The organism is Streptomyces sp. UF-297, from assembly GCF_058245575.1.
This window is the reverse complement of the sequence record NZ_JBSIBZ010000005.1, coordinates 1-57,005: the sequence shown is the minus strand read 5'-3', so window position 1 is coordinate 57,005 and position 57,005 is coordinate 1. Positions and strand designations below refer to the sequence as shown.

Here is a 57,005-nt window from a genome sequence, read left to right as displayed (position 1 = left end):
GCGCGTGTGGTGCTCGGTCCGGTCACGTCCGAGGAGGTGCGGGCGGTGCTCGGGGCGCCGCCCAACACCACGCCGACCGCGCAGGTGCCGCCCGGCCGCGGCTATGCGCGGCTGGGCAACGGGCCGGTGCTGCGCCTCCAAGTACCGGCCACGCCCGACCCGTTCGACGACGCGACCAGCGAGGGGCACCGGCAGGCGGTGCTGGGGCTGCTGCCGGAGCGCTCGGTGCCCCTCGATGCGGCGCCCGCGGCGGTGGAGCCCGCCGGGGCGACGACGGAGGCCGCGCGCTCCGACGGGTGAGGCGGGCGCGGAATTCCGCAGCCGCCGAAAGCCCCGCTCCACGACCCGTACGGCCGCCAACTCCGCTCTGCAGAAACAGAGTTCAGCAGGCGCACGCTCAGGCGACGAACGGCCGCAGCGCCTCGACATCGGCCGTGGCCCCCGTCGCCACCACCCCCGCCGCCGACGCCAGGCGCGCCGCGGCCTGTTCGGCGACGGCGCCGCTGACCGTGAAGGGCAACCGCACGAAGCCTTCGAAGGCGCCGTCCACACCGAACCGGGGGCCGGAGGGGACCCGTACGCCGAGCCGCTCCCCCACCTCCGCGATGCGCGAGCCGGAGAGTCCGCCGGTGCGCACCCACAGGGTGAGGCCGCCGCCGGGGACGGTGAACTCCCAGTCGGGAAGGTGGTGTCGCAGGGCCGCGACGATGGCGTCGCGGTTCTCGCGGGCCTGCTCGCGGCGTATCGCCACGGCCTGTTCCCAGCCGCCGTTGTCCAGGAGCGAGGCGATGGCGAGCTGTTCGAGGACCGGGGAGCCGAGGTCGGCATAGGCGCGGGCGGCGATCAGGCTGCGGATGATGTCGGGGGCCGCGCGGACCCAGCCGATGCGCATCCCGGCCCAGAACGCCTTGCTCGCCGAGCCGACGGTGATCACGGTGCTGCCGGCGGGGTCGAAGGCGCAGACGGGGCGGGGCAGTTCGAGGTCCGGGTCCAGGTTGAGCTCGGCCATGGTCTCGTCGGCGACCAGCACGGTGCCCGAGGAGCGGGCCGCGTCCACCAGGTGGCGGCGCTGGTCCTCGGTGGCCAGGGTGCCGGTGGGGTTGTGGAAGTCGGCGACCACGTATGCCATCCGGGGCGCGGCGTCCCGCAGCACCTGGCGCCAGGCGGGGATGTCCCAGCCCCCGAGGCGGTCGGCCAGGGCGACGGGGACCAAGCGGGCCCCGGCGTCGCGCATGAGCTGGAGGATGTTGGCGTACGAGGGGGAGTCGACGGCGACCCGCTCGCCGGGGCCGGTGATCAGACGGCAGATCGCGGCGACCGCGCCCATGGCGCCGGTGGTGACCATGATCTGTTCGGGCATGGTGGGGATGCCGCGGGCGGTGTAGCGGTCGGCGAGGGCCTGGCGCAGGGTGGGCAGGCCGGCCGGGTAGTCGCCGTGGGTGTGGGCGTAGAGCGGCAGGTCCTCCATGGCGCCCTGGACGGCGCGGGTGAGCCAGGGCTCCGGCGCCGGGAGGGCGGCGCAGCCGAGGTCGATCATGGAGCCGACGGCCTCGGGCGGCAGGGGCTCCAGCCCACGGGTGGGCAGGGGGTTGCCGGCCGGGACGGCGGTCCAGCTGCCCGATCCACGGCGGGACTCGAGGAAGCCCTCGGCGCGCAGCGCTTCATAGGCGGCCGCGACAGTCGTGCGGCTCACCGCGAGGGCGGCGGCGAGTTCGCGCTCGGCGGGGAGGCGGGCGGCGACGGGGACGCGGCCCTCCAGGACCAGGAGCCGTACGCCGTCGGCCAGGCCACGGTAGGCCGGGACGCGGCGGGCGCCGACCGCCGTCACGTTGTCACGGCCCTCCTGCGACCGAAGGAGCCGGGCCAGTTGTGCCGCACCTACCGCCGAAGTCCACTGAGCCATCTGAAGCGGTCCACCTTCCCCGAATTGGCCATGGAATTGGATTGATCACCTGCCACAGGGTGTCATGCATCAGTCCAATCCTGCCAGGAGGGGGAAGGTTTTGTCCGTCACGAAGGACACTCAGAGGGCGCAGGACGCCGCGGGCCCGGCCGGCCGAGGAGCGTCGCACCTGCCGCGGCGGCTCGTCCAGCTCTACATCGGGCTGGTCCTGTACGGCGTGAGCATGGGGCTGATGGTGCGCGCGGGGCTGGGCCTGGAGCCGTGGAGCGTCCTGAACCAGGGCATCTCGGAGCACACCGGGCTGTCGATCGGCATGGTCACCATCGTGTCCGGCGCGCTGATCCTGCTGCTGTGGATCCCGCTGCGCCAGCGCCCCGGCCTGGGCACGGTCTCCAACGTGGTGATCCTGGGCCTGGTGATGGACGGGACCCTCGCCCTGATACCCGACCTCTCCGCGCTGGCGCTGCGCATTCCGCTGCTCCTGTTCGCCGTCGTCCTCAACGGCGCGGCGACCGGCCTGTACATCTCCGCACGCTTCGGGGCCGGACCGCGCGACGGCCTGATGACGGGCCTGCACCGGCGCACCGGCCGCCCGGTACGCCTCGTACGGACCTGCATCGAGGTGACAGTACTGGTCGCAGGCTTCCTCCTGGGCGGCTCGGCAGGCGCGGGCACAGTCCTGTACGCCCTGGCCATCGGCCCCCTGGCCCAGTTCTTCCTGCGCTTCTTCGCCATCAAGGGCCTGCCGGACCAGCCCTCCCCCGTCGTCGCCCGCAGCCCCCGCACACGCCGCCAGAGCGCGGCACTGCCCGACTGACCCCGTACGCGATCACCGTGCATCCCCGAAACACCGGACGCTTGGACCGATGCGCTCTCGCGCGGCACGATGGCTGGGGGGCCACCCGAGAGAGAGCGGTGCGCGATGAGACTGGTACTGCAGGAGTTCCTGTCGCTGGACGGCGTCTACCAGGGCCCGGGGGCCCCGGACGAGGACACCAGCGACGGGTTCACCCGGGGCGGCTGGTTCGTGCCGTACATCGACGAGGAGTTCGAACGGCAGGCCGGCACCTGGCTCGGCGCGGCGGACGCGTTCCTGTTCGGCCGCCGCACCTACACGAACTTCGCCCGGGACTGGCCACAGATGACCGAGCACCCCTTCGCCGGCATCCTCAACGGCCTGCCGAAGTACGTCGCCTCCCACAGCCGAATCGAAGCCGACTGGAACCCGACCACGATCCTCTCCGGCGACATCCCCGCCCAGATCGCCGAACTGAAACAGCAGCCCGGCCGCGAACTGCAGATCCACGGCAGCGGCCGCCTGGCCCAGTCCCTGCTGACCGCCGGCCTGATCGACGAACTGCGCCTCGCCATCGCCCCAGTGATCGTAGGCAAGGGCCGCCGCCTCTTCCCGGACAGCGGCCCCCCGACCGCCCTACGCCCCCTGAGCACCACCACAACACCCGGCGGCCTGTCCATCCACGTCTACGAACCCACCGGCCTTCCCGACTACGGCACGTACGGCGCGGGCACGTAAGCCCTCGGTGGCCTACTGCGGGGGCTGCGAGTACCGCTCCACCGTGGCCTTGGACGTGGAAGCGTCCACGAGTCGCAGCTCCCATGGGCCGCTGTTCACGTCGAAGTCCTTGCCGAACCCGACCCACTTCCCCGCCATCCTGCGGCCGGTCGGCTCTACCAGCAGTTGAATCGCTCCGTGATAGCGAGCGCCCTGGTAGTACCCATCGGCGGCTGTCTGCTCAGTCCACGTGCCGGTGATCACGTTCCTGTCCAGTGTGAGATCGAGCGACAGAGGGCTATCGGGATTGCTGGATGCACCGGGCAGGCTCTGGGCGGTCAGCCGGTTCCCGTGCTGCAACAGCACCACGTAGTGCTTGCCTTCGAAGGTGTCTCCCCGGCTGGAGGAATAGAACTCGTACCGGCTGAGCCACACGCCGGAGTAGTTGTCCGCGACGGCATGATCCGCGGTCCGGACGCCCCCTGACGCCTGAGCGACGCCACCTGCCCCGGCTTCCATGTCGTGCCCTCCTGAGCCGTCCTCACGGACCCTGGCCACAGGTACGGGCAAGGCGAATCCCAACGCCTCCACAGGCCGCCCAGTGACGCGCTCCAAGGCCCGGGCATACACCGGGCGCGGGCTACGGCTGACGCCGGCTTCCCATCGCTGCACAAGCCGCTTGCTGGCGTCGTTGGGATCCGCCAGTTCATCGCCTGCCCGCCGCAAAGCTTTCGCCAGGTCGTCCTGGGACATACGCAGGCCTATCCGAACGGCCCGCAGGACGTCATTGGGGACGTGTTCAACGGTCGTCGTCATGTCATCGACGGTAGACCTAACCGCCGTGGAATGACACCGGTTTGACGCCTACGAGTGACACCCAGATGACGCCCGCTACGGCGCCGCAACGGCCGCGATGAATCAGGACCCTGTAGGGCACCCTCACAGCCCCACCAAGGGATGGCCCATGACAGCCAGGGAACCTGTACGAAAGTGTCCGCATTGCACCGCCCTGATCATCTGGAGCGACGCGGAGAAGTCGGAGAAGTGCCTCCAATGCCACAAGCCGATGGGACCGAAGCAGGAACGCCCCGAAGCCGAACTCGTACCCAGCCCCTTCGCTCCAGGGATCGACTATCTCTGACCACGACTGCTACAGGCGGAAGGCCAGCGGAAAGCACAAGCAGTCGGGCCCCGTACACGCACGGCCCTCCGCTGTGGCGGCGCTAGCCTGCTTGGGTGCGTGGTTCAGGGAAGACAGGAATAACGGCGTTGCGGCATGCCTATCTCGATCATCCCGGCGCTCTCGCCTTTGCTCACCGGGGTGGGGCCGCGGGTGGGCTGGAGAATACTGCGGCGGCGTTCCGGCGGGCCGTGGAGTGTGGGTATCGGTACCTGGAGACCGATGTTCATGCGACCTCGGACGGGAAGGTGGTCGCCTTTCACGACGCCACGCTGGAGCGGGTCACCGACGCGCGCGGGGCGATCGGGCGGCTGCCGTGGCAGGTGGTGCGGCGGGCACGGGTGGCCGGGCGTGAACCGCTGCCGCTGTTCGAGGAGCTGCTGGAGGAGTTTCCCGCGGCCCGGTGGAATGTCGACATCAAGGCGGAGGCGGCGCTGGAGCCGCTGCTGGAGGTGGTGCGCCGGGCCGGTGCCTGGGACCGGGTGTGCGTGGGGTCCTTCTCCGAGGCGCGGGTCGCCCGGGCCCAGCGGCTGGCCGGGGCGCGTATGGCGTCCTCGCTGGGCTCGCGCGGTGTCGCGGGGCTGCGGCTGCGCTCCTACGGCCGCGGGGTGCCGCTGGACCGGCTGCTGGGGGCGGCGGTGCGGCGCAGCGCGGTGTGTGTGCAGGTGCCGGAGCGGCAGTCGGGGATCCGGGTGGTGGACCCGCTGTTCGTACGGGCCGCGCATGCGCTGGGGCTCCAGGTGCACGTGTGGACGGTGAACGACGCGGGGCGGATGGCGCAGCTGCTGGATCTCGGGGTGGACGGGATCATGACGGACGAGATCGACACGCTGCGGGCGGTGCTGACCGAGCGGGGCGCCTGGCACTGATCGCCTCGGGACCGGCGTGCGAGGGCCCGCGCCGCCCCTGCTCGGGGTGGTTTCCCGGCGGCCGACGGCGACCGGACCGGGACCGGATTTAGAGCTGGGGCATGCGGGCCGGTAGTGTACGCCTTTGGCTCACCAGGCGGACCGTTACTGCGCGCTGAACTTTCAGCAGCACTGGGTGACATCTGCTGCCAGATGTGACAAACCGGGCGCTGGTGGGTACAACAAGGGGCGGCACGAAGGAAGGCAGCGGCGCGCAGCGCCTCCAATACGGGCGGTGGTGGGCGACGGGTGGGCGCATGTCCCAATTACGGGAATCTTCCCCGCCGACCGGACGTTGACCGGATGACGACGACAGCGACACCTGTCCTGTGGGCGACAAGCCCGGGAGGCACGATTCATGAGTGAGCGAGCTCTACGCGGCACGCGACTCGTGGTGACCAGCTACGAGACCGACCGCGGCATCGACCTGGCCCCGCGCCAGGCGGTGGAGTACGCATGCCAGAACGGACATCGATTTGAGATGCCGTTCTCGGTTGAGGCCGAGATTCCGCCGGAGTGGGAGTGCAAGGTTTGCGGTGTGCAAGCACTTCTGGTGGATGGCGATGGCCCTGAAGAGAAGAAGGGCAAGCCCGCGCGTACGCACTGGGACATGCTCATGGAGCGGCGCACCCGCGAGGAGTTGGAGGAGGTGCTGGCCGAACGGCTGGCCGTCCTGCGCTCCGGCACCATGAACATTGCCGTGCATCCGCGCGACAGCAACCGCAAGTCCGCCTGACAACGGACGAGCAGCACAAAGGGCCGGGGCCACTGTTCCTGCAGTGGCCCCGGCCCTTTGGCATGCCCGCTCGCGGAAAGTCCGGGGAGTAGGCGGCCTGGTCAGGGCAGCGAAAGGGCCGGGTGACGTCCCCTGGGGGCGTCACCCGGCCCGAATCCTTGCGGGTCAGCGCGTCAGTGGCGGGTCCTGGCGCGGCGGGGCGGGCGGGCCGTCCTCGCGGATCACCTCGCCCTGGACGACCTTGCCGTCCGGAGCGTGCATACGGGCCTGCTGGAAGGCGTCCCCGAGCGAGCCCGGCGCATAGGTCACCTTCCGGGACAGCAGGCGCTCAGCGCGGCGGTGGATCAGTTTGCGGGTCGGCGGGAACAGGCACAGCAGCCCGGCGACGTCCGTGATCAGGCCGGGGAACATCAGCAGCAGGCCGCCGAGCATGGGGAGGGTGTTGCCGCTGCCCTCCGAGGGGCGCTGCTGGGCCGCCATGGGGTCGCCGCCCGCCTGCAGCGTCTCGGTCAGGCCCTTCCAGGCCCGGCGCCCGGCCCGCTTGATCACGTACCCGCCGATCAGCACGCCGGCGAGCAGCAGCAGAAAGACCGTCAGGCCATTGGCGGCCCCGGCGACCAGGGTCAGCAGCCAGATCTCCAGCACCAGCCAGGCGGCGATGCCCAGCGGGATGAACCGGCGGGCGCGCGAGCGCTTGGGGGGTCGGCTGTCCGGCGATGGCGTGGCTGCGAACGTCATGTCTCAAGTGTGCCTGGCCCCGGCCGCGACTCCCCCGCTCGGGGGCCGCTGGGGGACGACATCCGGGATGTTTCCGGGGTGGGCTACGACTCCGGGACGAGAAGGCGGATCGCCGTGTCCTCCGAGTAGTGATCGGATCCGCGGGTACCGGCCCCGTACACATCAGCGACAGAGCCGAAGGAAAAGCGGAAGGAAGTGGTCACGGTGGAGCGAAGGACGGATGCCCCGGCGGCCGAGGGCCCCGGCATTCCCCGGGATCTGCCCGATCAGCAGGCGGACGCGGAGTCCGCGGCGCCCGACCCGTGGGATCCGCAGGACGCCGATCCCTACGAGGAGGAGGACCCGGACGGCGAGCAGCTGCCGGACACCGACCAGTCGGGCACGGGCCGGCGCGGAAAGGCGCAGCGCCAAGGCACCCACGCCGAGGGGACAGCCCCGGACGAGCCCACCGACTGAGCCGCGGGGACGGCCCCCGGGCCGGCGGATCGCGCCGGCTCCCGGCGGCCTCCGGCGGCTGCGCCGCGGCCGTTGAGGGACCGCTCAGTGGTTGCGCAGCGCCGAGATCAGCTGGCTCTTGGTCATGGTCGAGCGGCCCTGGATGCCGACCTTCTTCGCCTCGCGGTACAGGTCCTCCTTGGACCGGTCCTCGTACGCCCCGGCCTTGCCGCCCTTGCGGCCGGTCTTGCTGCGCGAGCCGCCCGAGTCGTTGGCGATCCGGGCGGCCTTCTCCTTGCTCGCGCCCTCGCGGCGCAGCGCCTGGTAGGTCTTCTCGTCCTTGATCTGCGGGGTGGGCATGGCCGCACCTCTCCTTCCTGGTCGTTCCCGGGCCCGGCTGCACACCGGTACGGCTCCTTCGAGCATCGCGGCGCTGCGCGGCCCGCGCAGCGCGGGAAGAGACCCGGGAGGCCGGCACGCGGGTGGCACCACGCGCGCCGTGACGTTCCTGCGGGGCCGGGTGCCCGGGCCGGGACCAGGAAAACCCGGCGGATCAGAGGCAGCCGGGTCAGCTGTCCTTGCGGCCGGTGAGGCGGTTCACCCGCGAGCCGACGCCCCAGGAGGTGACCCGCCACAGCGCCTCGACCACGATGTCGCGGCTCATCTTGCTGTCGCCCAGCTCGCGCTCGACGAAGGTGATGGGGACCTCGACGACGTGGTAGCCGGCCTTGACCGCGCGGCGGGCGAGGTCGACCTGGAAGCAGTAGCCCTGCGAGGCGACCTCCTGCAGGCCCAGGCCCTCCAGCGTCTCCTTGCGGAAGGCGCGGTAGCCGCCGGTGACGTCGCGGATGGGGACGTCCAGGAGCAGGCGGGAGTACGTGCTGCCGCCGCGGGAGAGGAACTCGCGGGACTTGGGCCAGTTGACGACCCGTCCGCCCGGGACCCAGCGCGAACCGAGCACGAGGTCGGCGCCCTTGAGGGCGGTGAGCAGGCGGGGCAGTTCCTCGGGCTGGTGGGAGCCGTCGGCGTCCATCTCGACCAGGACGCCGTAGCCGTTGTCGATGCCCCACTGGAAGCCCGCGAGGTAGGCGGCGCCCAGGCCTTCCTTGCCCTGCCGGTGCAGGACGTGGACCTGGTCGTCGTCGGCGGCCAGTTCGTCGGCGAGCTTGCCGGTGCCGTCGGGGCTGTTGTCGTCCGCGACCAGGACGTGCGCCGCGGGGACGGCGGTGCGCACCCGCGTCACGATCGGCTTGATGTTCTCCGCCTCGTTGTACGTCGGAATGATCACCAACGTGGTTCCGAGCGGACCGTACTGCCGCTGACCGCCGTCTGTCACTGCTGTCCCTTCTCGTCCGTCCGTCGCCCGCGCCGCCCGATGATCATCGCGGCGGCGCAGGACAGAAGCCCCACGATAGCGAGCGCCCACTCGGGAGCCGCACCGACGCGGTCTGCGACGGTCTTTTCGTCGCGCAGCGGAATGCTCGCGCTCAGCACTCCCTGGGTGAACTCGGGGATCTGGTGGGTGACCGTGCCGTCGGGCGCCACGATGGCGCTGATGCCGCTGGTGGCGGCGGTGACGATGGCGCGGCCGTGTTCGACGGCGCGCAGTTTGGACATGGCCAGCTGCTGTTCGGGCTGGCCGGTGCGGCCGTAGGTGGCGTTGTTGGTCTGGACGACCAGCGCGCGGGCGCCGGCGTCGACGGTCTCGTGCACGATCTCGTCGTAGGCGATCTCGAAGCAGATCACGTCGCCGAGCTGGGCGGGGCCCACCTGCAGGACGCCGGTGCGATCGCCGGGGTAGAAGTCGCGGGGCACTCGCTGGAAGCGCGTGATGATCTTGCTGAGCTGCTCGCGGAAGGGCACGTACTCGCCGAAGGGCACCGGGTGCTGCTTGGTGTAGGAGGCGCCGGGGCCCTTCTTCGGATCCCACACGATGCCCTGGTTGAAGACATAGCCGCGCTTGGAGGGGTGGTCGACCAGGGCGCCGACCAGCACCGGCACGCCGATCGCCCGCACGGCCTCGTCGATGCGGTCATAGGCCTGCGGGTACTTGAAGGGGTCCAGGTCGGAGGAGTTCTCGGGCCACAGCACCAGGTCGGGCTTCTTCACCTTGCCCGCCTTCACGTCCTCGGCGAGCTTCTCGGTGGCACGGGCGTGGTTGTCCAGGATCATCATCGGGCGGCCCAGGAAGTCCATGCCGGGCTGCTGGACGTTGCCCTGGACGACGGCGACGTTCACCGAGTCGGTGGCCTTGGTGGGCACGGGCACCAGCAGGCCCGCGCAGGCGACGGCCGCGGCCAGGCCGACCGCCTCGACGGCGGGCAGTGCGGCCCGTACGGACTTCGCCGTGCCGCGCAGGCGCCAGACGCCGACCGCCGCGGCCGCCAGGAGGGTGCCGCTCAGCGCGACGGCGAAGGTGACCAGCGGGGCGCCGCCCAGTGCGGCGAGCGGTGTGAAGGGGGTGTCGGTGTTCGCGAAGGCGAGGCGCCCCCAGGGGAACCCGCCGAAGGGCAGCCGGTCGCGGGCCCACTCCTCGGCGATCCACAGGCAGGCCGCCCACAGGGGCCAGGCCTTCAGACGGGAGGTGAGAGCCAGCAGCGCGCCGAGGACGGCGAGGAAGACCGCCTGGATGAAGGCGAGCCCGATCACCGCGTCCCAGCCCACCACATGCAGCCACTTGAGCAGGAGGACGAAGAAGGGCCAGCCGAAGGCGAGGCCCGTCCAGCCGGCCTGGCGGGCGGTGCGGCCGCGGGTCAGCAGGCTCAGTGCCGCGACCGCGAGGAGGGACAGGGGCCACAGGTCGTACGGCGGGAAGGCCAGCGCGAGGGCGAGGCCGCAGAGCACGGCGAGGGCGGTGCGCGGGGCCTCGCGGCGGATGAGGGCGGCCAGTCTGCGGCCCCGGCCGGGGCTCCGCTCGGGCTCCGCGCCCTCGGTGTGCGGACCGTCGCCGCCGGGCGGGACCGGGCCGTCGGCGGCGGGGCCGGATACGGCTTCGGTGGAGGATTCGGATCCCGATGGCACGGTCGCGGCCTTCCTACAGGTCGTGCGGTGGTGAGGTGACCGTACATCGGGGGCCCGCGGTTGCGGTCCGCGGGTGCGCGCGGCAGCGGAAGGCCGCCTGGAGGACGAGGACGTGAGAGGGGGGTCGCGCGCGGGATTCCGTGCTGCGGATCGGGGCCCGGCGCCCTTCGGGCCGACCTGGGACCCGCTGGCTGCGGGTCGACCGAGAGCCGTTGTCTACTGAGCGTCCGGGCCCCGCCCGGGTCGCACCTGCCGACCGGGCGAAACCTTTCCGTCGCCCCCGTGCCGCAAATGCTGGACCTGGCTCCCAGTGGCGGTGTGCCGGTGTGGCACACCGCCCCATGGCCCAGCTGCGTTCGACGACTGCGCGGAGGTCTCCCGGTCGGACGTCCTGAGGTGGACCCGGCCGAACCTACCGGCCGTCGACCGTGCGCTGTCAACAGTTGGCCTGTCTGCGTCGTTCTCGCGTCGTGCCAGGTCAGTGGCGAGCCTCGCAGGTGGAGCGAGTGGCCGCGGGCACCGCGCCGGGTGGCATGTGCCCACGGGATGTCACTCGTTCGGCCGTGCGAACACGGTGCGTCCGGCGACGACCGTGCGCAGGCAGCGGGGCAGCTCGCCGCCCGGGGTCAGATCGGGCAGTCCGGGGGTGCCGGAGCGGGGGTCGGTGGACCAGCGCTGCACCCGCTCGTCGGGGGCCTGGACCAGGAGTTCTCCGGTGTGCCAGAGGGCGTAGTCCGCGGGGGCACCGGGGACCAGGATGCCGGCGTCGTCGCGGCCGATGGCACGCCAGCCGCCGCGGGTGTGGGCGGTGAAGGCGGCGCGGGCGGAGATGCCGTGTTCGCGAGTGCGATGGAAGACGGCGGCACGGACGGTGCCCCAGGGGTCCAGGGGGGTGACGGGGCTGTCGGAGCCGAGGGCGAGCGGGACGCCGGCGCGCAGCAGGGCGGCGTACGGGTTCAGGGTGCGGGCCCGCGGGGCGCCCAGGCGGGTGGCGTACATGCCGCTCTCGCCGCCCCAGGCCGCGTCGAAGGCGGGCTGGACGGAGGCGGTCAGGGCGAGTTCGGCGAAGGCGGCGATATGGGCCTCGGTGAGCATTTCGGCGTGCTCGACGCGGTGCCGGGCGGCGCGGACGCGGGCCAGTCCCACGCGGTCGGCGGCGGCGCGTACGCCCTCGACGACGGCGCTCAGGGCGGCGTCGCCGATGGCGTGGAACCCGGCCTGGAGTCCGGCTTCGGTGCAGGCGGCCACGTGGGCGGCGATGGCGTCGGCGTCCAGGTAGGCGTTGCCGGTGTGCTCGGCGTCCGCGTACGGGGCGTGCAGGTGGGCGGTGTAGGAGCCCAGGGCGCCGTCGGCGAAGAGGTCGCCCGCCGCGCCTGCGGCGCCCAGGTCGCGGATGCGGTCCGCTTCCTTTGCTGAAGTGACCGCCTCGGCCCAATAGCCGACCACACGGGGGCCGTTGCCCTCGGCGGCGAGGGCGAGCAGGGCGGTGAGGTCGTCCTCGCTGGAGATGTCCGGGCCCGCGCACTCGTGCAGGGTGCCGATGCCCAGTGAGGCGGCGTGGGCGAGGGTGGCAGCCTGGGCGGCGGCGCGCTGGGCGGGGGTGACGGTGGCGTGCGCGGCGGCCCGTACGGCGTGGTGCGCGGCGCTGGTCAGCGGACCGTCGGGGTGGAATCCGGGCAGGTCGGCGACGCCCGGGACGAGGTCGAGCAGGGCGGTGGTGACCACGGCGGAGTGCACGTCGACGCGGGTGAGGTAGAGCGGGCGGCCGCCGGTGGCCGCGTCGAGTTCGGCGCGGGCGGGCGGGCGGCCCTCGGGCCAGGCGGTGGCGTCCCAGCCGTGGCCGAGCAGGATGCGGTGGCCGGGGTTCGCGGTGGCGTGCGCGCGGACGCGGGCCAGGGCGTCGGTGAGCGTGGTGGCCCCGGCGAGGTCCAGGCCGGTGCGCACCAGGCCGGTGGCGGTGGTGTGCACGTGTGCGTCGGTGAAGGCCGGGGTGACCAGTGCGCCGTCCAGGTGGATCGTCTCGTCCACGCCGTCGGCGAAGGAGTCCGCCGCGCCCTCCGAGCCGACCCAGGCGATGCTGTCGCCCTCGACGACCATGGCGGTGGCGAAGGGGTCTGCGGGGCTGTGGACCTCGCCGCCGCGCAGCAGGACGGTACGGGGCCGGGCCGGATCGGGGGTGCGCTCACTCATGACCGACAGTGTGGCCCCTGCGCGGGGGCCGCCGGCGCGCGGGGTCAGATGCTCGGGGGGCGCGCTTCGTAGGGCGTGGAGAGCACGACGGTGGTGCGGGTGGAGACGCCGGCCAGGCTGCGGATCCGGGTGAGCAGGTGCTCCAGCTCCAGGGGCGTGGCGACGCGGACCTTGAGGATGTAGTTCTCGTCGCCGGCCACGCTGTGGCAGGCCTCCAGCTCGGGGACCTCGGCCAGGCGGTCGGCGATGTCGTCCGGCGCGCTGGGGTCGAAGGGTTTGACCGAGATGAACGCGGTGAGCGGCAGGCCCACCGCTTCCGGGTCCACGATGGCGGCATAGCCGCGAATGACGCCGCGCTGCTCGAGACGGCGTACGCGCTGGTGCACCGCCGAGGTCGACAGGCCGGTGGCCTTGCCCAGGTCGGTGTAGCTCATCCGCCCGTCCTTGACGAGCAGATCCACGATTTGTCGGTCCAACTCCTCCACGCGATCAACCTACTGTGCCCGGGCGCCCGCGTGCACCGCGCGCCGGGTGATGGGCGCTTTTGAGCCGGGCGTGTGATGAATGCCACAGGCGGGACCTGACGTCTGTGCGGGCTGGGCGATTATGCGCGCGGCATGACGGGAATTGCTCGTGATGGTCGGGGCCGCCCGTCAATCAGGAAGCCGGCGGTCCGTACGGCCCGTGCAAGGGGGATGGACATATGCGACGTGCCAGGACGGAAACCGCGCCGGAGAGTGTCACCGCCCAGGAGGGCGACAGTCTCGGCGGCGAGGACGCTTCGTACGACTCCTTCGAGACCTATGAGATCTACCGGGTGGACTGCCCGGACTGCCATCAGCCGATCGCGCTGCTGGCGGACGAGGACACGCTGCCGGAGCACGCGGTGTGCTCCTCGCCGTGGAATCCGTTCGGGCTGACCGTGTGCCAGGGGTCGGGCCGTGCGGTGGATCCCACGCCGCAACAGGACGCCGCGCTGGCCGCGCAGGAGCAGGACGCGGCGATGCTGCTGACGCTCCCGGAGGGGCTGGACTGGCGCACCCAGCCGTTCTCGCACGTGGGCGGGGCCGCCTCGCGTCCGGTGCGGGTGCCGGGGATGCGGCGCGCGTCCTGAGCGGCACGGCGGCGCGACGGCGGACCTCGCCGGGCGGGCCGCCGCCGCTCCCCCGGGCCGCTGCCGGCGGCCGCGGGCATCGCCGCTGACGGCTATCACCCGCAACAGGTATCACCAGTAACGGTTCTCGATCATCGCTTCCAGGCTGTCCCGGTGCATGATCAGTGCGTCGGGGTCGGCGGGGACGGGGACTTCACCGAAGTGGACCTGGCGGTAGGCCACGCGCAGCATGACGATGGCGTGCCGCAGGGCCGCGTACAGGGTGTGGAAGTCCATGTCGCGCGGGGTGTGGCCGGTCAGGTGCGCATAGCGGGACTCGACGCTGTCGCGGCGCAGGAAGCCGGGCAGCCCGCACTGGCCGCCGCTCTCGGTGAGGTCCTGGAAGAAGCGGTGGAGGTAGACCGTCCAGCCCAGGTCGAGTTCGCGCGGGCCCAGGGCGGCCATCTCCCAGTCGAGTACGGCCGCGGGGTCGAAGCCGTCGTAGACGATGTTGCCGATGCGGGCGTCGCCCCAGCTCAGCACCGTCTGTCCGGGGTCGGCCGGCCAGTGGTCGGCCAGCCAGGCGAACGCCCGCTCGATCAGCGGTGATCGGGGGCGGCCGTCGGTCACCCAGGCGTAGTAGGCGCGTTGGGCCGCCACGTGGCGGTGCAGCGCGTCGCCCTCGCCGGGCAGGGACAGGAACCGAGCTTCCTTGAGCGGGACTTGGTCGTGCAGGCGGGCGAGGACGTCGACCGTCGCCGCCTCCAGGTGGTCGCGCTCGGCGTCGGTGGCGGCGTACAGCCAGTTCCCTTCGTAGGTGTACGGCATGACGTCCGGCGGTACGCGGCCCTCGGCGCGCTCCATGACGAAGAAGGGGGCGCCGAGCGGGGCCGAATCCTCCTCCAGCCACAGGGTGCGCGGCACGGGGACGTCGGTGTGGGCGGCGACCAGGCGCAGCGTGCGGTACTGGCGGGCCATGTCATAGGTGGGGAATACCGTGTAAGCGGCGGGGTCGGCGGCCAGGCGTAACGCGCAGGAGCGGACGGGCGGTTGGGGGTGGTCGATGGCGAAGAGGAGGGTCTCGCTGGACATGCCGTTGGAGGCCGGGACGGTGGCCGAGACGGCCTTGGCGCCGGGCAGGCGGGTGTCGAGCCAGGTGGTGAGGCGGCGGGCGAGTTCTTCGGGGTCGCGGGTGGTGGTACGGGGGCGGGGCGCCGAGGTCATGGCCGGGCCTCCCCTGCGGGGGCGACGGATGTGTATCCGGTGAAGCCGCTGGGGTCGTGGCGGCCGAAGCTGCCGTGCTCGAAGATGCCGTGGCCGACCAGGGTGCCGTCCAGGGTGAAGCGGGCGACGTGGTCGGTGACTCCGTAGGCGGCCAGGGGGTGGGTGGCGGGGTCGGACAGGTCGTAGGTGCGGCGGTCGGTCCAGTCGTGGCCGCGCCAGGTGCCGTGCTGCCAGTCGTCGGCGGGCGGGTATCCGGCGCCGAGGGCCAGGGGTGAGGAGGTCAGGATCTCGGCGGTCATTTCGAGGGGCTTGCGGGTGGCCGGGTCGGTGAGGTGGATGACGGCGCGTTCGGGGTGGCGGGTGCCCGGGCGGTAGGTGATGTCGGTGTGCGGCCAGCCGAGTTGGCGGTCGGGGCTGCCGTCGTCGCGTACCTCGGTGGCGTCGTTGAGGGTGCGGTAGCCGTCCGCGTCCTCCTGGCTGATCACCATCACGAAGCGGTCGTCGAAGCGCACCGGCGACCAGATCCAGTGGAAGCCCTCGGGCCGGTGCTCCTCGCCCGCGCGGCCCAGGTCCTCGCCGGGGATGGGGCGCACTCCCCAGCTGCGGTCGCGGGTGCCGGTCCACTCCCCCGCCCCCAGGGTGATCCGCTCCCCCGCCGCCTGAATCCAGCCCTGGCAGCTGCCCACCTGGACGAAGCGCTTGCCCTCCAGGACGAGCCGGTTTCCGCGTCGCTGGGTGTGGTGGGGTTCCCACAGCGCCGGGAAGTCCGCGTTCCAGATGATCTCGTAGGAGAGGCCGTCGGGGTCGCCCGGTTCGGGGGCGCAGGTGACCAGCAGGGTCTTCAGCGGCTGCTCGACGAGGATGCGGAAGGGACCGACGGACATCTCCATGCGGGTGTCGTCGGGGAGGGCGGAGGAGGCGCGTACGGCGTGCAGGGTGTCGCCCAGGCGCAGGGTGGCATAGGCGTCGATGACACCGGCGTTGGGATAGACGCCGAGGCCGGCGATGAGCAGGGCGCGGCCGGCGTGGTCGAAGACCTGGAAGATGCAGCGGTCGTAGGCGTTGCGGTCGCTGGTGGCGACATGCCGCATGGACAGCGGCACTTGATGGACGGGCCATTCGTCCAACGCGATCGGACGGTCGGGCACGGTGAGACCTCCTGGGCGCGCGGGGTGGATGGGATTCGCCCGGGGTGCGGTCCCGGCGGCGGATTTGACGGTACGTCAGGTACGCGGGCGCGGCCAGACCCTCCGGCGGTGCGGGCCGGGACCGAGCGGCCGGCGTGGGCCAGGGCCGCGCGGCCGGTACGGGCCGGAGCCGCACGGTCGGTGCAGGCAGTCGCCCTGGCGGACGCTTGTTACGGTCACCGGGACCAAGAAACGCCCGATCCCAAGGGGACCCGTGATGCCAACGATGCTGACGTGCCTGCGCTGTGACCGTGGGGTGGAAGGGTTCGCCGGCTGCCCTGCCTGCTCCGCCGAAGGGATCGGGGTCAACGCCGCTCCCCCGCTCGCGGATCTCTCCGGCCTCGACCTGCGAACGTTCCGGGGCGGCCCGTGGGCGTGGCCGCAGGCGCTGCCGGTGAGCGGCCCGGCCGTGACGCTCGGGGAAGGCGCGACGCCCAACGTACGGCTGCGCCAAGACGGAGCCGTACCGGATCAGCAGCTTCCCGGAGAGCTGTGGGTGAAGTACGAGGGCGCCAACCCGACCGGGTCGCACAAGGACCGGGCGATGGCGGTGGGCGCGGCGGCGGCCGTGGAGGCCGGTGCCGAGGTGGTGGCCGCGGCCTCCTCAGGCAACGCGGGGGCGGCGGCCGCGGCGTACGCGGCGCGGGCGGGGCTGCACTGCGTGGTCTTCACCACCGACAGCCTGCCGATGGCGCTGCGGGCGCAGATCGACGCGCTGGGCGCCGAGCGGCGGGTGATCCGGGAGGGCGGCGTCGCGGCGCGGAACGCTGCGATGGCCGAGGCCGTGGAGAAGCACGGCTGGTATCCGCTCACCAGCTACACCTCGCCCTCGCCGGGCGGGAACGCGTACGCCAACGAGGGGTACAAGTCGGTGGCGTACGAGCTGGCCAGGGACTTCGCCGGGCGCCGGATCGGCACGGTGGTGGTGCCGACGAGCCGCGCCGATCTGCTGACCGGCATCGGGCGCGGCTTCCGGGAGCTGGTGGCAGCAGGACTGATGGACCAGGCGCCCCGGCTGGTGGTGGCGGAGGCTGCCGAGGCGGCCCCGTACACGGCCGCGCTGCGGCACCCGGACCGGGCCGCGCAGGAGCGAACGAGGGTGACCGGGCACACCTCCATCGCCTTCTCCCTCGGTGAGGAGCGCCCCTGCTGGCAGGGGCTGGACACGCTGTGGCACTGCGGGGGTACGGCGCTCGCCGTGCCGGAGCGGGAGCTGGCGGCGGAGCACCGGCGGGTGGCGGCGCAGGGCCTGTTCCTGGAGCCGTCCTCGGCCACTGCCGTCGCGGTGGCCCGCCAACTGCTCGTCAAACGACCGGAGTTGGTGGTGGCGATCGGTACGGCGACCGGACTCAAAGCGGTCGGGGCCTGAGGAGCGGAGTCCTTCGCGTAACGAAACCCGTTGACGGAGTGAGTACTCACTCCGTAGCGTGGCGCTCATGTCGGATACCCCAACCCGCCGCCGTGCGCCGGGAATGAGCGCCGCGCAGCGCCGGGCGATGGTCGTGGCGGCGGCGCTGCCGCTGGTCGCCGAGTACGGTGCCGCCGTCACCACGAGCCGGATCGCCCGCGCCGCGGGCATCGGCGAGGCCACCGTCTTCCGCGTCTTCAAGGACAAGGACGAGGTGCTCCAGGCCTGCGTGGCAGAGGCGGTGGACCCCGGCCATGTGCTGCGCGAACTGGCCTCCGTCCCGCTGGACGAACCGCTTTCCACGCGGCTCACCGAGGCGGCCGAGGCACTGCGCGCCCACCTGGCGCGCATGGGCGCGGTGGTCGGAGCGCTGCACGCCTCGGGTCACCGGCGCGAGGCGCCCCGCGACGCGTCGACGCGCGCGATCCGCGAGGCCGTCACCGATCTCATCGAGCCGGACCGCGCGACCCTGCGCCTGGCACCCGAGAAGGTCGCCGCACTGTTCCTCGGCATGCTCTTCACCCAGCTCCACCCGGCCTCCGGAGCCGTGGAGTTGGACACGGACGACCTGGTCGGCGTCCTGCTGCACGGCGCCCTCGCGCACTCCCGGGGTACGCCATGACCATCACCCTGAACCACACCATCGTCCCCGCGGTCGACCACCGCCGGGCCGCCCGCTTCTTCGCCACGGTCATGGGCCTGGAGCAGCTCCCGCCGGCGGGCCGCGACGGCCACTTCGCCCCGGTACGCGTCAACGACACGCTCACCCTCGACTTCATGACCGTGCCCGACCCCCAGGGGCACCACCTGGCCTTCGACGTGGATGCCGACACCTTCGACGCGATACTCCAGCGCCTCACCGCCTCCGCCGTGCCCTACGGCAACGACCCCGCCCACCCGGACAACGGCCGCACCGACCACCCCCTGTGCCCGCGCGGTCTGTTCTTCCGGGACGATGCGGGCAATCTCTTCGAGGTGATGTCGGCAGCCGAGAAGGCCCGGCGGTGAACGGAAGCCGGAGCTCGGTCGAGGCCGTCGCAGCAGGCTGGCAGGCCGTACGCGACCACGGCGACCTACGGGCCGAACTCCTGGAGGCCGCGTACGCGGAACCCCGCCTGCGGCAGCTGTTTCCCTGGGCGGGGATGCGCGAACCGCACTTCAGCCGCTGCACCCTGCGGAGATGGACCTGGGACATCCCCTACATCCAGCCCGCACCAGGCGGCAGCTACTGGGTGGGCGGGCCTCGGCGCGATCAGACCGTGGGCCCAGCGGCCACGGCGCACGAGGCCGTCGCCATGGTGGTCGAACGCCTTCCGCCTGGCTGCGGACCCGCCTTCGTCGGCACGCCACAAGAACTCGCGGTTCACGAAGGCCTGGCCCAGGAGCGGGAGTCGCACTGAGCATCCTGGGGCGCGGAGTGGGCCGCGCCCCGGTCGGGGCGGGTCAGCGGGATTCGGGTCCTGCCAGGTGGCGGGCCACGACCATGCGCTGGATCTGGTTGGTGCCTTCGACGATCTGGAGGACCTTGGCCTCGCGCATGTAGCGCTCGGCGGGGAAGTCGACGGTGTAGCCGTAGCCGCCCAGGAGTTGGACGGCATCGGTGGTGACGCGCATCGCGGCGTCGGTGCAGAAGAGTTTGGCCATGGCCGCTTCTTTGGAGAAGGGGCGGCCCTCGTCGCGCAGGCGCGCGGCGGACAGGTACAGCGCGCGGCCCGCCTCGATCTGGGTGGCCATGTCGGCGAGCATGAAGCGCAGGCCCTGGAAGTCGGCGATGGGGCGGCCGAATTGGCGGCGCGAGGCGGTGTAGGACAGCGACTCGTCCAGGGCGGCCTGGGCGATTCCTATGGCGCAGGCGGCGATGCCCAGACGGCCGGAGTCCAGCGCGGACAGTGCGATCGCGAAGCCCTGGCCTTCGTCGCCGATGCGGCGGGAGTCGGGGACTCGTACGCCGTCGAAGTGGAGTTGGGCGGTCGGCGAGCCCTTCATGCCCATCTTGCGCTCGGGCGCCGCGGCGCTGAGCCCTTCGGCGTCGCCGGGGACGAGGAAGGCGGTGATGCCGTGCGCGCCCTTGCCGCCGGTGCGGGCCAGAACCGTGTAGAAGTCGGCGACCCCGCCGTGGGTGATCCAGGCCTTGGTGCCCTCGATCGTCCAGGTGTCGCCGTCGCGGGTGGCGCGGGTGGTCAGCGAGGCGGCGTCGGACCCGGAGGAGGGCTCGGACAGGCAGTACGCGCCCAGGAGGCCGCCGCCGAGCATGGCGGGGAGGTGTTCTGCGCGCTGCTGCTTGGTGCCGTATCCGGCGAGTGCGTGGCAGGCGAGGGTGTGGACGCTGACGCCGAGGCCGACGGTCAGGCGGGCGGCCGCGAGCTCTTCGAGGACCTGGAGGTAGACCTCGTAGGGCTGGTCGCCGCCGCCGAATTCGTCGGAGTACGGGAGCGAGAGCAGGCCCGCCCCGGAGAGGAGGGCGAAGGTCTCCCGGGGGAAGGTGCCGGCCTCCTCCTGCTCCGCGGCGCCGGGCTTCACCTCGCGCTCGATCAGGTCCCGTACGAGCGTCAGCAGGTCGCGGGCTTCTTCGGTGGGCAGCCTGCGGTCCACCGGCCGGGGGCCGTACTCGGTCATGGCGGCGCTCTCCTCCCTGTCGGGCGCTGCGGCGGTACGCGGTCAAGGGTGTGACGGCGCCGCCGGGTTGCGGTCGGCCCAGCCGATGGTCTCCCACCGGATCGCGGAGGGCGATGACCTGCGACTGTGGCGCTTGGAGTATGCCCGATCGGCGGCTTCTCGTCACGGGTTGATCGTCTTCTCTGTCGCCTTCGTCAGGCTAGTTGGCCATCTCTAGGGGATCTTCGCGAACCACAAGGAAATTGGTCCGCACCATTGACCCCACTGGTCTAGTCCTTCTAGCTTCTCCTGCAACGTTTCACGCGTTCATGCCAAACCCGAACGCAGGTCAGGCTCCACCCTCGATCCCCCCTCCGAGGAGAGACCATGCTCAGACCGCACCGGACGCGATCACCGCGCGCGCTGATCGCCGCAACCACCGCACTGTGTACGGCGGCACTGGCCGGCACCCTGCTCGCCGGCTCCGCCTCCGCGGGCCAGTCCCCCTCCCCCGCGAAACCGGCGGCCGCCCCGAAGGCGGCGCCGGCCGCCGGAAGCGACGCCGCCGGCACCAAGGTGATCGGCTACTTCACCAACTGGGGCGTTTACGACCGCAATTACCACGTCAAGAACATCCAGACGTCCGGTTCGGCGGACAAGCTCACGCACATCAACTACGCCTTCGGCAACGTCCAGGGCGGCAAGTGCACCATCGGCGACGGATACGCCGACTACGAGAAGGCCTACACCGCCGACCAGAGCGTGGACGGCAAGGCCGACACCTGGGACCAGCCGCTGCGCGGCAACTTCAACCAGCTGCGCAAGCTCAAGAAGCTGCACCCCAACCTGAAGGTGATCTGGTCCTTCGGCGGCTGGACCTGGTCCGGCGGCTTCACCCAGGCCGCCAAGAACCCCGCCGCGTTCGCCCAGTCCTGCCTGGACCTGGTCGAGGACAAGCGCTGGGCCGATGTCTTCGACGGCATCGACATCGACTGGGAATACCCCAACGCCTGCGGGCTGACCTGCGACACCAGCGGCAAGCAGGCCTTCACCGGCGTGATGAAGGCACTGCGGCAGAAGTTCGGTACGTCGAACCTGGTCACCGCCGCGATCACGGCGGACGCCTCCTCCGGCGGCAAGATCGACGCGACCGACTACGCGGGCGCCGCCCAGTACGTCGACTGGTACAACCCGATGACGTACGACTACTTCGGCGCGTGGGACGCCAAGGGCCCGACCGCCCCGCACTCCCCGCTGACCTCCTACAACGGGATCCCCAAGGCGGGCTTCAACACCACCGACACCATCAAGAAGCTCAAGGACCTGGGCATCCCGTCCGCCAAGCTGCTGCTGGGCCTCGGCTTCTACGGACGCGGCTGGCAGGGCGTGACCCAGGCCGCACCGGGCGGCACGGCCACGGGCCCGGCGCCGGGCAAGTACGAGCCCGGGTTCGAGGACTACAAGATCCTCAAGGGTCGCTGCCCCGCCACCGGGAAGGTCGGCGGCACGGCGTACGCGAAGTGCGGTGACCAGTGGTGGAGCTATGACACCCCGGAGACCATCGGCACCAAGATGGCGTACAAGAACCAGCAGGGGCTGGGCGGCACCTTCTTCTGGGAGCTGAGCGGGGACACGGCCAACGGAGAGCTGATCAAGGCGATCAAGTAACGCGTCGGCAGGGCGTGTTGCGAGGGCGGGAGGCTTCGGCCTGCCGCCCTCGCACCGCGTTCGCGGCCCCTGCGAGCGTTCGCCGCCCTCGCGGCGCATGCGTCTCTGTGGCGTATGCGCCCGTGCGGCGTATGCGCCCGTGCGGCGTTTCCGTTACGGCCGGCGCGTGGGGGCCGGGCAGTCCGGTTCGTACTCCTCGATCAGCCGGAGGGTGTCGCCCAGGCCCCGCACCAGCAGGGAGCAGACCGTGCCGCGCTCCAGGGGCGGGACGCCGGGGCGGTCCTTGATCCAGTCCAGGGTGACGCCCTCCACGCTGGAGAGCCAGCCGATCAGGGCGGTACGGGCCAGCGGCGGTATGTCCTCGCGGCCCCAGGCGGTGTGCGCGATGGTGGCCAGTAACTGCTCGCGGACCGCCTCGCGTATGGCCAGGACCTCGGCGTCGAAGCCGACGCCGCCGGTGACGATGGCGCGGTAGGCGGCCTGGTGGTGCTGGGCGTAGCGCAGGTACCCGTCGACGGTGTGCTGCACGCGCTCGACGGGCGGCAGATCGTGGGTGGAACCGGCACGCTGGACCAGTTCCGCCACGGACTCCTCGATGATCGCGAGGTAATAGCCGCGCTTGTTCTTGAAGTAGTAGTAGATCAGGCCCTTGGCGACACCGGCATGGCGGGCGATGTCGTCCATGGACAGCGCGTCGTAGGAGGTGTCGGCGAACAACTTCCGGCCGATCGCGATGAGTTCGGCCCTGCGCGCCTGGGAGCGTTCGGTGCTGCGGGCAGCCGTCGAGGTGACCGGTCCGCGCTGTTGACTATTATTCAAAATCCGCCCTAGTCTCCAACTGCCACGGGTTTTCCGCAGTATGGCAGAGGCCCGGCAGGCAGGAGCCACCTGCGGCTTCGCCCTACGGCGGCTCGATGGAGCACTCCCGAAGCACGCTCGAAGCACTCTTTGCACAGCACTTCCCACGCGCGCCCGTACGTGTCCGTACGCGGCCGTGGATCCGTACCCGCCCGTACGGACGGTCGCGATCAGCAACCCCGGGGAGGACGCAGTGAGCAGAAGGTCCCGGCGCCTGCCAGAGGGCAGAACAGCCTGGAAGAAGACCGCGGTGGTGGCCCTGCCCGCGGTGCTGGCGGTGGGCGCGATGGCGTCGGTGATGGCCGAGGGGGCGCTGGCCGCCTCCTTCGCCGTCTCGGGCACCAACTTCCAGGTCACGACCAGCAAGCTGACCAGCAAGGGCCTCGCCTCGTACGTGAACATCGACCGCGACGCCGACAACAAGGGGCACGCGGTCGCGCTGCTGGGCCTGGGCACGGCCAGGCTGGCCGACATCTGCCAGGCCGCCGAGGTCAAGACCCCGATCGGCACGGTGGTGTTCAAGCTGATGGCCGGTGGCGACGCCGGCGATGTCACCGCCGACAACCTCGTCATCGACGGCGAGGACCTGGTCGGCGACGCCCGCTTCGGTACGGCCCAGATCGGCCGGGACGCCTCCACGCTGGACTCCGTGCCCGGAGTGCAGGGCGAGAAGGGCAAGTTCGGTCTCCAGGCGGGCGACATCGAGGTCTCCTCGGTCAGGTCGCATGCCTGGTCGGCCACCGGCGGTAACTTCCGCCTCAAGGGCATGAAACTGGATGTGAGCCTGGGCGGCAAGAAGTGCTTCTGACCGCGGGCCGCCACGCGGGGTGGCTGGAACGCAGGCTGCCGTGGCCCGAACAGCGGTCGGTGGTACGCAAGTGGCGGCGGACCCGGCCTTTCTGGGCCGGGCTGCTGCTCATCCTGGGCGGCGCCGAACTGCTGCTCGTACCGCTGTCGCCGCTGACGGTGCTGGTGAGCCTGGGGCTGGGCGGCCTCGCGGCCATCGGCATCGGGCTGGCACTGATCGTGGCGGGGCTCTTCCTGTGGCTCATGCCGTCTTCGCACCACTACGTGAGCATCAACGCGCTGATCCTGTCGGTGCTGTCCTTCGCCGCGACGAACCTCGGTGGATTCCTGGTGGGGATGGGGCTGGGGATAGCGGGGAGTGCGATGGGGTTCGGGTGGACGCCCGTGCGCGGTGATGACGACGGGGACGGAGGCGGAGACGGGGACGGAGACGGGGACGGAGACGAGGACGGCAACGGAGATAAGGAAGAAGGGGACGGCGGGAAGGGCGCGCGCGACGGTCAGGGGGTGGAGGTGGAGAACGGGTCCGGGTCCGGGTCCGGGTCCGGGTCCGGGTCCGGGTCCGGGTCCGGGTCCGGGTCCGGGTCCGGGTCCGGGTCCGGCGGGAAGGTACTCGCTGTCGTGCTGCCGGTCGCGCTCCTTGCGGCCGTAGGGACTCCGGCCGGTCCGGCGCGCGCCGCGGACGGCATTCCCGCGCCGACCGTCCCGCCGACCGTGACCACGTCCATGTTCGCGCCGCAGGGCTTCACGATCGCCGGCGTGACCCACATGCCGACCGCCGACGGACCGCTGAAGGTCATGGTGCTCAAGATGCGGGCGGCGTCGCTGACCGACTACCGGCTCGTGACCCGCGACGGCGGTCCCGAACTCGGCCTGGGAGCCGACAACTTGAACCTCAGCGGGGACGTGACGCTGTATCTGACCAAGTTCAGCGGCTGCCTGCAGGGCATCCTGTGTCTGACCTTCACTCCGGACACGCTCCCGGTGCCTCCCGTCGTCCCGCCCTTCGTCTACATGACCGACGTGGACGCCGAACAGGCCCTGGTCACCTCGGACTTGATCGTCGCCGACGGGCTCACGCTGCGCGCCGACGCGAAGCCGCTCCGGCCGGGTTCGTCATGATCCAGCTGCCGGCCGCACTGTTCTGGGCGTACGCGATCGGCTCCACCTTCGCGCTGTCCGCCGCCCGCCAGCTCCAGTTCTTCCAGCGCCGCGCCACCGACCGGTCCGGGATGCCCAAACTGCTGGCGCCGCGGCTCGTCAGCCGTGCGGCGAATCCGTACCTCTGCCTCACGCTGCTGTTCGCCGCGGTGCTGATGGTGCCGACCGGGCTGTTCCTGATGTGGCTCAACCCCTCCTGGGCGACGATGCACATCGCGGACGGGCACCGCGGCTTGTGGGCGGGATTCGCCCTGCTCTACTCCGGGGGGATCGTGATCGGCGCGCTCCTCGGCTTCCTGCTCGCCCAGGCCCTGTGCCTGGTCGGGGCGGGCTACTGGGCGTATCTGAACTGCGTGGCCGGGTACTTCCTGCTCTTCGGCACCATGATCCACGGCTGGGACGGGCAGGGCTACCGGCGCTTCCTCAGCCTCAGTGGCACCGAACTGCGCGACTGGCCCAAGGACAGCGTGATCAACAACGTCCTGGACTTCCTCACCTCCGGAACATTCCTGTCCCTCCTCGTCTTCGGCGCCGCCGTCATCGCGACCATGCTCCTGGCGGAGATCGGCTGGCTGATCGAGGGCTGGCGGCTGCCGGGCGGCGCCGAGGACCTGAAGGTGCCGCGGGTCATCGCGGTCGCCATCGCGGGCGCGGGACTGTACGTACTGCCCTTCGCCGGCGCGCTCCTCGCCAGCCTCCTGATCCGCCCGCTGGGCTTCCCCCTCGGCCTGCTGCTCTTCGCCGTCGGCGCGGGTCTGTTGCTGCTGCCGCGCCGCTCTCCCGTACGACTGCTGTACGGGCTCGTGGGGCTGCCCAAGGGGCACTGGCGGGCGGTGGCGGATCGGGTGCCGAAGGCGCGGGTGGGACGGGCCGCCGGGTAGGGCTGGGTGTACGCACGACGAGGCCCACCGCACCCCGTCCGCGTGCCACGCGCGCAGAGTCAGCTGAGCGCCCGTTCCCTACAAAGCCGATGGCCGAACCTGACCGGAGCCAATGGCTGATCCCTGCCCCTGGGGCTTTACTGTCCGCTGCCGTACGAGCACGATCGGCGTGCGGGCGCGGGGCAGGCTCGACGTCGGTCGGCGAACGGGTGTGAGCTGCGCCCCCTGGCGGTCGGCGGGCGGGCACGAGCGGCGCCCGTGTGCGTCCGCCGAGGGCGTGGGTGGCGTACCAACAGTGCAGTCGGCGTATGCACTTCGGCCACGTGGGCGGGGACCGTACGGGCATGTCCGGCCAGCGGCGTCGGGACACCTTCCGGCCTGGTCACGCGACCGTACGGGCACGAACGCCCGGGCACGGCCGTACGGACCGAACGACAAACGCACACATGCCGAGCTCAGCCGCAGCAAAGGCGGCGACGGCAGCGGAGAGGTGGCACGTGGTCAACCCCTGGCTCGCGCCGGCGACGGGAGCCGATCCGGCGGAGCACACCCGCACGGTGCGCCGCGCGCATGCGGCGTTCCTGGCCGGGGCGTCCGGTGCGCCCCCGGTGCGCCAGGTGGTCGCCGACTCCTGGCGGCGGTCGGCGAGTGCGGGCGCGGCGACCGACGAGATCGCGCCGATCGATGTCGACGAGCCGGAGCTGCGCACCTACCGCGAGACACATCCACTCGCCCGCGCCATGCCCCTCTTCCGGAACCTGCTGGGCACCTCCGCCGACGACGGCGCACGCCTCCTGGCCATCTGCGATGCCCAGGGCCGGCTGCTGTGGATCGAGGGGCACCCCGGGGTCGTACGTCAGGCCGAGCGGATGAACTTCGTGGCCGGGGCCCGCCGGGACGAGCGGCACGCCGGAACGAACGCACCGGGCACCGCCCTTGCCGCCAACCACCCGGTGCAGATCTTCGCCGCCGAGGACTTCAACACGCGGGTTCAGCCATGGACCCGTGCCGCCGCGCCACTCCATGACGTACGGGTCGGCAGGCTGCTGGGCGCGGTGGACATCACCGGCGGCGACCACCTGGCAGGCCCGCACAGCCTGGCGCTGGTCCGGGCCGCCGCCCCCGCCGCCGGGGCACATCTGGCCGCCACCGACACGGCAGAGCACGGCGGCCCCCGCCTTCACCTGACCACACTGGGTCGCGACGAGGCGCTGCTCGTCACGGACGGACGTCAACCGCGGCTCGGCCGACGCCACAGCGAGATCGCACTCCTGCCGGCCCGCCACCCCGAGGGCCTGACGATCCATCAACTCACTCTCCTCCTCTACGGAGAGCGGGACGTACGGCCGGTGATGCTGCGCGCCGAGCCCTCCCGACTGCGGCGGCTGCTGGGCCCCGCGCTCGGCCCCCGCCCGTACCGGCTCTGTACGCCCGCGAACAGCGATCTGGACGCCGTGGAGAGGGAGTTGACGGCCGGAGACCTGTCCGCTGCACTGCGCGGTTGCGGCGGTCCGCCCCTGCCGCACTCGGAATCTCCGGGCGTACGACGGCTGCGCGACACGCTGGAGACCCGGCTGCGCGACGCGGTCCTCGTGGAGCGGGATCCCGCCCACTTGCGCCACTGGTCCCAAACCCCTTGGGGCGAGGGCGACCTGGAGATACTGGAGATATGGGAGGCACTGCACACAACCCTCCCTCCGCCGGAGGCAGGGCAGTCGGCTGCCCGCGCGCAGGCAGCGCGGCTGCGTACGGCGTACGGCCTCATGGATCGCGGCAGCACTCCCCCGCCCTCCGGAACGCGATACCGGTGCTCCCCGTACGAGCACTCCGCCCACGCAACGTCAGTGCAACGTACCCGTCCCTAACCCGCGCCCGAGCCGTCCGCCCACGCCAACCGCCCCACACCCCAACCGCCCGCACACCCCACCCGCACACACCACCGAAAGGCCGCCCCATGACCCGCTACGCAGACCCCGGTTCCGCCGACTCCGTCATGTCCTACCAGCCGCGCTACGACCACTGGATCGGCGGCGAGTACGTACCGCCCAAGCAGGGCGGCTACTTCGAGAACCCGACGCCGGTCAACGGCCGCACCTTCACCGAGGTCGCCCGCGGCACCGCCGACGACGTCGAGCGCGCGCTGGACGCCGCGCACGCCGCCGCGCACGCCTGGGCCCGCACCTCCCCCGCCGAGCGAGCCGCCGTACTCAACCGCATCGCCGACCGCATGGAGCAGAACCTCCCTGCTCTCGCGGTCGCGGAGAGCTGGGAGAACGGCAAGCCCGTACGGGAGTCGCTGGCCGCCGACATCCCCCTCGCCATCGACCACTTCCGCTACTTCGCGGGGGCGATACGCGCCCAGGAGGGCGGCCTGTCCCAGATAGACGAGGACACCGTCGCGTACCACTTCCACGAGCCCCTGGGCGTCGTGGCGCAGATCATCCCCTGGAACTTCCCCATCCTGATGGCGGCATGGAAGCTCGCCCCGGCGCTCGCGGCCGGCAACGCCGTCGTCCTCAAGCCCGCCGAACAGACCCCGGCCTCGGTCCACTACTGGATGAGCCTGATCGCCGACCTGCTCCCGCCCGGCGTCGTCAACATCGTCAACGGCTTCGGGGCCGAGGCGGGCAAGCCGCTCGCCTCCAGCCCCCGGGTCGCCAAGATCGCGTTCACCGGGGAGACCACGACGGGGCGCCTGATCATGCAGTACGCCTCCGAGAACCTCAAGCCCGTCACCCTCGAACTCGGCGGCAAGAGCCCCAACATCTTCTTCGACGACGTCTCCTCCGCCCAGGACGACTTCCTCGACAAGGCCCTCGAAGGCTTCACGATGTTCGCCCTCAACCAGGGCGAGGTGTGCACCTGTCCGTCGCGCGCGCTGATCCAGCGCGGCCACTACCGCGACTTCCTGGACGCGGGCGTGGCCCGCACCGAACGCATCGTCCAGGGCCACCCGCTGGACACCGACACCATGATCGGCGCCCAGGCCTCCAACGACCAACTGGAGAAGATCCTCTCCTACTTGGACATCGGCCAGAAGGAGGGCGCCCGCATCCTCACCGGCGGCGCCCGCGCCGAACTCGGCGGCGACCTGGAGGGCGGCTACTACGTCCGCCCGACCATCTTCGAAGGCAGCAACGACATGCGCGTCTTCCAGGAGGAAATCTTCGGCCCGGTCGTGGCGGTGGCCCCCTTCACCTCCTTCGACGACGCCATCTCCATCGCCAACGACACCCTCTACGGCCTGGGCGCCGGCGTCTGGACCCGCGACGGCTCCACCGCCTACCGCGCGGGCCGCGCCATCCAGGCCGGCCGCGTCTGGACCAACTGCTACCACGCCTACCCGGCCCACGCCGCCTTCGGCGGCTACAAGCAGTCCGGCATCGGCCGCGAAACCCACAAAATGATGCTGGACCACTACCAGCAGACCAAGAACCTCCTGGTGTCCTACTCCCCGAAGCCCCTCGGTTTCTTCTAGAGGCACGAGATAGGCGCCTGAGTCGGGCTTTCGCCCGTCAGGCGCCTTCTCCTCGGCCCGCTCAGGGCGATGCCCGCCCCGCCCTCGTCGACGCGGTCCCACTCCTGCGCGGACTGCTCGATGAGGTGCGGTGCGGCTCAACCTGCGCGGCTGCTGTGAAGTCTCTTCTGTGCGAAGGGTGTTGACGCTGCGCCCGGGCGCTCTCCGGGAAAGCGGCGGGCACCGTACCCCGTAAAGGCAGGTATCCGTATGGAGCGAGGCATGGCAGCTCGTCGGATGGCGCGCGGCGCAGCGGGGGCGCTGGTTGCCGGGGCCCTCGCCGTCAGCGCGTTCATCGCCCCCGCAGGGGCGGGGGCGTCGGGTGGCGCTGCGCGGGGCGGGGGGCATGAGGCCACGCAGCGGGTCATGGACGCGATCGTGCGGGCCGGGGTTCCCGGGATTACGGCGCAGGCGAGGGACCGTAAGGGGGTGTGGCGGAGTACGTCGGGGGTCGGCGACCGCGCGACGGGCCGGCCGCGCAGCGTCGATGACCGCTTCCGTGTCGCCAGTATCACCAAGACGTTCGTGGCGACCGTGCTGTTGCAGCAGAAGGCGGAGGGGAAGGTCGGCCTCGACGACGCGGTGGAGCGGTGGCTGCCGGGTGTGGTGCGGGGCAACGGCAACGACGGGCGGAGGGTTTCCGTACGTCAGCTGCTCAACCACACCAGCGGGATCTATGACTACACCGAGGATCCCGGCCATCTCAAGAAGTACGTCCGGGCCCCGGGCTTTCTCAGGCACCGCTATGACACGGTGACACCCGACCTGGCCGTACGGACCGCCCTGTCGCACCGGCCGGCCTTCGAACCCGGCGCCCGGTACGGCTACTCCAACACCAACTACGTCCTGGCCGCCCTGATCATGGAGAAGGCCGGCGGCCGCAGCTACGAGGACGAGATCCGCCACCGCATCATCGAGCCGCTCGGGCTGCACGGCACCGTCCTGCCCGGCCATTCGGCGGACGTGCCCGAGCCGAGCAGCCGGGCCTACTCCACCCTGAGCGCCGATCCCGACGCGACGAAGGTCTACGACGTCACCCGGCAGAACGCCTCCCAGTCCTGGGGCGACGGCGACATCATCTCCACCGCCGCGGACCTGAACCGCTTCTACAGCGCCCTGCTCCGTGGCGAACTGCTGCCCGCCGAGCAGCTCGCCGAGATGAAGACGACCGTCCCGCACCCGCAGAACCCCGCATACCGCTACGGCCTGGGCATCGCGACGTACAAGACAGCCTGCGGGACGTGGGTCTGGGGCCACGATGGCGGCTGGCTCGGCTCGATCTCCCAGGCCGTCACCACCGAGGACGGCCGGCACACCCTCGCCCTCAACCTCAACGGCGACTGGGGCGTCCCCGACAGCGCCGGAACCGGCATCATGAAGGCGGAATTCTGTTCACCGGCGGGCAGTTGACCGGCCAGCAGGGGTCCGGCTCCAGGACGCCGTACGGGTGTGACTCCCTTCGCGTACGGCCCCGGCAGCCCACACCTGCGGGTTCCCCACTGGCATGTGATCCCTTGAGAGACGCCGGTCGGCCTGGGCTCCCGGCGACCGCTCTCCCAGCGATCCTGATCGCAGCTGCCGTGACCACCTGCGGCGTTCACCCGTGCGGGATCAGTGCCACGCACACCCGATTCGGCACAACACCAGCTCAGCCCGTCCCGCCGAAGGAACCACACCCGCCGCAGATGGCCGGGCCGGGATTCCGACGGCACCGCCCTGGCGGATCCTGTCCGCCCTGACAGGGCAGGGGCGTGAAGTCCCCTATCCGGATGCGTAGTTGCGTTCGGATCATGAGGCGCGCCGGGCCCGGGGAGGGTGGACGGCATGCGTACTCTCGGCATTGATCTGTCCGCGCGGCCACCGCGCACCGCCTGCGCGCTCATCGAGTGGCAGCTGGGCCGGGCCGTCGTACAGCGCCCCTACCAGGCCTGTGACGATGAGCGGCTGCTGAAACTGCTGTGCGCCCTGGGCGAGGGGGACCGGGCCGGGGTGGACTGCCCGTTCGGCTGGCCCGCCGCCTTCAGCACGGCGGTGGCCGCCCACGCAGCACCCCAGCCGTCCTGGCCCGGAAGGGATATCGACGGGGCCCAGGACCTGCGCGCCCTGCGCTACCGGCGCACCGACACGATGGTGGCCCGGACCGCACCGCGCCCCCCGCTGTCGGTCTCCTTCGACAAGCTCGGAGCGGTCGCGGCCCGCTGGGCCCGCCTGCAGGCACTGCTGGCATCCCGCGGCCGCGTGGTCGACCGCACCGGCGCCGGAACGATGGCGGAGGTGTACCCGGCCGCGGCCCGTCACCGCTGGGGCCTGACCAGCGGCACCCTGGGCGAACTGCTGGCCGCCGCCCCCTGGCTGCGCCTGGAGACCGGCGCCGAAGAAGAGTTCGCCGGCAGCCAGGACGCCTACGACGCACTCCTGTCCGCCCTGGTGGCCCGAGCGGTGGCCTGCGGCCTGACCACGTGGCCCAACAGCCCCGACGCGGCCCTGGCCCGCAGCGAAGGCTGGATCCACCTCCCCCACCCCAACTCCCTGCACCAGCTGCTCGCCTGATGCCTCCGGGGATCCGGCCCTGGTCGGCACCCCACTCCGCCGAATCACCGAAGCGCAGGACTGACTGCGATCGAAGCCGCCCACGAGGCGTGGGCCGCCACGGCGACCGGCTCTGGCACGGCGAGCGCGAACCGGTGGCGGACCGTGGCCGCGCAACGTTGTGATGGATGTATGGGCTACCGGGGTGTGATTCACCCTGGCCGACTCGGTGATGGACGGGCTGACGTGGACGGCTGACCCGGGTCGTGATGTCGCAGCCTGTCGCGGTCGTCGCGTTTCCCGTGAGGCGGGGTCAGGCGCTTCGGTGGCGGGGTTGGAGGTGGAGGTGGAGGTTGTGGGGGCGGATGACGATGTCCTTTTCGTAGCGGACGGGTACGGAGGTCGCGGGTGAGAGCTGCCAGCGGCGGGTGAGGGCGGCGAGGGCGAGGGTGAGTTCGCCGATGCCGAGGGCGTCGCCGATGCACTTGCGGGCGCCCAGGCCGAAGGGGATGAGGGAGCCGGTAACGGGGGGTGCGGTGTGCGGGGGCGCCCAGCGGTCGGGGTCGAAATGGTGGGGGCTCGGGTGGGCGGAGGGGAGGTGCTGGACGAGGTAGGCGCTGACGACGAGGGTGTCCCCGGCGTTCAAGGGGTGGCCGCCGAGGGTGGTGTTCCGGGTGACGGTGCGGGTCAGGAGCCAGACGGGTGGGTAGTGCCGCAGCGTTTCGGTGATGACGCGGCCGACGAGTTCCAGGTCGGGCAGGTGGGCGTGGGTGAGGGGGCCCGGGGGAAGGTCCGCGGCTTCGGCGTGCACGCGCTGCTGGAGGGCGGGGTCCTGGGCGAGGTGGTGGGCGGCCCAGGCGAGGGCGTTGCCGGTGGTTTCCATTCCGGCGATGAAGAAGGTGATGACCTGGTCGCTGACGTCCTTGTCGGACAGGGTGCGGCCGTCCGGGCCGGTTTCGGTCAGGAGGCTCAGGAAGGCGCCGTGGTCGGTGGCGCGGGAGCGGTGTTCGGCGATGATGCGGCCCAGGGTGGCGCGCAGGCTCCTCTGGGCGCGGGTGTAGCGGCGGTGGGCGGGCAGGGGCAGGCGGGTGTACGCGGCGGGGAGCAGGGCGTGGGTGTAGATGCCGGCGGTGATCGCGGACATGTCGTGGACCATGGTGGCGACGGTGGCGGGGTCCAGGGTGCCGTCGAAGAGGGTGGCGACGATCGCGCGGGCGGTCAGGGACTGGGCCTGGGCGGCCATGTCCAGGGTGCGGCCCGGCTGCCACTGGTCGATGCCGTCGGTGATTTCGGCGGCCATGAGGTCGAGGTGGGCGGGCAGGCGGTCCTTGTGGAAGACGGGCTGGAGCAGACGCCGTTGGTGCCGGTGGCGGGCGTGGGGGCAGGCGAGCATGCCGTTGCCCATGACGTCGGCGATGCGGTCGTAAAGGGGTCCGCCCTTGTCGTAGAGAGCGTCGTCGAGGAGGACTTCCCGGGTGAGGGCGGGGTCACTGACGAGAGTGGCGGTCAGCGGGCCCAGCCGGACGTGTGACAGCGGTCCGTGGGCGGGTGCGGCGGTGAGAAACCCCGCCGGGTCGTTGAGGAGGCGCAGGGCGTGCCCGACCAGGGGCAGCGCACCGGGCAGCAGGGGCAGGGGCGCGGAGGTGCCGGAGGGCCGGGAGGCGGTGAAGGTCATTGTTCTCCTGGCGGAAGCTGGGTGGGACGTGATCGGCGCCGGGCGCCGTGGGGCATGCGGGCGTGCTGGGGTTGCCGGTCAGGCGTTCCACCACCAGGCGGCAACGGGTGTGGTGAGGGGCTGATCGAGGCGCGCGGGGTCGGCGGGCCGGGTGACAACGGCGGGCATCCGGACGCGGGGGGCCACGGTCTGGCCGGGGTCGTTGGGGTCGTTGTAGCGGCCGCTGGTGAGGTGCCAGTGCAGGCTGCCGGCGACCCAGTCGGTCAGGGCCTGTGCGTAGCGGGCGAGCCGGGGGTTGTCACCGCTGGTGAGTTGCCGGGCGAGGTGGTGCAGCCGGTGCATGGCCCGGTCGTGCATCAACGTCGCTTCGCGCAGGGCCTGTTGGGGGGTGCAGCCGTGGTGCCGGGCGAGGACGGGCACCAGATTCATTGCCTCGGGGTAGCCGAAGTGCCGTTCGCGGAAGGTTTCCTTGTTGTAGGACGTGGTGTCGTTGTGCCAGGCGATGAGGGCGACACACAGGTCGTGCAGGACGTGGATGCGCGGGTCGTGGTACTCCTCGGCGGTCAGGACGTAGTCCTGGGCGATTTCGATGAAGGCGAGGGCGGACAGGGCGGCGCTGCTGCTCTGCCACATCATGAGGTAGTCGTCCAGGCTCGCCGAGTGCGGCTTCTGCCGGATGGCGGCTTCCCAGACCAGGCCGGAGAAGTACGCGTCGACCTGGTCGGTCCACCGGTAGACCTGGGCGGGGGTGCCTTGTTGGGCGAGGGCGTGGCGGATGTCGAGGAGGGAGGCGGCCCACTTGTCGTCGCGCATCAGCGGGGCGTCGGGAGTGTGCAGGGCACGGCTCAGGCGGGCGAGGTAGGGGGCGAGGGTTTCGGGGGTGGTGCCGCCGAGGGTCTCGTCGCACAGTGCGTCGTCGAAGGCGAAGAGCCAGTTGCAGTAGTTCGTACCGGCCAGGAGGGTGTCGGCACGGCCGTCGGGGATGCCGAGGCCGACGAAGTCCCCCACATGGGCACGGCGGGTGTACTCGCGGTGTGCGTCGTCCCGGAAGAGGTCGAAGTACTGCATCCAGGTGAGGCTCCCGGCGTCGACGGCCTGGGCATGCGGAGAGCGGCGGGCGGGGAACGGGCAGTACAGGGGCGGCACGGTGAGCGGAGTGTGTGTGCGGGTGGCCATGGAACCTCCTGGGTGAATGGCCGGGGCGGGTGAGGGGCCGGGCCTTTGAGGGCCCGGCCGGGAGGGTGCGTGCGGAAGGGTCAGGCCGTGGGAGCCGTGGGGATGGTCACCGCGGCCCGGTCGGCGGGGGCGGGGACGTGGGCGAGCGGCGGGGCGGGACGCGGAGAGCGGATCATCATCACGCACAGGGCCAGGGCCCACAGGGCGAAGCCGACGTAGGAGCCGAAGCTGCCCCAGCCCCACGGGGTGAAGGGGGTGTCGCTGGTGGTCAGGACGTTGAAGAAGTACCCGAAGTGCGCCACGGCCAGGACGTGGGAGGTCCAGCCGGTCCAGCGGGGCAGGGTGGTGTTCTTCAGGATCAGGCTGCCCGCGGCGTAGGAGAACAGGGCCAGCGGCAGGGAGCCCGCGTAGCCGAACGTGACGCACAGGTCGTAAGTGAGGTGCAGGTAGGCGCTGCTGATGGCGTCCGGGCGCTCGGCGGCGACGGGGCCGAGGAGGAACGCGGCGTTGGACATCATCCAGCAGATGCCCACGGACAGGGCGCTGGGGATGAGGAGTTCGGCCTGCAGCGGCGCCCGCCCCGGGGCGGTGAGCCACCGCTTGAGGCCGGCGGCGAACCAGATGAAGAGCAGGCCGAAGGCGATGTCGATGGTGTAGCCGGAGATCGACGGGTTCTCGGCGAACCAGGTGCCGATGCTGTCGGAGGAGTCGCTCCAGTACGGGAAGGGGCGGCTCAACGGGTTACGGACGAAGGGCAGCGGGACCAGGAAGAGCGCCACCATGGCGATCCCGATCCAGCCTGCGGTCCGGGTCTCGCGGCGTTCGTCGTGGGCATTGAGCATGGAAGTGTCCTTCGGTTGAGGAGAGCGGGACGGGACGGCCGTGCCCTGGCGGGGCACGCAGGTGCGGGCGCAGGAAGCGTGCCCGGTGGGCAGTGGGCCGCGGAGCGGAGCAGGCCGCAGGAGAGGGTCAGCCGGGCAGGCGTGGGTGCGGGCGGGTGCGCCGCCGAGGCTGGGAGGGCCGGGTTTCGCCGAGACGGAGAAGCGGCTCGGCCGGTGGGAGAGGGCCAGTCATGGAGCCTGTGCCACCGATCCCGTCGGCCGGGCGGCGGGACTGCTGCGAGCCGATCCCGGCAGCGGGCAGTCGGTCAGCGCAGGCCGGCGAGCCAGGAATCGGCGGGAACCAGCCCCTTCCAGGGGCGGTCGGCGGCGGAGTCGGCCAGGGCGGTGAGCGCGTCCGCGAGGCGGTGCAGCAGGTTCTCGGCGTAGTGCGGCGGGGCGTAGGCGGGGTCGAAGATGACGGCCAGGTCCAGTGCGTCTCCGTTCTCGCGGGCCAGCAGGCCCAGGTCGCAGGGCAGTTGGAAGAGCTGGCCGGAGAAGGCAGGGTCGAGCTGGTCGGTGCGCTCGACGGCGCAGCCGGTCAGGCGCAGCCCCTCGACGGGTGGCAGGTAGTCGTAGAAGACGAACTGTGAGGCGGCGAAGAGCTCTCCGATCGGCGGGTGCACTCCTGCCAAGGTGAGCAGGGAGGAGCTGTCGTGACGCAGCGCCTGGTGCAGGGCGGCGTCCGCGGCGTGCAGGGCCTGGCGCACGGTCAGCGCGGGATCTTGGGGCACGTGGTGGCGTACGGGGACGGCCTGGGCGTACAGGCCCGCGGTGTGGGCGGTGCCTGCCGGGTGGGCGGCGCTCACCGCGAGAAGGAGCGTCTCGTCCTGCCCTGTATCGGCTGCCACGGCGGCGGCGAAGAGCGCGTACAGCGCGCTTGCCGGGGTCAGACGTTCGGTGCGGGCCAGCTCCCGGAACGCGGTGGCGGTGGCGGCGGGGACGCGCCGGGTCCGCAGCAGGGCGTCGTGGACATCGGTGTGAGCGCCCAGCTGCGCGGGCGGGATCAATACGCCGGGGCGGGCTCCGGAGAGCCGTTGCGCCCAGAAAGCGACGTCCTCGGCGCGCGGTTCCTCCGGTGCGTTCAGTGCGTAGTAGTCGGTTGGCGGCAGGGAGCTGGTGCGGCCCGCGACAGCGTCCGCGTACAGGGTGGACAGCTGCTGTTCGACGAGGTTGAGGGACCAGCCGTCGGAGGTGAGGTGGTGCAGTCGCAGGCCCAGCAGGTGATCGTGCGGGCCGGCGGTGAGCAGGGTCGCGGTGAAGACGTGCCCGGCAGCGGCGTCGAGGGGATCGGCGGCGTGCAGGGCCGCCAGGGCCTCCTCGGGGCCGCCCTGGCCGGGTACGGGGTCGCGGTGGTGGTGCAGGACCGCCTTGCCGGCGGGGCGGACGGTCTGGTGCAGGTCGCCCGGTTCGCCGGTCAGGCGCACCGCGGTGCGCAGTGCGGGCTGGTGGGCCACGAGACGGTCGACGGCCACCGACAGGGCAGCGACGTCGAGGGGGCCGCGGATGCGGTAGTGGCATTCCAGCGAGAATCGCGGTCCGTGACTGGGCAGGATTCCGCCGGCCCGGTCGTCGTTGACCCGCAGGAACTGTTGCGTGGGCCCGACGGCCAGCCGCACCCCGTCCGGACCGACTTCCCGCAAGGCGTCCGGCACGGGCGCAGCCCGCTGGCCGGGCAGTGGCGTGTCCGCGGCCGGACGGGCAAGGTGTGCGGCCAGTCGTGCCGCGGTGGGGTGCTCCAGCACGGTGCGGGACGGGACGCTCCGGCCCACGGCGTCGCCGATCTGCGTGGCGGCCCGAACGGCCCGCAGCGAGTCGCCGCCCAGTTCCACGAAGTCGTCGTCCACGCCCACCCGGTCCAGCTGCAGAACGCTCGCCAGGATCTCGGTGAGAGTCTCCTCGACCGGTGTCTCCGGTGCCCGGTAGGACGTGGACACCACAGGCCGTTCGCTCGACGGTGCGGGCAGGGCCGCCCGGTCGAGCTTGCCGTTGGGGCCCAGGGGCAGTTCCGTCAACAGCACGTACCGGCTGGGCCGCTCGTGCTCGGGCAGACGGGCATCAGCCTGACGGCGCAGCGCGGGCAGCAGTTCCTCGCAGGCCCGGGCCAGGACGTGCCGGTGCAGGGGCGCCGAGACGAGTTCGTCGTCGCACACCGGCCGCGGCCACCGGATCGCGGGCGTCTCGGCAGCCACGCCCGGGTCCGCAGAGGCGGTGGGAAGGAATACGGCGTCGAAGGCGCCGTCGCGGTATCCCGCCGCACGGGACAGCCGTACCTGCCGCCCCAGTTCCGCTGCCAGTTCCTCCACAGCCGCGGGGTGTACGGCGTCGGCTTCCGCTCGTGCGGCCAGCGCACGCAGGTCGGCGGCGGTGAGTCCGCTGCGGCCCGCCGCGAGGGCATCCCGTACCGCGCACGCCCCGGCCGTACGGCGGTCGGGCACCCGCAGGACGCCTACCGGGCCCGCTTGCGCTGCCAGCAGCTCACGCAGCCCGCCCAGGGCCCCGGGCCAGGAGCACCACTGCTCCACCTCGATGACGGAGGCCGGGAGTTGGGGGGTGAGGACCGCGTCGAAGCGGAAGTCGTTCATCTCGTTGCGGGCTCGCCCGGTGCGCGGCCGCACCTCGGCATGCGGCGCTCCGCAGCGGGTGAACCAGCGCGGGTCCACCAGCAGGTACGGATCGAGCGCGACCCGGCGCCGCCACCGGGTACGCAGCACCTCCACTCCCACGGCGTCGTCTGCCCCGTCGAGAACCACGGCGGCGTGGAAGGCGTCCTGCACCGTACGGTCCTTCACGTCTGCGAACACCACCCGCCCGCCGGGCGCGGACGCCCCCAGCGCGGCCGTCACGGCCCGGGTCAGATGCGCGTCCGAGTGCAGGTAGGGCACGACCGAGTTGCACAGCACGAGATCCATCCCCGTGACGTCCCCCGCACTGGTCACGTCCCCCTGCCGCAGCTCGACATGGGACAGCCCCATGGCGTCGAGCCGGGTGCGCAGGGCGGCGAGGGACTCGGCGGAGGTGTCCACCCCCACGACGCGCGCCGCCGCTTCGGCCAGCCGGGTCAGGATCATGCCCGAGCCGCACCCCAGGTCCAGCAGGCTGCCCGGGGGGCCGCCCTCGGTGGCCAGGCGCACCGCGGCATCGACCCACTCGTCCATCTCCGCGTCCGGAAGCCGCTCTCCGGTGTAACTGCTGGTCCACCCCGCCCGTTCCGCACGGAAGTCCAGACCGCGGAAGAGCTCGTCCCAGGTCTCGTGCAGCTGCCGGGCCGCGCTCCGCTCGTCCCACTGCGGGACTACGTGGGCCACCAGGCGGCCCTGGTGGGCGCTCACCGCCGCATTCCGCACCCCGGGCACCTCTTGCAGCACCCGGGCAACACCCTCGGGCTCCACACGGAAACCACGCACCTTCACCTGGGCATCGCGTCGGCCCAGTAGCTCCAGCCTGCCGCTCTCGTCGAATCGACCGACATCACCCGTGCGGTACATCCGCTGGCGTGCGTCGCCCGGACGGGGCACGAAACGGGACGCGGTCAGCTCGGCGTCCCCGGGGTAGCCCTGCGCCAGCCCGGCCCCCGCGACGCACACCTCACCAGTCTCACCTGCGGGAACGGGCTGCCCGTTCCCGCCGATCACGAGTACCGGCGTACCCGGCAGCGCGGCGCCGACCGTGACGGGCTCCCCCGGCCGAAGCACTGCGGCCGCGCACCACACAGCTGCCTCCGTGGGCCCGTAGGCGTTGACCAGTTCCACGCCCGGCATCCTGCGGTGGTGATCGGCGGCCAGCTCGCTGGGGCACTGCTCTCCCGCCAGCACGACCTGCCGCAAGTCCGGCGACGGCCCCTCCAGACGGGGCAGTACCGCTCCGTACAGCGAAGGCGTGAGGACGACATGGCTGACCGGCCCCCGGGCCAACCGGGCGGTGAGCTCGCTCAGCGCCTGCGACGGGTCCGCGGGAGCCAGCCACACGGTCCCACCGGCCAGCAGCGTCCACCAGATTCCTGGCAGTGCCGCGTCCGTCGTCATCGGCGATACGACCGCCATACACCGGACAGGCACGGCAAAGCGCTGCGCATAGGCTCGCATGGTGTGCGAGATGGCTCTGTGCGCGACCGCGACCGGCTTGGGCCGACCCGACGTGCCCGAGGTGTGGATGATGTACGCAAGCGTCTCCGGCGAAGGTCCTGGCAGGCTCCCGGCTTCCACGGAACCGATGCCGCAGTGGTGGCCGGCCACCGGCTCGTCGATGTCGAGCCGGTCGACGCCATCGGGCAGGCGCTGCCCCGACAGTGTGAGCACCCGCCGCGCGCCCACCCCCGCCAGCAGATCACGAAGCCGGTCCGGCGGATCATCGGGGGACACCGGCACGTACACCGCGCCTGCGGCGAACACCGCCAACTGCGCCACTACCGCCCGCACACCTCGCGGGACGGCGCAGGCCACCGCGTCCCCCGGGCCGATCCCGCCCGAACGCAGGTACCGGGCCCATGCGGAAGCTTCATCCACGAGCCGGGGATAGGTCAGGCTCTCCGAGGCATCGGTCACCGCTGTCGCGCCTGGCAGTTCTTTCGCACGCTCGCACAGCAGTTGCCACAAGGTAATGCCGCATTCCGGGTGCGGGGAATCCGAACGGGCCTCGCACGATCCGAGAATGTCAGTCACGTTTCTCCCGAAGGTAGCGACGTACGCGTCAAGTAGAAGCACCCCTGGCAAAAGCCGGCCATAGAGACAGCAGCTCAGAAAGTGCATCAGGGAGCTCGAAGTGAAAACGCCTGCAGGCTCAAAAAGAGAGAGCCGCAATACCAACCTTTTTCGTCCGGATACATTCCCGAGATGATCGGCGTGGCAAACACCTTGCCTGCTCGAATTTATTCAGGAGGTAAACGGGTTTCTCGTCGTGCGAGGTGAATATGATTTCAGGCGTGAGGATCCAAGCCTGATTTTTCCTCGCAAGCTCTGCTGCTCACGGGGCGCCGGAGGGGAAGAGGTCCCTCCCGGCCGGTGCGGGGCCGGCGGCAAGACGTGCCCCTGCTCCGACTTTCAGAACGGGGCAGAGCCGATACCGCCGGCGCCGAACAGATGCGGTCCTCGCGGGCCACCCCGGCAGATGTTTGGCGGGACAGCAGGCAATGCCGTCACAGGAACAGAAGAACCGTGCTCTCCTGCCGCGTGCCCTGCGGGGGTGAGATGTGCGAGGAAACCGAGGTGACGGTCAGACCACGCTGCCGAGGAAGTTGCTGCCCGCATCGGAGAGGTCGTCGCTGAGCAGGTACTGCGCCCAGCCCGCGTGGAATTCTTCCCGGGCGACCTGTCCGTCGTTGTTCGTATCCAGCAGTGCACACGTTGCCGCGGCCTCGGCCGGGCTGGAGCCCAGGGCCTCCAGGTAGCGCTGGAAATCGGCGACCGGGACGAGTCCGTCGTCGTCTTCGTCGATGGCCGAGAATTCGGCGTCCAGTACCGATCGGCACCCGGAGACCACCTGCTCCCGACGCCCCAGGGTGTCGGACATGGCGGACCGGAACTCCTCGCGGGTGATCACGCCGTCGCCGTCGCCGTCTGCCGCCGCCACGAGACGGTCCCACCCCTCCCGGTAGGCGGTGAACAGCTCAGTCGCCTTGGCGGAGTCCGCGGGCACACGTCCCGAGCGGATTACCTCCTGGCCCATGCGCTCACAGTCGGCGAACTCCAGGAGTCCGTTGCCGTCGACGTCGAGCCGATCAAAGATCAAGTCATACTTGCGCAGAATAGGGTCGGGGGTCACCGTGTCACTCCTCGATGAATGGCTTCTCCGGATGTTGCACCGCCCGGTCCGAAACCCGGCAATAGCTATTGCGTCCTGTCCAATGCAGCGGCGCCATACACCCCGTTCGGCGAACTTCTCGCAAATGGGGTAGTCGCATAAGCAAGTTCATAGCAGAACGGACGGTGTGTCACCGGCCGGGAGCGGTCGGTCTTACCGTGAGCGCGTACGCCCGCCGGCCCGCTCGCGCCTTCACCAGCGACAAGGCACTCGAACGACAGACCGGCAACAGGAGTCGAATACCGGCATCGGGTTGCTGCCGCTTTCCCAGCACACCAAGTGCAGAAACGGTCGAGGACGCGGTTACGACTTCGTGGCCGTCTGCTGAACTGGCCGGCAGTCTTCCTCGCCCTTGCCGACGACGCGACCACCCGAGGCGAGCAGGACCCTTGCGAGAATCCTGGGACTGGCCAGTGCGGTATGAGGCTTGAGTATGTGAAAGACGTGGATGAACAGGTTGTACAGACCTGGATCGGTCACCATGAGCCGAAGCAGGTGTCGCTTGTACCACGGGACCGGTCGCAGCCAGAAAGGCAGGGGCTGGCCTCGGCTGTGATACTGCCAGACGAGGTCGTCGCTTGCGGTCATGACCCACTGCCTGCGGGCGATACGTGCGATGTGCTGCTGGAAAGACCGCGCGAGGCCATCGATGGTGTGCGGCCGGACTCGCCGCACCCGAGCCAGATGCTCCGCCAGGATCCGGGCTTCGAGCACGGCGGTAGCCATCCCCTGCGCGTAAGCCGGATTGAAGGCGGCGACAGCGTCGCCGACGGCCACGAGCCCCTCAGGCCATCTGCGCATCCGCGCGTACTGAGTGAGACGGTTCTCGGTACGCCTGAATACATGGATTTTGCCGTCCGGTACCGGGGTGGCACAGGCCAGCAGCCGGTCGAGATCGGGGTTCTTCAGGCTCACGGCGAACCGCCGCCAGCCGTCGGGGTCCACCGGCGGGTGGTCTCCGCCCGCGCCGAACAGCGTGACCAGCCAGTTCCCGTGCTCCAACCGCGCGGCGAACCCACCGCGCGGTTGCTCGGGCGCGTTGTACGGCTGGAACAGCGCGTCGAAGTCCTGTGACGGTGCCTCCATGGTCCTGGTCGCGTAGACCAGATCCGCATCGGTGACTTTCTGCGCCGGCCTCGGAAAGCCCGCCTGCTCCAGCCAGTTCGGGAGGGGGGAGAACCGCCCGGAAGCATCCACGACCAAAGCCGCTTCGAGCGTACGCCCGCCCGCCAAACGGGCTCCAACTACCCGCGATGTGCCGTGATCCCAGCACAACCCCTCGACCCGGCTCCGGTCGCGCACAACCACTGACGTGTCCGTCAGCACTCGCTGGCGCAGTCTCCATTCCAGCAAGTCCCGCGAGAACGCCTGCACGGTCACGTTCATGGGTGCACGGGGGAGCCGGCAGCCGGCAACCGTCGTCGATGCCCGCAGCCCGAAGTCGAACAGCGGCGCCCCATCTGCCGAAAGTTCCTCGCGCAGTCCGGGAAAGAGACGTTGCAGTTCTGAGGCACCACTGATCAGCAGACCGTGCTGGTGCCGTGCCTGCGCAACACCGCGGCGGGGGGCGGCCGTTGACGGCAACGAAGCGGCTTCCAGTACGACGACACTCTCGAAATGGTCTGCGAGCACCCGAGCCGCAACCAGTCCCGCGATACCTGCGCCGATGACTGCTGCCCGCCCCGCGAATTTCACCTGCCGATGTTCCGGCATATGCGTCCTCCCAGTGTGGTTGTTGTGTCGCGCGGCTTGTCGATCAGCGGACCGGGGCGGCCCTGGCACAGGCGGCAGGCTGCACGGCTCGGGGCCAGAGCAGACCCGCTCATCACCGGGGTGAGGCGTGGGCCGGTGCGCGGTCGCGGGCGAACGAAGATGTCCTTCGGTCAGCGACTCCCCGCCGTCAGCGGGTACGCCTCAGGACGTTCCGGCTGTTGACGGCCGCCCCGCCAGCAGAGGGCTGGAAGTGTCCACCGTGCCAGGCTGGTTCCGGGGATACAACGCGACCGCCCCACAATCCTCCTTCCGAGGGACCTCGGGAGGTCTCGGCAGTGAGCTGGAGACAGAACCGCAGCCGGGTCGCCGTACGGGCGCATGCCACCTCCGGCGGCAACTGCCCCAACACTGCTGCCTTCTTCCCGCGGGGCGCAGCTGTCCGCTTCCGTGAGCACGCCCTTGACCTCGGTGTCCCCGCCCATGCCGTTTGTCGAGCCACAGGCTGCGCACACCGGCCAGAACATCTCCCTTCCCGCGATGTACTGGCCGCCGCCGGCCCCGCCCCGAAGTCAGTGCTGCTGACCGCCATGCCGTACATGGAGCGGCACGCGCAGGCCACCTGCCGCAGACATTCGGCCCACCGTCTCGAAACTCCAAAGCAGGTGGGCGCGTTGAGCGGATCCCACGCCGTGCTCCATTACGAGAAGTGGACGCTCCAACCGGACCGGGAACCGGACGCGGAGCCCGTCACGTACGCCATGCGGTGCGCGGGGTGCGAGGACGCCTCGCCCGCCACCGAAGAGTACGCAGACGGCCAGAGCTGGGCGTTTCAGCACGTCGGCCGCAGCCCCTCCCACCACACCTTCCGGGAGATCGTCAACCGTCCTTGGCGCCGGGATGCACCACGGCTGATGCGGCACCTGCTTTCTGGAGGACCTCGCCTTGAGCAGGCCCGGCCCAACGGAGCACTTCGATGATCACGGCGAAGCCTCGGGTGCTGACGGCCTGTGCGCCGGTCAATCGACATACGATTCGAGCGTGCCGCGGCGCCGGATGTCGAGCGTCGCGCAGTGGAACGAGCCGCCGAACGGCGCGTAGTGCAGCAGGTCGCACGGGATCGGCTCGAACCCCCATTTCTCCAGCGCGCTCAGCATGCCGGTGTGGTGCCGCTCCGCGATCACCCGCTTCTCGTCGATCATGAGGATGTTCATGCTGAGCCATCTGCCGCACATTGAGGTGACCTTCAGCAGGCGCTCGTCGACCGGGTCGGGCTCGGGAGCGATCAGGATGTCCCACGAACGCAGTACGTCGGGCAGCCGGTCGACGTCGATGTATTCGGGATTGACCAGTGCCTTGCCGGGCGAGAGCGGCATGAACGTCGTATCGATGTGCATGGGCGTGCGACAGCGGCTCTCGATCTCGTGGATGCGATAGCCGGAGCCGAGATGGCGGCGCAGCCAGTCGATGCCCATCTGATTGGTGACATTGCTGCGCGTAACGAACAAGTCGCGGCCCGCACGTACGAAATCCGCCGCGTCAAACACCGGCTCGAACTCGGTCAGGATGTAGCGCATGGGCTCGCCGGCCTCGGGGACACGGAAATCTGCCTTGAACAGTGCGTCCGTGAGCTGCGGTTTCGGCGCCGCCGTCCAGCGCGCGCCGCGCCGGAAGTAGTCCTTGAGCAGCGCGCGGTAGGCATGGGTCTCGAAATACCGGCACGGCCAGGCCATCGGGGTCTCGATGATCTCGTCGCCGATCACGAGCATGCTGTCACGCGGACAGGTATTGCAGAACCCGCGCGACGACCAGTCGGGGGTGCCGAGACGTCGCCTGTGGTCGACGGCGTCCGGGCGCCTGACCGTGATGCCGAGGGACTGCAGGAGAGCGATGAACCCATCGAGTTCATGCTGCGCCCTTTCGGTCAGCATGCGCGGATACGCGAATCCGGCGGCAAGGCCCTGCAGCCGCGCCGCCCACCGCGGGAGGTTGCAGGCCACGACGGGATGGCTGGAGGGGATCGTCGCGCCGTCGAGACGCCCGACGATGACCTCCTCCAGCGGGTCCCACTCGTTGTGTGAACTGACCGGCGAGACGAGTGATTCCGCGGCGCCGGCAGGGGTAACTGATGGCGCCGACATCACGCGCAGCCCGCAGCCCGCAGTTGGGCGTCGTGGTCAGCAGCCACCGCCGGCATCCCGGGTCTCTGCACCATCTGCATGCTCAGGCGCCTTCGACCACAGGATTCGGTAAACCGCCCCGTCCAAGGCCCCCACCGCGCACGCCAGAACGGCTCGATACGAGTCCGGGTCATGTTGACGGCTCCCCTCCGATATCAGAATCCTATGGACCGTCGCCGAGAACATCACGCCCGTCGGCAACAACGGCCGCGCTGGTCATCCTGCATGGCCTTCCCGGGCCTGCTTCCGCTCCTGGCCCGGCTCGGGTGGAGCGTGCCGCACGCGTCCGGCACGTCCGGGTGCGATTCGCCCGCCGGACGGCCTCCACCAGCTCGGAATCGGTCATCCGCGAGCGGCCGGGGCCCCAGGCGCCTGGCTACGCCGTACAGGTGCTGCTTTAACGCCTGCTCATCGACGCCTTCACGGGTGCGTGCCCGTTCCTGCCGCGACCTGGCCGACCGCGGGCCGGACAGGGCCGCGCATCCCTGCTCCGTGCGTTCCCAGGGGTTGCCCACCTTTTCGAAGGAGTGCTGGAGCCCGCCGAACACCACCCGGTGCGCGCGCTCGCCCTCCCCGTAGAACTCCACAGCGGAACCATGAACCTCGATCCAGGTGCGCTGGGCGTCATCCGGGGAGCGCTTCAGCATCCAGGGCAACGCCTGCCGCCCGGGCATGGACACCACCTTCCTCCGCGCGATGAGGAAAGTGCGGGTGCCCGTTCAACGCGCGGGGAAACCGCGTCCACGGCGCGATGATGACACTGCCGGACAGTGGGTCGTCGCTATCTCAGGACGGTCACGATCGCCTCTCGGCAGCAATCACGCGTCAGATCGGGAATGCCCCGGTCATACGGGACTTAGAACTCCTCACAAGATGACGAGTTGTGGGGCAGTGGTCGGCCTCAACAGCCGCCATCGCGAGCAAAGAGTTACGCCGTCGCGCTGGATGGTCGGCCGCCGGTCAACGTCCGCCAAGCAAAGGGAATCCCCCACATACGTATTCGCCACACCATCGGCGCCGTCCTCGGCGCACTCGCTCTCGTCGTGGCCGTGCCGACCTCGTCCTTCTGGAACGCTGCAAGGCGCCCTTCCGTCAGGCGGTGAAGGACGCGAAGATCGAGATTTCGGACATCAACCACGTGATTCTGGTAGGTGGTTCGACGCGGATGCCCGCGGTCAGCGAGCTGGTGAAGGAACTCACCGGGAAAGAACCGCACAAGGGCGTCAACCCCGACGAGGTCGTCGCCGTCGGTGCGGCCCTGCAGGCGGGTGTGCTCAAAGGTGAGGTGAAGGACGTCCTGCTGCTCGACGTGACCCCGCTGTCCCTGGGTATCGAGACCAAGGGCGGTGTCATGACCAAGCTGATCGAGAGGAACACGACGATTCCGACGAAGCGCTCGGAGATCTTCACCACAGCCGAGGACAACCAGCCCTCGGTGACGGTGCAGGTGTTCCAGGGCGAGCGGGAGATGGCCGCGTACAACAAGAAACTCGGCATGTTCGAGCTGACCGGCATCGCCCCCGCCCCGCGCGGCATCCCGCAGATCGAGGTCGGCTTCGACATCGACGCCAACGGGATCGTGCATGTCACGGCCAAGGACCTGGGCACGGGCAAGGAGCACAAGATGACCGTCACCGGCGGCTCCTCGCTGCCCAAGGACGACATCGACCGCATGATCCGTGAGGCCGAGCAGCACGCCGAGGAGGACCGGCGCCGCCGCGAGGCCGCCGAGACCCGCAATCAGGCCGAGCAGTTCGTCTATCAGACGGAGAAGCTCCTCACCGACAGCGCCGACAAGGTCCCCGCCGAGGCGAGGAGCGAGACGGAGAGTGCGCTCGCAGACCTCAAGGAGCGGCTGAAAGGCGAGGACACCGCGGCCATCCGGCAGGCCGTGGACCGAGCCGCGAGCGCGGCTCAGAAGATCGGCAGCGCCTTGTACGAGCAGTCGCGTACCGCTGACGCGGCCCAGGGCCAGGCCGCGGCGAGCGGTGACGGCCAGGCCGTTGACGAAGACGTGGTGGACGCAGAGATCGTCGACAACGACTCTGCCGAGGCGGGTTCGCGATGACCAGGACGCACAGCCCGTACACCGAGCTACGTCGCGAACTGGACGAACGCACCGCCGATCTGAAGCGGGTCAAGGCCGAGTACGACAACTACCGCAAGCGAGTACGGCGTGACCGCATGGCGGTCCGCGAGATCGCGACCGCCAACGTACTGCGGCAACTGCTGCCGGTCCTCGACGCCGTGGACCGCGCCTGTCGGCACGAGGCGATGACACCAGGCCTGCGGGACATCGTCGACACCCTGCGAACCCAGCTCGGAGCGCTGGGAATCGCGGCGTTCGGCGAGCCGGGGGACGCGTTCGATCCGACGCTCCACGAGGCGATCACCCATCACATCGAGCAGGACGCCCCCCCGTCTGACGTGCGCCGAGGTCCTGTGCCCCGGATACCGCCTGGGAGAGCGGATGCTGCGCCCGGCCCATGTCACGGTCAGCGGTCCGCCTCCGCCTCCGGGCGGCATCACGGAAGACGAGGTGTGCGCCGAGACCGGAGCGTGAGGCCATGGACGACCTGACAACGGACATCCGCCGTATCGGATCCTCGATGACCGTCACGGTGTCCGGCGACCTGGATGTGAAGACCGCACCGGTGTTCTGTGCCCAGTTGCTGTGCGCCCTGGACTCGGGGGAACCGGTCGGCACGCTGGTCATCGATCTCGACGACCTCGGGTCCATGGACGCGGCCGGATTCGACGCGCTCGCCGCGCTGAGCCGGGCCGCGAGGCGCCGGGGCGTGGCCGTGACACTGGCCGTTCGCGAGGACCGGGCCAGCAGCAAGGTACGGGCCACCCCACTCGCGCGCCTCGTCACCTGGATTTCCGGCACGGACACTCCGTGGCCCGAAGCGGATGAAAGTGTGTCAACTCCACCGCCGGGTGTACCGGCGCAGCGTGGGACCGGGCGCGCCGGTTCGGACCCGTCCTGAGGGGATACCGGCCGGGTGAGAGGGAAACTGGGCGCCCAGGTGGCTGGGGAGCGCAATGACACCCGTACGGCCACGTGAGGACACGGAGGAGACGTCAGATGCTGTTCGGGAAAGAGCATGTCGAGCGCTACCAGGAGACCGACGGCGTGGAAGGGCACGACTGGCAGACCACCACGGTGCTGATCCTGACGACGATCGGCCGCAAGAGCGGCGAGCAGCGCAGCACGCCGCTGATCTACCAGCCCTACGGTGACGCGGTGCTCGTGGTGGCCTCCAACGGTGGCGCGGACGCGCCGCCCCTGTGGTACCGCAACCTGGAGGCGAACCCGGAGGTCCAGGTGCAGGTGAAGGCCGACCGCTACACCGCCCGTGCGCGCACCGCGGGGCCGGACGAGAAGCCGGACATGTGGCGGACCATGGTCGCCACCTGGCCGGCCTACGAGGACTACCAGCGCAAGACCGACCGGGAGATTCCGGTGGTGGTCCTGGACCGCGTCTGAGACACGCGAACCGTGCGAGCCCCCGGCAGCCGCGGCCGCAGGACCCCCTCCCGTTCAGCGCCGCGCGGCCTCGCGCCTGGGAAGGTGCGCCGCTGTCCTGCCCGTCAGACGGCGCTGAGCGGATGGGCCGCCGTGGCGGAGCGCGGAGGCCAGGCGCGCGGGGCCAGGATGCCGAGGACATAGGCGCGGGCGACGAGGGCCGGGCGGGTCGCCGCGCCCAGGAGTTGCCGCAGGCGGCTGAGGTGGTAGTCGACCGTCTGCCGGGACAACTGCAGCGAGGTGGCGATGTCGCCGTTGCTGCTGCCCTCCGCCAGGAGGGAGAGGATGCGGACCTGCGCGGCGGTGAGCGATGTATGCGCCTCGTGGGCGAGGCTCTGGTGGGTGACGACGGCCCAGACGTGCCGGGCCCGGGTGGTGGAGTGGCCGATCGACGTCAGGTTCAGCTGCGCGCGGCGCTGCAGTCCTTGGGCGTCCACGAGCACCGCGGATATCTCCACCCGTCTGGTGCGGCGCGCTATTAAGCCGTTCCAACGCCGGTGCAGCCGATCGAGGTCGGGTTCCGGCGCGAGCAGGGTGTGCGCGCGGCGGCCGACCAGGTCGTGCGGGCTGAGCCGGAACAGTTCGGCCGCCGCCGCGCTCGCCTCGACCACCCGCCCGTTCGCCGAGAGCAGCGCGCATGGAAGGCCGCTGTGGTCGCGCAGGGCCTGCAGGTTCTCCTCGGCCTCCTGCCACTGGAGCGTGGCGCGCAGGTGGTCCGTGACGTCCACGTAGATCCCGGCGACGCAGGCCTGCGCGTTCTCCCGTACGGGGAAGCGGTGGCCCACCGCCCGGCCCGCGCTACCGTCCTGGCGCCGGTAGCCGAGGGTGTGGCGTACCGGCGCACCCCGGCTGAGGATCTCCTGGTCGAGGGCGCGGAACTGGTCGGCGTCGGCGGGCTCGTCGAGGTCTTCTATGTACTTGCCGACGACGTGGTCCGGGGCCGTGCCGTACAGGTGCGCGTAGGCGTGGTTGGCCCACAGGTAGCGTCCGTCGCTGTCCCGTATGAAGGCGGCGGCCGGGGCGAGGTCCACCAGGTCCGCGAAGACCGCGTATCTGCGCGGGGCCTCGGTGCGGGCATCGACCTCCACCGCGAGGCCGCGCGTACGGCTGTGGGTCCGGCTCTCGCTCAGGAGCAGGCTGACGTCGAAGGTGCGGCCGTCGAACCGGATCTGCCGGCGGCCCTCCTGCGGCGAGTGCCCCGGTGCGGGGAGTTCCTGGCGCAGCCCGGCCAAGAAGCGCCGCGCCGTGCCCGTGTCGGTGAAGGCGCCGCCTCCCGTTTCCAGCACCTGCCACCTCTCGTCGGCTTCCCACCAGAACACGGGAAGGTGCTCGAGCAGTGCCTTGAGGCTGGAATCGTCCACAGCGGTCTCCGTCCGTATACGACTGGCTGACGCTCAGTCACATGGCGTTGGATATCCCGCCCTCACTGCGCACATGCCCGGTTCTCGGCCGAGTGCCACCGCACCGCGAGCGGCGGCAGAGGCGGCGGCGCGCCGGGACTCAGGCAAATGCCTGAGCCTCGGGCGTCCACGGTGGCGCCGCGGGCGTCTGCGGCCTGGTCCCCTTGAGTGAGCGGGTGACCACGCCCCGCCACGTGGGCCGCAGAGCCCCCGGACGCACCACACATTCCCCCGCATACGGCGATCCGTTGAAACCGGACGATTGGAGACGAAGTTCAGTGAGCAAGGTGCTGTTAGTGCATGCCAAGGGTGGTCCGCCGCTCGGTCACGTCCTGTCCCGGACGGCCGCGAAGGCACAGGTGCACCTGCTGGCGCTCAGCGCTCTTCCTCCCGCCGTGGCAGGCTCCGCCCAAAGACTGTGCGCCTCGGTCGTGACGCCTGCCGACGCGCACCGCCGCGACCTGGTGTCCCTCATCGTCGCGCGGGCCGAGGCCGTGGGCGCGGACGCGGTGCTCACCTTCTCCGAGTACGCGGTCGTGGCCGTCGCCGAGGCGTGCGAGACGCTCGGTCTCGCGGGGGCGGGCAGTGCCTCCGCGCTCGCCCGCGACAAGCGGCTGATGCGGCGCACCTGGCAGCAACACGGGCTGCCGCAGCCCGAGTTCCGGCCCGTCGGCACGGAGGCCGATCTGCACGCGGCGGCCCGCTCCCTGCCCGGCCCGCTGCTGCTCAAGGCGGCCTGGAGCGCCGGGTCCACCGCGCACCAGATCATCCGCTCCCCGCACGAGGTGCCGGCCGCCTGGGCCCGTTCCCGCGACGTGATGGCCGAATCGGCGCAGCTGGGCTACGCGGAGCTGCATGTGGCCGAGGCCGACGCGGACTACGTGGTCGAGCAGATCGTCACCGGCACCGCGTCGGACTGGTTCGACGAGCCCGGCTGGGGCGACTACGTCAGTGTCGAGGGCGTCGTGACCAACGGCACCTTCCACCCGGTCTGCCTCAGCGGCCGGATGCCCACGGTCCAGCCGTTCACCGAACGCGCGAGCATCACCCCCGCCCTGCTGGCCCAGGACGCCCAGGACCGGATCGTGGACCTGGCCCGTCGCGCGGTCGACGCCCTCGGCCTGCGCGACTGCGGGACCCACACCGAGATCAAGCTCGGTGCCGACGGCAGCATGTGGCTGATCGAGACGGCCGCCCGGTTCGGCGGCGCGATGACCGTGCCGCAGATCGAGGAGGTCTTCGGGCTCGACCTCGTCGGCATGCTCGTCGACCACCTCCTCGCACGTCCGGTCGAGTGGCCCGAGCGGGCCCTCACCCCGGCGCAGGCGCGCGGCGCGGCAGGCTCCCTCGTCGTCCTCGCGGTCGACGGCCGCGGCCGGGCCTGGCCGGACCGCAAGGTCTGGGACTTCCCCGCCGTATCGGCGGACATCCCCCTCAGCCGGGGCAGCCGCCTGTCGGTGGTCGCGGAGAGTTCGCTCCCTGACGGCAGTGTCGTGCCGGTGTACGACCCCGCCGCCGGGGCCAACACCATGGCGGCCCTGTGCCTGCTCTCGGCCGCCGACGCGCGGACCGTGCTCCACGACTTCGAGACCCTGGTGGACACCCTGCCCCGGGTGCTGCCCGCCGCTCAGCCCGAGGAGGTTTCGGCATGACCGCCCCGCTGCTCACCGGTGCCGCCGAACCGGCCACGGACCGCACGGTCGTCGGCGAGAACCTCTCCCTGCCGCTCTTTCGCACCCTCTCCGGGGTCCTGGCGGGACACCCGTACCTCAAGGTCGTCGTCGACCGTGCCGAGAACACCTGGCACCTGCTCGACACCGCCGCGCACCCCTTCCACGTCAACTACATCGCCACCCGCATCCTGGGCATGGACCTGACCGCGCTCGACGCGGACCTCGACGCCTTCAACGCCTCCGTCTACATGGACCCCGGACGCCGTTTCCTGCTCGGTGTGCTGTCCCTGCACACCGACGAGGACCCGGACGGCCGCGAACGCACGTTCCTCGTCCTGGAGACGACCGAGGCCGACACCATGCACGGCGAACTCCTCGCGTTCTTCTACGAGTTCGTACGAGCACGGGTCGACGGCAGGCTGCCGCTGCTGCTCAAGCCCGCCAACCACGGGCAGGAGGAGGAGCTGGCGGCCGTCAGCACACTGCGCGTGCCGCGCATCCTGGGCCACGAGCTCTTCGGTTCCCGGGCCCGGACACCGCTCAACCCCGGCGAGGCCACCGGACGGCTGCGGTTCTTCCGTACGCACGAGGAGTACGCGGCGGCGGAGGCCGGGCTCGGCTGGGCGGACATCGTGGCCATGCCCTGCCTGCCCGACGACGTGCCCCGGGTCGCCGGATTCCTCAACACCGCGCCGATCACCCCCCTCTCCCACACCAACGTCCTCGCCTCCGGCTGGGGCATACCCAACGCGATCGTGCGCGACCTGGAACAGCTCGTCGAGAAGGACAGCCTGGACGGGGCATGGGTCCGCTACCGGGTCCGCGAGGACGAGATATCCCTCAAGCGGCTCGACCACGAACCCGACCTGCGGGCTCCGGCCTGGCACCAGCAGCGCATACGCCTCGAACCGCCACTGCTCGAAGACGTCCCCGTGCTGGCCCTGCACCGGCTGCGCAGCGCCGACCGCGACCGCTACGGCACCAAGGCGGCCAACCTCGGCGAGCTGCACCACGTACTCGACAGCCGTACGGCCGACCTGACCGCCTTCTACGGGCGGCCCCGCCCGCCGCGCGAGGACCTCTACGGGCACCTCGCGGCCCGCCTCGGCCTGCACGCGCCCTCCACGGCCGAATTACGTGCCGGTGCCGCCGACTTCGTGGCCACAACGGTCGGCGCCCCCGAAGGCGTCGCGCTCCCCTTCGCGCTCCAGCAGCACTTCCTGGCCTCCTCCCCCGCCCTCCAGCAGGGCATCGGCAAGCTCAAGATGGCCCTCGAACTCGACGCCACCGACGTCCTGGACTCGCTCTGCCTGCAACTCCAGCACCTGATCCGGAACACGCCCGTACCCGAAGCGGTCACCCGGCAGATCAGCCAGGCCTTTCCCGCCCCCGCCGGCTCGCGCGGCCGCCTGGTGGTGCGCTCCTCGTCCAACGCCGAGGACCTGCCCGGGTTCTCCGCGGCGGGCCTCTACGACTCCGTCACCACCGTCCACGGCACCGGTGAACTCCTGGACGCCGTACGCCAGGTGTGGGCCTCGCTGCTCTCGCCCCGCAGCGTGCGCCTCCGTCACCAGGTCGGCATCTCCCTGGACGACACCTACATGGGCGTCATCGTCCAGGAGTACGTGCCCGCCTCGCTCGGCGGCGTTCTGGTGACCTGCGACCCGACCCGCCGCGAGGACTTCCGCAACGTCTACCTCAACTGTTCCCCCGGCTCCCCGGAGCAGGTGGTCGACGGTTCGGTCCTGCCGCAGCAGTACCTGTACAACACCGTGGAGGGCGGCGGCCGTACCGTCGCCCTGGGCTCCTGGGGCGACGGGCTGTCCGCTGCCGCCCGCGCCCGGCTCGCCGACCTGTGCCTGACCGGGCGGCTCTTGCAGTCCCACTTCAGCGGGTCCGACGTGGACCGGCCGTTGGACATCGAGTGGCTGATGACCGACCGGGGCGACTTCAGGCTGGTCCAGATCCGCCCGTACGCGCTGTGAGGGCGCGCGCCGGCCGGCGGGGAACGGGCACCGGCCCGACAGCCACCGCCCGCCGGATCATCCGCCTCAACTACGGCTTCCAGCTGCTGTTCAACCTGCTGTGGTGGATGCCGGTGTTCTACGCCTACCAGAAGGCGGCCGGGCTCTCGGACGGGCAGATCTTCGGTATCCAGAGCATCTACTACGTTGCCTTCTGCCTGTTCGAGATCCCGACCGGGCTGATCGCCGACCGGATCGGCACCCGCAACTGCCTGCGGGCCGGAGCGGTGGTCATGACGGCGGCGAACCTGACTCCGGTGGTCAGTGCCTCCTACACCGGCTTCCTCGTCCACTTCCTGGCCATCGCCGCTGGCCGTTCCCTCACCTCGGGAGCGGCCAGCGCCTACCTGTACGACGGTCTGCGCGCCGAGAAGTGCGACGAGCACTACCTGCGGGCGGAGGGCACCGCCCGGGCGCTGGGGCTGGTGGCGAAGGTCGTGTGCTGGCCGCTGGTCGGGCCCCTGATGGCCGTGGCACATCCGACCCCGTACGTGCTCAGCGCCACCAGCGCGGCGGGCTCCCTCGCCTGCGCCGTCGCGCTGCCCCGCCTCGCGGGGGCGGGCGGCAGGACGGGCAAGACGGTCCCAGGGCGCGGGGGCGGTGCGTTCCTGCGGGACGCGGGCGCCGCGCTGCGCTGTGTCGCCTCCTCGCGATGGCTGGCCCTGGTGATGGTGCAGGGCGTGGCGATCTTCACGCTCTCCCGGATCGGCCAGGTCAACCTCTTCCAGCCGATCCTGCTGGACCACGGCATCGCGGAAGCCTCGCACGGCAGTGTGATGGCGGCGATGACGGTGGCGGAGGCGGTGGGATCGGCCCGCCCGCAGTGGCTGAGCCGCCGCCTGTCACCGGTCGCCTGGGTCTCGATCCTCAGCCTCGCGCTGGCGGGCAGCCTGGCGGCCATGACGCTCGGCGGGCCGTGGGCCACCGTCGCACTGCTCTGCCTGTTCGCCGCCGCGGCCGGCTTCGCCTACCCCGTCCAACGCAAGCTGGTGAACGACGCGGTGCCCGCGCACGCCCCGCGCGCCACGCTGCTCTCCGTCGAGAGCATCGTGGATCGCGCGGTGTGCGCACTGGCCGCGATCGCCGCGGGCGCCTATCTCGCCGCCGGGCGCCTGGACGCCTTGCTGTGGCACAGCGCGCTCGCCACGGCGGTGCTGCTCGGGATCTTCCAAGTCTTCCAACTGCTGCTGCGCGGCGGGGTGGTCAAGCGGGAGAGCGCCGGCCAAGGAGTTCCACCAGCCGGACCGGGAGAAACGCCGGCCGGTGCGGCCGACCGACCTGATACGGCACGAAGCCGAGCGAGGAAGCCGCTGTGACCTCCTCGGCCGTCTCCGCCTGATAGACGACTCGGCAGCGGCCCGAACCGGCCTTCGCCCGCTGCCACAGGGCGGGGGCCGGTTTGCGTTCCGCCTCGGTACGCGGGGTCAGGACGCGGTCGCCGAAGTCCTTCCAGGCGAAGGGCGCGGGCCCGCGCCATGTGGCGTCGACCTCCTGCCGCAGCCTGGCGGCGCGCTCGGCGTCGGTCGTGCCCCAGGAGGAGGGCACATTGGTGATCAGGCCGACGGGAATGCGGCGTGCACGCAAAGCACGCAGATAGGAGGCCGCGCCGGGTTGATAGCCGGTGCTGCCGTCGTCGGCGGTGTGCACAAGGGTCTCGCCCAGGTCGAAGTACACGATGGGGCAGGCCCGTTCACGCGCGGCGGCCGCCGCTGTCGTGACGGCGCTCGCGTCCTCGGGCGGCGCCGCGCTCGCCGTGGCGCAGAGCACGGTCGACACCAGGGCCGCACTCAGCGCGAGGCTTGCCCGCACGGCGCCCTTGGAGGCGGATCTGTTCATACGTCGTCGCCCTTTCCTCGTGCACACCGGTCCACCGCGCCCTACCCCCGCACACCGCGTACCACCCGTGTCTCGCGTGGCCTTCCTCGGAGTTCACCACACGGGCCGCCCGTGGAACCCGCGGTGGCCGACTCCCCCTCTTCCCCGCCGGCCAGCGGGGCCCTCGCCGAGGCCGGGTCGGTGGGGCGCTGGAGTTCGGCGAGAACCGTACCGGAACCGCCGGCGCACGCTGATGATCTCGGTGTGCCGCTCGGGATGCGCCCAGCCCTTCGCGTACAGCCACCGTGTACCGGGGCGCCGGGCAACTGGCTCTAGGTCCGCGAGTTCGGCCCGTTCCCGGCGCGCCAGGCGGGAGCGGAGCAGAACGGCGTGCGATGGCTCGTTCAGGTCCAGGCGCAAGGTCCGGTCCGCGCCGCGCAGCTCGATGCGTGCGGGGCAGTGCCGGCGCTCCCGCCACGCCTTCAGCCCCGCTAGGAACGCCCCCCGCAACTACCTGGCTTTTCCCGGCGCCGCCGCAGCTCTGTGCCACTGCGGGCGATACGTCCGAACGGTGGCCTACGGGTCGAGAAGGGTGTCGAGCACCACCTGATACGCCGCAGCCCGGAAGTCGTCGGCGCGCGCACGGCGTTGGCGGGGCGTCATGGTGGCCAGGTGAGGGCGGGAGGCGCAGTTGCGCTCCCAGCGGCCGCAGAAGGCGAGCGGCTGCTGATACCCGGATCGCGGCCTTCTCCAGTGCCCGCGGGAGCGTGGACTGCAAGCGTGCGACCGTCTCGCGGCGCGCCGTGAACCTCCAGGCTGCGGGTGTCCTCAGGTCGTGCACGAACCTGGACGCGGTGGAGGGCGGCGAAGCGTTGGTGAGCGCGCATGCGGGCGCTGCTCTCATGGGCCGAAACACAGCATGGCGACGCATGCCGCTGCTCCTAGCACGGCGCCCAGGAGGACTTGCTCCCGTGTGTGGACGCGCAGATGCAGGCGGGACCAGCCGATGGCTGCGACGAGAAGGTACAGCAGGGCCCAGCCGGGGCCCAGGTGAAGGGTAAGGAGCGTGACGCTGGCGGCTGCCGCGCTGGTGTGCAGGGAGACATTGCTGGCCCAGGTGCATGCGAGCAGGAGGGCTGCCAGCAGCGGGGCCGTGCTTCCCAGCGCCAGCAGCGGAGCGGGAGCCCCCAGGCGCCTGCAGATCAGCCATACGACCGCTGCGGCGACGGCGCTCGCAGCCAGGAGCATCAGCCGGTGCCTGCGCTGACAGGGAACGGGGGCGGGCCACCATCCCAGGCGTACCCCGGCGCAGGCCAGGGCCGCGCACAGCAGCGCCCAGGAACCGCTGCCGCACAGCCCCCACAGAAGGCCGTCGTAGTGGGGCCAGGTGGCACGCCAGCTGACCGCGCTGCCGGCTGCGACCGGCAAGACGGGAGGAGAGAAGTACAGGCTCAGCCGCCGCGCCAGTCTCGTTCGGCCGGATTCCACGATGATCACCGTCACGACAGGTAAACGAGACGGCCCTTGCTTAGTTCATGGTCAAAACCGCGCCCCAGCCGGCCGTCGTGCACCCTGCGGCACGGCACCCCGGGCC

49 protein-coding genes and 1 pseudogene (1 of these 50 running past the window's edge) are annotated in these 57,005 nt (G+C 71.1%); 27 read left to right on the top strand and 23 right to left on the bottom strand.

Annotated elements, in window-relative coordinates; genetic code table 11:
- Positions 1 to 300, top strand: the end of a protein-coding gene (locus AC4IJH_RS04945) for a hypothetical protein (protein WP_490850258.1). It extends 1,287 nt beyond the left edge of the window; the window shows 300 of its 1,587 coding nt (coding positions 1,288–1,587); its start codon lies beyond the left edge, outside the window; its stop codon occupies positions 298 to 300.
- 97 nt (positions 301 to 397) lie between these two features.
- On the opposite strand, the gene AC4IJH_RS04940 is transcribed toward AC4IJH_RS04945, so the two are convergent.
- Positions 398 to 1,903: an SCO1417 family PLP biosynthesis transcription factor gene (locus tag AC4IJH_RS04940; protein WP_490850257.1), complete on the bottom strand. Its 1,506-nt coding sequence runs from the start codon at positions 1,901 to 1,903 to the stop codon at positions 398 to 400.
- Positions 1,904 to 2,003: 100 nt separating this feature from the next.
- On the opposite strand from AC4IJH_RS04940, the gene yczE reads away from it, so the two are divergent.
- Entirely contained in the window at positions 2,004 to 2,720 is a 717-nt protein-coding gene (yczE, locus tag AC4IJH_RS04935) for a membrane protein YczE (protein WP_490850256.1), read from the top strand.
- Positions 2,721 to 2,825: 105 nt separating this feature from the next.
- Positions 2,826 to 3,437, top strand: a complete 612-nt coding sequence (locus AC4IJH_RS04930) for a dihydrofolate reductase family protein (protein ID WP_490850255.1) — start codon at positions 2,826 to 2,828, stop codon at positions 3,435 to 3,437.
- A 12-nt stretch (positions 3,438 to 3,449) separates the two neighbouring features.
- Here the strand turns inward: AC4IJH_RS04930 and AC4IJH_RS04925 are convergent, their stop codons facing one another.
- The gene (locus AC4IJH_RS04925; protein ID WP_490850254.1) at positions 3,450 to 4,232 is read right to left on the bottom strand and encodes an XRE family transcriptional regulator; all 783 of its coding nucleotides are present in this window, start codon (positions 4,230 to 4,232) and stop codon (positions 3,450 to 3,452) included.
- Between the two features lie 444 nt (positions 4,233 to 4,676).
- Between AC4IJH_RS04925 and AC4IJH_RS04920 the strand changes: the two genes are divergently transcribed.
- Both AC4IJH_RS04920 and AC4IJH_RS04915 read left to right on the top strand, forming a co-directional pair.
- Positions 4,677 to 5,465 carry a glycerophosphodiester phosphodiesterase family protein gene (locus AC4IJH_RS04920; protein ID WP_490850381.1) on the top strand — a complete coding sequence of 263 codons (789 nt, stop codon included), beginning with the start codon at positions 4,677 to 4,679 and terminating at the stop codon, positions 5,463 to 5,465.
- A 397-nt stretch (positions 5,466 to 5,862) separates the two neighbouring features.
- A complete protein-coding gene (locus AC4IJH_RS04915) occupies positions 5,863 to 6,240 on the top strand; it encodes an RNA polymerase-binding protein RbpA (RefSeq protein WP_490850253.1) in 378 nt (125 codons plus the stop codon).
- Positions 6,241 to 6,405: 165 nt separating this feature from the next.
- Here AC4IJH_RS04915 and fxsA read toward each other — a convergent pair whose 3' ends face one another.
- Positions 6,406 to 6,978 (bottom strand): FxsA family membrane protein, encoded by a 573-nt coding sequence (gene fxsA / locus AC4IJH_RS04910; RefSeq protein WP_490850252.1) that lies wholly within the window; start codon positions 6,976 to 6,978, stop codon positions 6,406 to 6,408.
- 204 nt (positions 6,979 to 7,182) lie between these two features.
- On the opposite strand from fxsA, the gene AC4IJH_RS04905 reads away from it, so the two are divergent.
- Positions 7,183 to 7,434: a hypothetical protein gene (locus AC4IJH_RS04905; protein WP_490850251.1), complete on the top strand. Its 252-nt coding sequence runs from the start codon at positions 7,183 to 7,185 to the stop codon at positions 7,432 to 7,434.
- 84 nt (positions 7,435 to 7,518) lie between these two features.
- On the opposite strand, the gene AC4IJH_RS04900 is transcribed toward AC4IJH_RS04905, so the two are convergent.
- The 5 genes from AC4IJH_RS04900 to AC4IJH_RS04880 form a co-directional block, all read right to left on the bottom strand.
- On the bottom strand, positions 7,519 to 7,773 hold the full coding sequence (locus AC4IJH_RS04900) for a DUF7218 family protein (RefSeq protein ID WP_490850250.1): 255 nt from the start codon (positions 7,771 to 7,773) through the stop codon (positions 7,519 to 7,521).
- Between the two features lie 208 nt (positions 7,774 to 7,981).
- Entirely contained in the window at positions 7,982 to 8,749 is a 768-nt protein-coding gene (locus AC4IJH_RS04895) for a polyprenol monophosphomannose synthase (RefSeq protein ID WP_490850249.1), read from the bottom strand.
- On the bottom strand, positions 8,746 to 10,434 hold the full coding sequence (gene lnt, locus AC4IJH_RS04890) for an apolipoprotein N-acyltransferase (protein WP_490850248.1): 1,689 nt from the start codon (positions 10,432 to 10,434) through the stop codon (positions 8,746 to 8,748). Before lnt ends, AC4IJH_RS04895 begins: the two co-directional genes overlap by 4 nt.
- Before the next feature lie 549 nt (positions 10,435 to 10,983).
- Positions 10,984 to 12,624 carry an amidohydrolase gene (locus AC4IJH_RS04885; RefSeq protein WP_490850247.1) on the bottom strand — a complete coding sequence of 547 codons (1,641 nt, stop codon included), beginning with the start codon at positions 12,622 to 12,624 and terminating at the stop codon, positions 10,984 to 10,986.
- Between the two features lie 44 nt (positions 12,625 to 12,668).
- Positions 12,669 to 13,109 (bottom strand): Lrp/AsnC family transcriptional regulator, encoded by a 441-nt coding sequence (locus AC4IJH_RS04880; RefSeq protein ID WP_490850246.1) that lies wholly within the window; start codon positions 13,107 to 13,109, stop codon positions 12,669 to 12,671.
- Positions 13,110 to 13,327: 218 nt separating this feature from the next.
- On the opposite strand from AC4IJH_RS04880, the gene AC4IJH_RS04875 reads away from it, so the two are divergent.
- A complete protein-coding gene (locus tag AC4IJH_RS04875) occupies positions 13,328 to 13,738 on the top strand; it encodes a hypothetical protein (protein ID WP_490850245.1) in 411 nt (136 codons plus the stop codon).
- Positions 13,739 to 13,849: 111 nt separating this feature from the next.
- Here the strand turns inward: AC4IJH_RS04875 and AC4IJH_RS04870 are convergent, their stop codons facing one another.
- The gene (locus AC4IJH_RS04870) at positions 13,850 to 14,941 is read right to left on the bottom strand and encodes a phosphotransferase family protein (RefSeq protein WP_490850244.1); all 1,092 of its coding nucleotides are present in this window, start codon (positions 14,939 to 14,941) and stop codon (positions 13,850 to 13,852) included.
- Positions 14,938 to 16,089 carry an Rv3169 family protein gene (locus AC4IJH_RS04865; protein WP_490850243.1) on the bottom strand — a complete coding sequence of 384 codons (1,152 nt, stop codon included), beginning with the start codon at positions 16,087 to 16,089 and terminating at the stop codon, positions 14,938 to 14,940. The genes AC4IJH_RS04870 and AC4IJH_RS04865 overlap by 4 nt, the downstream gene beginning before the upstream one ends.
- 256 nt (positions 16,090 to 16,345) lie before the next feature.
- Here AC4IJH_RS04865 and AC4IJH_RS04860 point away from each other — a divergent pair, with 256 nt between their 5' ends.
- From AC4IJH_RS04860 to AC4IJH_RS04845, 4 genes are all read left to right on the top strand, one after another.
- Positions 16,346 to 17,497: a threonine synthase gene (locus AC4IJH_RS04860; protein WP_490850242.1), complete on the top strand. Its 1,152-nt coding sequence runs from the start codon at positions 16,346 to 16,348 to the stop codon at positions 17,495 to 17,497.
- A gap of 67 nt (positions 17,498 to 17,564) precedes the next feature.
- On the top strand, positions 17,565 to 18,158 hold the full coding sequence (locus AC4IJH_RS04855; RefSeq protein ID WP_490850241.1) for a TetR/AcrR family transcriptional regulator: 594 nt from the start codon (positions 17,565 to 17,567) through the stop codon (positions 18,156 to 18,158).
- Positions 18,155 to 18,544, top strand: coding sequence for a VOC family protein (locus tag AC4IJH_RS04850; RefSeq protein ID WP_490850240.1), 390 nt, complete (start codon positions 18,155 to 18,157; stop codon positions 18,542 to 18,544). Before AC4IJH_RS04855 ends, AC4IJH_RS04850 begins: the two co-directional genes overlap by 4 nt.
- A complete protein-coding gene (locus AC4IJH_RS04845) occupies positions 18,541 to 18,936 on the top strand; it encodes a DUF6193 family natural product biosynthesis protein (RefSeq protein WP_490850239.1) in 396 nt (131 codons plus the stop codon). The genes AC4IJH_RS04850 and AC4IJH_RS04845 overlap by 4 nt, the downstream gene beginning before the upstream one ends.
- A 43-nt stretch (positions 18,937 to 18,979) precedes the next feature.
- On the opposite strand, the gene AC4IJH_RS04840 is transcribed toward AC4IJH_RS04845, so the two are convergent.
- Entirely contained in the window at positions 18,980 to 20,152 is a 1,173-nt protein-coding gene (locus AC4IJH_RS04840) for an acyl-CoA dehydrogenase family protein (protein WP_490850238.1), read from the bottom strand.
- Positions 20,153 to 20,518: 366 nt separating this feature from the next.
- On the opposite strand from AC4IJH_RS04840, the gene AC4IJH_RS04835 reads away from it, so the two are divergent.
- On the top strand, positions 20,519 to 21,799 hold the full coding sequence (locus AC4IJH_RS04835) for a glycoside hydrolase family 18 protein (RefSeq protein ID WP_490850237.1): 1,281 nt from the start codon (positions 20,519 to 20,521) through the stop codon (positions 21,797 to 21,799).
- Between the two features lie 153 nt (positions 21,800 to 21,952).
- On the opposite strand, the gene AC4IJH_RS04830 is transcribed toward AC4IJH_RS04835, so the two are convergent.
- A complete protein-coding gene (locus AC4IJH_RS04830; protein ID WP_490850236.1) occupies positions 21,953 to 22,618 on the bottom strand; it encodes a TetR/AcrR family transcriptional regulator in 666 nt (221 codons plus the stop codon).
- A gap of 325 nt (positions 22,619 to 22,943) precedes the next feature.
- Between AC4IJH_RS04830 and AC4IJH_RS04825 the strand changes: the two genes are divergently transcribed.
- The 7 genes from AC4IJH_RS04825 to AC4IJH_RS04795 all read left to right on the top strand — a co-directional run bounded on the left by AC4IJH_RS04825 (position 22,944) and on the right by AC4IJH_RS04795 (position 31,573).
- Entirely contained in the window at positions 22,944 to 23,465 is a 522-nt protein-coding gene (locus tag AC4IJH_RS04825) for a DUF6230 family protein (RefSeq protein ID WP_490850380.1), read from the top strand.
- Positions 23,456 to 24,586: a DUF6114 domain-containing protein gene (locus AC4IJH_RS04820; protein WP_490850235.1), complete on the top strand. Its 1,131-nt coding sequence runs from the start codon at positions 23,456 to 23,458 to the stop codon at positions 24,584 to 24,586. The genes AC4IJH_RS04825 and AC4IJH_RS04820 overlap by 10 nt, the downstream gene beginning before the upstream one ends.
- The gene (locus tag AC4IJH_RS04815) at positions 24,583 to 25,506 is read left to right on the top strand and encodes a hypothetical protein (RefSeq protein WP_490850234.1); all 924 of its coding nucleotides are present in this window, start codon (positions 24,583 to 24,585) and stop codon (positions 25,504 to 25,506) included. Before AC4IJH_RS04820 ends, AC4IJH_RS04815 begins: the two co-directional genes overlap by 4 nt.
- Positions 25,507 to 26,003: 497 nt before the next feature.
- Positions 26,004 to 27,371: a transcriptional regulator gene (locus AC4IJH_RS04810; protein WP_490850379.1), complete on the top strand. Its 1,368-nt coding sequence runs from the start codon at positions 26,004 to 26,006 to the stop codon at positions 27,369 to 27,371.
- 89 nt (positions 27,372 to 27,460) lie between these two features.
- Entirely contained in the window at positions 27,461 to 28,984 is a 1,524-nt protein-coding gene (exaC, locus tag AC4IJH_RS04805) for an acetaldehyde dehydrogenase ExaC (protein ID WP_490850233.1), read from the top strand.
- Positions 28,985 to 29,245: 261 nt separating this feature from the next.
- Positions 29,246 to 30,433 carry a serine hydrolase domain-containing protein gene (locus tag AC4IJH_RS04800; RefSeq protein WP_490850232.1) on the top strand — a complete coding sequence of 396 codons (1,188 nt, stop codon included), beginning with the start codon at positions 29,246 to 29,248 and terminating at the stop codon, positions 30,431 to 30,433.
- A 414-nt stretch (positions 30,434 to 30,847) separates the two neighbouring features.
- Complete coding sequence (locus tag AC4IJH_RS04795; RefSeq protein ID WP_490850231.1) at positions 30,848 to 31,573, top strand: DUF429 domain-containing protein; 726 nt, start codon at positions 30,848 to 30,850, stop codon at positions 31,571 to 31,573.
- A gap of 292 nt (positions 31,574 to 31,865) precedes the next feature.
- Here the strand turns inward: AC4IJH_RS04795 and AC4IJH_RS04790 are convergent, their stop codons facing one another.
- From AC4IJH_RS04790 to AC4IJH_RS04765, 6 genes are all read right to left on the bottom strand, one after another.
- Positions 31,866 to 33,227, bottom strand: a complete 1,362-nt coding sequence (locus tag AC4IJH_RS04790) for a cytochrome P450 (RefSeq protein WP_490850230.1) — start codon at positions 33,225 to 33,227, stop codon at positions 31,866 to 31,868.
- 78 nt (positions 33,228 to 33,305) lie between these two features.
- Positions 33,306 to 34,403 (bottom strand): terpene synthase family protein, encoded by a 1,098-nt coding sequence (locus AC4IJH_RS04785; RefSeq protein WP_490850229.1) that lies wholly within the window; start codon positions 34,401 to 34,403, stop codon positions 33,306 to 33,308.
- An 80-nt stretch (positions 34,404 to 34,483) separates the two neighbouring features.
- On the bottom strand, positions 34,484 to 35,245 hold the full coding sequence (locus tag AC4IJH_RS04780; protein ID WP_490850228.1) for a hypothetical protein: 762 nt from the start codon (positions 35,243 to 35,245) through the stop codon (positions 34,484 to 34,486).
- Positions 35,246 to 35,550: 305 nt separating this feature from the next.
- A complete protein-coding gene (locus AC4IJH_RS04775) occupies positions 35,551 to 40,029 on the bottom strand; it encodes a non-ribosomal peptide synthetase (RefSeq protein ID WP_490850227.1) in 4,479 nt (1,492 codons plus the stop codon).
- 463 nt (positions 40,030 to 40,492) lie between these two features.
- Positions 40,493 to 41,041 (bottom strand): EF-hand domain-containing protein, encoded by a 549-nt coding sequence (locus AC4IJH_RS04770; RefSeq protein WP_490850226.1) that lies wholly within the window; start codon positions 41,039 to 41,041, stop codon positions 40,493 to 40,495.
- 342 nt (positions 41,042 to 41,383) lie between these two features.
- Positions 41,384 to 42,793, bottom strand: coding sequence for an FAD-dependent oxidoreductase (locus AC4IJH_RS04765; RefSeq protein WP_490850225.1), 1,410 nt, complete (start codon positions 42,791 to 42,793; stop codon positions 41,384 to 41,386).
- 587 nt (positions 42,794 to 43,380) lie between these two features.
- On the opposite strand from AC4IJH_RS04765, the gene AC4IJH_RS04760 reads away from it, so the two are divergent.
- Complete coding sequence (locus AC4IJH_RS04760; protein ID WP_490850378.1) at positions 43,381 to 43,770, top strand: DUF7848 domain-containing protein; 390 nt, start codon at positions 43,381 to 43,383, stop codon at positions 43,768 to 43,770.
- 39 nt (positions 43,771 to 43,809) lie between these two features.
- Here AC4IJH_RS04760 and AC4IJH_RS04755 read toward each other — a convergent pair whose 3' ends face one another.
- Both AC4IJH_RS04755 and AC4IJH_RS04750 read right to left on the bottom strand, forming a co-directional pair.
- Entirely contained in the window at positions 43,810 to 44,931 is a 1,122-nt protein-coding gene (locus tag AC4IJH_RS04755) for an amidinotransferase (protein WP_490850224.1), read from the bottom strand.
- Between the two features lie 224 nt (positions 44,932 to 45,155).
- Positions 45,156 to 45,617, bottom strand: a complete 462-nt coding sequence (locus AC4IJH_RS04750; protein WP_490850377.1) for a ChaB family protein — start codon at positions 45,615 to 45,617, stop codon at positions 45,156 to 45,158.
- 413 nt (positions 45,618 to 46,030) lie between these two features.
- On the opposite strand from AC4IJH_RS04750, the pseudogene AC4IJH_RS04745 reads away from it, so the two are divergent.
- The 4 genes and pseudogenes from AC4IJH_RS04745 to AC4IJH_RS04730 all read left to right on the top strand — a co-directional run.
- Positions 46,031 to 47,038: pseudogene (locus AC4IJH_RS04745) on the top strand (Hsp70 family protein); the annotation flags it as partial.
- Positions 47,035 to 47,550, top strand: coding sequence for a nucleotide exchange factor GrpE (grpE, locus tag AC4IJH_RS04740; RefSeq protein WP_490850223.1), 516 nt, complete (start codon positions 47,035 to 47,037; stop codon positions 47,548 to 47,550). The pseudogene AC4IJH_RS04745 and the gene grpE, both read left to right, overlap by 4 nt.
- Positions 47,538 to 47,960, top strand: coding sequence for an STAS domain-containing protein (locus AC4IJH_RS04735; RefSeq protein ID WP_490850222.1), 423 nt, complete (start codon positions 47,538 to 47,540; stop codon positions 47,958 to 47,960). The genes grpE and AC4IJH_RS04735 overlap by 13 nt, the downstream gene beginning before the upstream one ends.
- Before the next feature lie 98 nt (positions 47,961 to 48,058).
- A complete protein-coding gene (locus AC4IJH_RS04730) occupies positions 48,059 to 48,460 on the top strand; it encodes a nitroreductase family deazaflavin-dependent oxidoreductase (RefSeq protein WP_490850221.1) in 402 nt (133 codons plus the stop codon).
- A 104-nt stretch (positions 48,461 to 48,564) separates the two neighbouring features.
- On the opposite strand, the gene AC4IJH_RS04725 is transcribed toward AC4IJH_RS04730, so the two are convergent.
- Positions 48,565 to 49,860, bottom strand: coding sequence for a PAS domain S-box protein (locus tag AC4IJH_RS04725; protein ID WP_490850220.1), 1,296 nt, complete (start codon positions 49,858 to 49,860; stop codon positions 48,565 to 48,567).
- Positions 49,861 to 50,186: 326 nt separating this feature from the next.
- On the opposite strand from AC4IJH_RS04725, the gene AC4IJH_RS04720 reads away from it, so the two are divergent.
- Genes AC4IJH_RS04720 through AC4IJH_RS04710 form a run of 3 tightly spaced genes read left to right on the top strand, consistent with a single transcriptional unit; the run spans position 50,187 to position 54,912 of the window.
- On the top strand, positions 50,187 to 51,551 hold the full coding sequence (locus AC4IJH_RS04720; protein WP_490850219.1) for an ATP-grasp domain-containing protein: 1,365 nt from the start codon (positions 50,187 to 50,189) through the stop codon (positions 51,549 to 51,551).
- Entirely contained in the window at positions 51,548 to 53,557 is a 2,010-nt protein-coding gene (locus AC4IJH_RS04715; RefSeq protein WP_490850218.1) for a PEP/pyruvate-binding domain-containing protein, read from the top strand. Before AC4IJH_RS04720 ends, AC4IJH_RS04715 begins: the two co-directional genes overlap by 4 nt.
- Entirely contained in the window at positions 53,554 to 54,912 is a 1,359-nt protein-coding gene (locus AC4IJH_RS04710; protein WP_490850217.1) for an MFS transporter, read from the top strand. The genes AC4IJH_RS04715 and AC4IJH_RS04710 overlap by 4 nt, the downstream gene beginning before the upstream one ends.
- Here the strand turns inward: AC4IJH_RS04710 and AC4IJH_RS04705 are convergent.
- Complete coding sequence (locus AC4IJH_RS04705; RefSeq protein ID WP_490850216.1) at positions 54,800 to 55,432, bottom strand: HAD family hydrolase; 633 nt, start codon at positions 55,430 to 55,432, stop codon at positions 54,800 to 54,802. The genes AC4IJH_RS04710 and AC4IJH_RS04705 overlap by 113 nt on opposite strands.
- An 879-nt stretch (positions 55,433 to 56,311) precedes the next feature.
- Complete coding sequence (locus tag AC4IJH_RS04700) at positions 56,312 to 56,839, bottom strand: phosphatase PAP2 family protein (RefSeq protein WP_490850215.1); 528 nt, start codon at positions 56,837 to 56,839, stop codon at positions 56,312 to 56,314.
- Positions 56,840 to 57,005 lie beyond the last annotated feature (166 nt).

Coding starts and splice junctions, on each gene's coding strand:
- AC4IJH_RS04730 (WP_490850221.1), top strand. CDS start 48,059: ATGCTGTTCGGGAAAGAGCATGTCGAGCGCTACCAGGAGACCGACGGC.
- AC4IJH_RS04885 (WP_490850247.1), bottom strand. CDS start 12,624: ATGAGTGAGCGCACCCCCGATCCGGCCCGGCCCCGTACCGTCCTGCTG.
- AC4IJH_RS04780 (WP_490850228.1), bottom strand. CDS start 35,245: ATGCTCAATGCCCACGACGAACGCCGCGAGACCCGGACCGCAGGCTGG.
- fxsA (WP_490850252.1), bottom strand. CDS start 6,978: ATGACGTTCGCAGCCACGCCATCGCCGGACAGCCGACCCCCCAAGCGC.
- AC4IJH_RS04850 (WP_490850240.1), top strand. CDS start 18,155: ATGACCATCACCCTGAACCACACCATCGTCCCCGCGGTCGACCACCGC.
- AC4IJH_RS04760 (WP_490850378.1), top strand. CDS start 43,381: ATGCCGTACATGGAGCGGCACGCGCAGGCCACCTGCCGCAGACATTCG.
- AC4IJH_RS04860 (WP_490850242.1), top strand. CDS start 16,346: ATGCCAACGATGCTGACGTGCCTGCGCTGTGACCGTGGGGTGGAAGGG.
- AC4IJH_RS04795 (WP_490850231.1), top strand. CDS start 30,848: ATGCGTACTCTCGGCATTGATCTGTCCGCGCGGCCACCGCGCACCGCC.
- AC4IJH_RS04705 (WP_490850216.1), bottom strand. CDS start 55,432: ATGAACAGATCCGCCTCCAAGGGCGCCGTGCGGGCAAGCCTCGCGCTG.
- AC4IJH_RS04735 (WP_490850222.1), top strand. CDS start 47,538: ATGGACGACCTGACAACGGACATCCGCCGTATCGGATCCTCGATGACC.
- AC4IJH_RS04755 (WP_490850224.1), bottom strand. CDS start 44,931: ATGTCGGCGCCATCAGTTACCCCTGCCGGCGCCGCGGAATCACTCGTC.
- AC4IJH_RS04775 (WP_490850227.1), bottom strand. CDS start 40,029: ATGCACTTTCTGAGCTGCTGTCTCTATGGCCGGCTTTTGCCAGGGGTG.
- AC4IJH_RS04840 (WP_490850238.1), bottom strand. CDS start 20,152: ATGACCGAGTACGGCCCCCGGCCGGTGGACCGCAGGCTGCCCACCGAA.
- AC4IJH_RS04790 (WP_490850230.1), bottom strand. CDS start 33,227: ATGACCTTCACCGCCTCCCGGCCCTCCGGCACCTCCGCGCCCCTGCCC.
- AC4IJH_RS04875 (WP_490850245.1), top strand. CDS start 13,328: ATGCGACGTGCCAGGACGGAAACCGCGCCGGAGAGTGTCACCGCCCAG.
- AC4IJH_RS04715 (WP_490850218.1), top strand. CDS start 51,548: ATGACCGCCCCGCTGCTCACCGGTGCCGCCGAACCGGCCACGGACCGC.
- AC4IJH_RS04930 (WP_490850255.1), top strand. CDS start 2,826: ATGAGACTGGTACTGCAGGAGTTCCTGTCGCTGGACGGCGTCTACCAG.
- AC4IJH_RS04815 (WP_490850234.1), top strand. CDS start 24,583: ATGATCCAGCTGCCGGCCGCACTGTTCTGGGCGTACGCGATCGGCTCC.
- AC4IJH_RS04940 (WP_490850257.1), bottom strand. CDS start 1,903: ATGGCTCAGTGGACTTCGGCGGTAGGTGCGGCACAACTGGCCCGGCTC.
- AC4IJH_RS04825 (WP_490850380.1), top strand. CDS start 22,944: ATGGCGTCGGTGATGGCCGAGGGGGCGCTGGCCGCCTCCTTCGCCGTC.
- AC4IJH_RS04835 (WP_490850237.1), top strand. CDS start 20,519: ATGCTCAGACCGCACCGGACGCGATCACCGCGCGCGCTGATCGCCGCA.
- grpE (WP_490850223.1), top strand. CDS start 47,035: ATGACCAGGACGCACAGCCCGTACACCGAGCTACGTCGCGAACTGGAC.
- AC4IJH_RS04765 (WP_490850225.1), bottom strand. CDS start 42,793: ATGCCGGAACATCGGCAGGTGAAATTCGCGGGGCGGGCAGCAGTCATC.
- AC4IJH_RS04915 (WP_490850253.1), top strand. CDS start 5,863: ATGAGTGAGCGAGCTCTACGCGGCACGCGACTCGTGGTGACCAGCTAC.
- AC4IJH_RS04900 (WP_490850250.1), bottom strand. CDS start 7,773: ATGCCCACCCCGCAGATCAAGGACGAGAAGACCTACCAGGCGCTGCGC.
- AC4IJH_RS04855 (WP_490850241.1), top strand. CDS start 17,565: ATGTCGGATACCCCAACCCGCCGCCGTGCGCCGGGAATGAGCGCCGCG.
- exaC (WP_490850233.1), top strand. CDS start 27,461: ATGACCCGCTACGCAGACCCCGGTTCCGCCGACTCCGTCATGTCCTAC.
- AC4IJH_RS04870 (WP_490850244.1), bottom strand. CDS start 14,941: ATGACCTCGGCGCCCCGCCCCCGTACCACCACCCGCGACCCCGAAGAA.
- AC4IJH_RS04925 (WP_490850254.1), bottom strand. CDS start 4,232: ATGACGACGACCGTTGAACACGTCCCCAATGACGTCCTGCGGGCCGTT.
- AC4IJH_RS04800 (WP_490850232.1), top strand. CDS start 29,246: ATGGCAGCTCGTCGGATGGCGCGCGGCGCAGCGGGGGCGCTGGTTGCC.
- AC4IJH_RS04785 (WP_490850229.1), bottom strand. CDS start 34,403: ATGGCCACCCGCACACACACTCCGCTCACCGTGCCGCCCCTGTACTGC.
- AC4IJH_RS04750 (WP_490850377.1), bottom strand. CDS start 45,617: ATGCTGAAGCGCTCCCCGGATGACGCCCAGCGCACCTGGATCGAGGTT.